The organism is Agromyces sp. Y575, assembly GCF_059445445.1.
The window spans coordinates 256,202-312,473 of sequence record NZ_JCAIUI010000004.1; the positions used below are offsets into that span (position 1 = coordinate 256,202).

The 56,272-nt window shown below is 67.8% G+C and carries 56 protein-coding genes (2 of these 56 cut by a window edge); 12 read left to right on the forward strand and 44 right to left on the reverse strand.

Annotated elements, in window-relative coordinates:
- From rpsE to rpsJ, 18 genes are all read right to left on the reverse strand, one after another.
- A protein-coding gene (rpsE, locus tag AC1C2U_RS17170; RefSeq protein WP_495362981.1) for a 30S ribosomal protein S5 crosses the window boundary here: on the reverse strand, nt 1-83 show its beginning. It extends 610 nt beyond the left edge of the window; only the first 83 of its 693 coding nucleotides appear in the window; it begins with the start codon at nt 81-83; the stop codon falls past the left edge of the window.
- Between the two features lie 41 nt (nt 84-124).
- Nucleotides 125-484, reverse strand: coding sequence for a 50S ribosomal protein L18 (rplR, locus tag AC1C2U_RS17175; protein WP_495362982.1), 360 nt, complete (start codon nt 482-484; stop codon nt 125-127).
- A gap of 2 nt (nt 485-486) precedes the next feature.
- Entirely contained in the window at nt 487-1,023 is a 537-nt protein-coding gene (rplF, locus tag AC1C2U_RS17180; RefSeq protein ID WP_495362983.1) for a 50S ribosomal protein L6, read from the reverse strand.
- A gap of 4 nt (nt 1,024-1,027) precedes the next feature.
- Entirely contained in the window at nt 1,028-1,426 is a 399-nt protein-coding gene (gene rpsH, locus AC1C2U_RS17185; protein WP_495362984.1) for a 30S ribosomal protein S8, read from the reverse strand.
- 147 nt (nt 1,427-1,573) lie between these two features.
- The gene (gene rplE, locus AC1C2U_RS17190) at nt 1,574-2,161 is read right to left on the reverse strand and encodes a 50S ribosomal protein L5 (protein ID WP_495362985.1); all 588 of its coding nucleotides are present in this window, start codon (nt 2,159-2,161) and stop codon (nt 1,574-1,576) included.
- Nucleotides 2,161-2,520 carry a 50S ribosomal protein L24 gene (gene rplX, locus AC1C2U_RS17195; protein WP_495362986.1) on the reverse strand — a complete coding sequence of 120 codons (360 nt, stop codon included), beginning with the start codon at nt 2,518-2,520 and terminating at the stop codon, nt 2,161-2,163. The genes rplE and rplX overlap by 1 nt, the downstream gene beginning before the upstream one ends.
- Before the next feature lie 2 nt (nt 2,521-2,522).
- Nucleotides 2,523-2,891, reverse strand: a complete 369-nt coding sequence (rplN, locus tag AC1C2U_RS17200) for a 50S ribosomal protein L14 (protein WP_495362987.1) — start codon at nt 2,889-2,891, stop codon at nt 2,523-2,525.
- Between the two features lie 32 nt (nt 2,892-2,923).
- Nucleotides 2,924-3,244: a 30S ribosomal protein S17 gene (rpsQ, locus tag AC1C2U_RS17205; protein WP_495362988.1), complete on the reverse strand. Its 321-nt coding sequence runs from the start codon at nt 3,242-3,244 to the stop codon at nt 2,924-2,926.
- Between the two features lie 2 nt (nt 3,245-3,246).
- Nucleotides 3,247-3,588: a 50S ribosomal protein L29 gene (rpmC, locus tag AC1C2U_RS17210; protein ID WP_495362989.1), complete on the reverse strand. Its 342-nt coding sequence runs from the start codon at nt 3,586-3,588 to the stop codon at nt 3,247-3,249.
- A complete protein-coding gene (rplP, locus tag AC1C2U_RS17215; RefSeq protein ID WP_495362990.1) occupies nt 3,588-4,007 on the reverse strand; it encodes a 50S ribosomal protein L16 in 420 nt (139 codons plus the stop codon). The genes rpmC and rplP overlap by 1 nt, the downstream gene beginning before the upstream one ends.
- Before the next feature lie 2 nt (nt 4,008-4,009).
- The gene (rpsC, locus tag AC1C2U_RS17220) at nt 4,010-4,762 is read right to left on the reverse strand and encodes a 30S ribosomal protein S3 (protein ID WP_495352930.1); all 753 of its coding nucleotides are present in this window, start codon (nt 4,760-4,762) and stop codon (nt 4,010-4,012) included.
- Nucleotides 4,762-5,127 (reverse strand): 50S ribosomal protein L22, encoded by a 366-nt coding sequence (rplV, locus tag AC1C2U_RS17225; RefSeq protein ID WP_495362991.1) that lies wholly within the window; start codon nt 5,125-5,127, stop codon nt 4,762-4,764. Before rplV ends, rpsC begins: the two co-directional genes overlap by 1 nt.
- A 25-nt stretch (nt 5,128-5,152) precedes the next feature.
- A complete protein-coding gene (rpsS, locus tag AC1C2U_RS17230) occupies nt 5,153-5,434 on the reverse strand; it encodes a 30S ribosomal protein S19 (RefSeq protein WP_495352928.1) in 282 nt (93 codons plus the stop codon).
- 12 nt (nt 5,435-5,446) lie between these two features.
- Nucleotides 5,447-6,286, reverse strand: coding sequence for a 50S ribosomal protein L2 (gene rplB, locus AC1C2U_RS17235; protein WP_495362992.1), 840 nt, complete (start codon nt 6,284-6,286; stop codon nt 5,447-5,449).
- Nucleotides 6,287-6,303: 17 nt separating this feature from the next.
- A complete protein-coding gene (rplW, locus tag AC1C2U_RS17240; protein ID WP_495362993.1) occupies nt 6,304-6,609 on the reverse strand; it encodes a 50S ribosomal protein L23 in 306 nt (101 codons plus the stop codon).
- Nucleotides 6,606-7,280, reverse strand: a complete 675-nt coding sequence (gene rplD, locus AC1C2U_RS17245) for a 50S ribosomal protein L4 (protein ID WP_495362994.1) — start codon at nt 7,278-7,280, stop codon at nt 6,606-6,608. Before rplD ends, rplW begins: the two co-directional genes overlap by 4 nt.
- Nucleotides 7,281-7,283: 3 nt before the next feature.
- Entirely contained in the window at nt 7,284-7,940 is a 657-nt protein-coding gene (gene rplC, locus AC1C2U_RS17250) for a 50S ribosomal protein L3 (protein WP_495362995.1), read from the reverse strand.
- A gap of 8 nt (nt 7,941-7,948) precedes the next feature.
- Nucleotides 7,949-8,257: a 30S ribosomal protein S10 gene (gene rpsJ, locus AC1C2U_RS17255; RefSeq protein ID WP_495362996.1), complete on the reverse strand. Its 309-nt coding sequence runs from the start codon at nt 8,255-8,257 to the stop codon at nt 7,949-7,951.
- 499 nt (nt 8,258-8,756) lie between these two features.
- On the opposite strand from rpsJ, the gene AC1C2U_RS17260 reads away from it, so the two are divergent.
- Nucleotides 8,757-9,206 carry an OsmC family protein gene (locus tag AC1C2U_RS17260; protein WP_495362997.1) on the forward strand — a complete coding sequence of 150 codons (450 nt, stop codon included), beginning with the start codon at nt 8,757-8,759 and terminating at the stop codon, nt 9,204-9,206.
- Between the two features lie 6 nt (nt 9,207-9,212).
- Here AC1C2U_RS17260 and AC1C2U_RS17265 read toward each other — a convergent pair whose 3' ends face one another.
- The 15 genes from AC1C2U_RS17265 to AC1C2U_RS17335 form a co-directional block, all read right to left on the reverse strand.
- On the reverse strand, nt 9,213-10,427 hold the full coding sequence (locus tag AC1C2U_RS17265; protein WP_495362998.1) for an acyltransferase family protein: 1,215 nt from the start codon (nt 10,425-10,427) through the stop codon (nt 9,213-9,215).
- 105 nt (nt 10,428-10,532) lie between these two features.
- Nucleotides 10,533-11,726 carry an elongation factor Tu gene (gene tuf / locus AC1C2U_RS17270; RefSeq protein ID WP_495362999.1) on the reverse strand — a complete coding sequence of 398 codons (1,194 nt, stop codon included), beginning with the start codon at nt 11,724-11,726 and terminating at the stop codon, nt 10,533-10,535.
- Nucleotides 11,727-11,839: 113 nt separating this feature from the next.
- On the reverse strand, nt 11,840-13,954 hold the full coding sequence (gene fusA, locus AC1C2U_RS17275; RefSeq protein ID WP_495363000.1) for an elongation factor G: 2,115 nt from the start codon (nt 13,952-13,954) through the stop codon (nt 11,840-11,842).
- 231 nt (nt 13,955-14,185) lie between these two features.
- The gene (rpsG, locus tag AC1C2U_RS17280) at nt 14,186-14,656 is read right to left on the reverse strand and encodes a 30S ribosomal protein S7 (protein WP_495363001.1); all 471 of its coding nucleotides are present in this window, start codon (nt 14,654-14,656) and stop codon (nt 14,186-14,188) included.
- The gene (rpsL, locus tag AC1C2U_RS17285) at nt 14,656-15,030 is read right to left on the reverse strand and encodes a 30S ribosomal protein S12 (RefSeq protein WP_108596013.1); all 375 of its coding nucleotides are present in this window, start codon (nt 15,028-15,030) and stop codon (nt 14,656-14,658) included. The genes rpsG and rpsL overlap by 1 nt, the downstream gene beginning before the upstream one ends.
- A 298-nt stretch (nt 15,031-15,328) precedes the next feature.
- Nucleotides 15,329-15,976 carry a spermidine/putrescine ABC transporter substrate-binding protein gene (locus AC1C2U_RS17290; RefSeq protein ID WP_495363002.1) on the reverse strand — a complete coding sequence of 216 codons (648 nt, stop codon included), beginning with the start codon at nt 15,974-15,976 and terminating at the stop codon, nt 15,329-15,331.
- 91 nt (nt 15,977-16,067) lie between these two features.
- A complete protein-coding gene (locus AC1C2U_RS17295; protein ID WP_495363003.1) occupies nt 16,068-16,550 on the reverse strand; it encodes a DUF6121 family protein in 483 nt (160 codons plus the stop codon).
- Between the two features lie 30 nt (nt 16,551-16,580).
- Nucleotides 16,581-16,937, reverse strand: coding sequence for a hypothetical protein (locus AC1C2U_RS17300; protein WP_495363004.1), 357 nt, complete (start codon nt 16,935-16,937; stop codon nt 16,581-16,583).
- A complete protein-coding gene (locus tag AC1C2U_RS17305; RefSeq protein ID WP_495363005.1) occupies nt 16,937-17,812 on the reverse strand; it encodes a T6SS immunity protein Tdi1 domain-containing protein in 876 nt (291 codons plus the stop codon). Before AC1C2U_RS17305 ends, AC1C2U_RS17300 begins: the two co-directional genes overlap by 1 nt.
- A 144-nt stretch (nt 17,813-17,956) precedes the next feature.
- The gene (locus tag AC1C2U_RS17310) at nt 17,957-18,319 is read right to left on the reverse strand and encodes a hypothetical protein (RefSeq protein WP_495363006.1); all 363 of its coding nucleotides are present in this window, start codon (nt 18,317-18,319) and stop codon (nt 17,957-17,959) included.
- A gap of 72 nt (nt 18,320-18,391) precedes the next feature.
- Entirely contained in the window at nt 18,392-18,676 is a 285-nt protein-coding gene (locus AC1C2U_RS17315; protein WP_495363007.1) for a hypothetical protein, read from the reverse strand.
- Nucleotides 18,677-18,680: 4 nt separating this feature from the next.
- The gene (locus tag AC1C2U_RS17320) at nt 18,681-24,662 is read right to left on the reverse strand and encodes a toxin glutamine deamidase domain-containing protein (protein ID WP_495363008.1); all 5,982 of its coding nucleotides are present in this window, start codon (nt 24,660-24,662) and stop codon (nt 18,681-18,683) included.
- A gap of 64 nt (nt 24,663-24,726) precedes the next feature.
- On the reverse strand, nt 24,727-25,038 hold the full coding sequence (locus AC1C2U_RS17325) for a hypothetical protein (protein ID WP_495363009.1): 312 nt from the start codon (nt 25,036-25,038) through the stop codon (nt 24,727-24,729).
- Nucleotides 25,031-25,690, reverse strand: a complete 660-nt coding sequence (locus AC1C2U_RS17330; protein ID WP_495363010.1) for a WXG100 family type VII secretion target — start codon at nt 25,688-25,690, stop codon at nt 25,031-25,033. Before AC1C2U_RS17330 ends, AC1C2U_RS17325 begins: the two co-directional genes overlap by 8 nt.
- 67 nt (nt 25,691-25,757) lie before the next feature.
- Complete coding sequence (locus AC1C2U_RS17335) at nt 25,758-26,051, reverse strand: WXG100 family type VII secretion target (RefSeq protein ID WP_168197117.1); 294 nt, start codon at nt 26,049-26,051, stop codon at nt 25,758-25,760.
- 238 nt (nt 26,052-26,289) lie between these two features.
- Here AC1C2U_RS17335 and AC1C2U_RS17340 point away from each other — a divergent pair, with 238 nt between their 5' ends.
- Together AC1C2U_RS17340 and AC1C2U_RS17345 are read left to right on the forward strand one after the other, a co-directional pair.
- Nucleotides 26,290-27,015: a hypothetical protein gene (locus tag AC1C2U_RS17340; RefSeq protein ID WP_495363011.1), complete on the forward strand. Its 726-nt coding sequence runs from the start codon at nt 26,290-26,292 to the stop codon at nt 27,013-27,015.
- Complete coding sequence (locus tag AC1C2U_RS17345) at nt 27,012-27,650, forward strand: hypothetical protein (protein WP_495363012.1); 639 nt, start codon at nt 27,012-27,014, stop codon at nt 27,648-27,650. Before AC1C2U_RS17340 ends, AC1C2U_RS17345 begins: the two co-directional genes overlap by 4 nt.
- Nucleotides 27,651-27,683: 33 nt before the next feature.
- Here AC1C2U_RS17345 and AC1C2U_RS17350 read toward each other — a convergent pair whose 3' ends face one another.
- The 3 genes from AC1C2U_RS17350 to AC1C2U_RS17360 form a co-directional block, all read right to left on the reverse strand.
- On the reverse strand, nt 27,684-28,253 hold the full coding sequence (locus AC1C2U_RS17350; RefSeq protein WP_495363013.1) for an FHA domain-containing protein: 570 nt from the start codon (nt 28,251-28,253) through the stop codon (nt 27,684-27,686).
- 117 nt (nt 28,254-28,370) lie between these two features.
- A complete protein-coding gene (locus tag AC1C2U_RS17355) occupies nt 28,371-32,702 on the reverse strand; it encodes a type VII secretion EssC family protein (protein ID WP_495363014.1) in 4,332 nt (1,443 codons plus the stop codon).
- A 47-nt stretch (nt 32,703-32,749) separates the two neighbouring features.
- Nucleotides 32,750-33,835, reverse strand: coding sequence for a hypothetical protein (locus tag AC1C2U_RS17360; protein ID WP_495363015.1), 1,086 nt, complete (start codon nt 33,833-33,835; stop codon nt 32,750-32,752).
- A gap of 169 nt (nt 33,836-34,004) precedes the next feature.
- On the opposite strand from AC1C2U_RS17360, the gene AC1C2U_RS17365 reads away from it, so the two are divergent.
- A complete protein-coding gene (locus AC1C2U_RS17365) occupies nt 34,005-34,565 on the forward strand; it encodes a hypothetical protein (RefSeq protein WP_495363016.1) in 561 nt (186 codons plus the stop codon).
- Complete coding sequence (locus tag AC1C2U_RS17370) at nt 34,562-35,362, forward strand: hypothetical protein (protein WP_495363017.1); 801 nt, start codon at nt 34,562-34,564, stop codon at nt 35,360-35,362. The genes AC1C2U_RS17365 and AC1C2U_RS17370 overlap by 4 nt, the downstream gene beginning before the upstream one ends.
- Nucleotides 35,363-35,369: 7 nt before the next feature.
- Here AC1C2U_RS17370 and AC1C2U_RS17375 read toward each other — a convergent pair whose 3' ends face one another.
- Both AC1C2U_RS17375 and AC1C2U_RS17380 read right to left on the reverse strand, forming a co-directional pair.
- Nucleotides 35,370-36,500, reverse strand: a complete 1,131-nt coding sequence (locus AC1C2U_RS17375) for a hypothetical protein (RefSeq protein WP_495363018.1) — start codon at nt 36,498-36,500, stop codon at nt 35,370-35,372.
- 93 nt (nt 36,501-36,593) lie between these two features.
- Nucleotides 36,594-36,803 carry a hypothetical protein gene (locus AC1C2U_RS17380; RefSeq protein WP_495363019.1) on the reverse strand — a complete coding sequence of 70 codons (210 nt, stop codon included), beginning with the start codon at nt 36,801-36,803 and terminating at the stop codon, nt 36,594-36,596.
- 51 nt (nt 36,804-36,854) lie between these two features.
- On the opposite strand from AC1C2U_RS17380, the gene AC1C2U_RS17385 reads away from it, so the two are divergent.
- Nucleotides 36,855-37,823 (forward strand): acetylxylan esterase, encoded by a 969-nt coding sequence (locus AC1C2U_RS17385; protein ID WP_495363020.1) that lies wholly within the window; start codon nt 36,855-36,857, stop codon nt 37,821-37,823.
- A 131-nt stretch (nt 37,824-37,954) separates the two neighbouring features.
- Here AC1C2U_RS17385 and rpoC read toward each other — a convergent pair whose 3' ends face one another.
- Together rpoC and rpoB are read right to left on the reverse strand one after the other, a co-directional pair.
- Complete coding sequence (gene rpoC / locus AC1C2U_RS17390; RefSeq protein WP_495363021.1) at nt 37,955-41,851, reverse strand: DNA-directed RNA polymerase subunit beta'; 3,897 nt, start codon at nt 41,849-41,851, stop codon at nt 37,955-37,957.
- A gap of 43 nt (nt 41,852-41,894) precedes the next feature.
- On the reverse strand, nt 41,895-45,386 hold the full coding sequence (gene rpoB / locus AC1C2U_RS17395; RefSeq protein ID WP_495363022.1) for a DNA-directed RNA polymerase subunit beta: 3,492 nt from the start codon (nt 45,384-45,386) through the stop codon (nt 41,895-41,897).
- A gap of 325 nt (nt 45,387-45,711) precedes the next feature.
- Between rpoB and AC1C2U_RS17400 the strand changes: the two genes are divergently transcribed.
- Both AC1C2U_RS17400 and AC1C2U_RS17405 read left to right on the forward strand, forming a co-directional pair.
- Entirely contained in the window at nt 45,712-46,464 is a 753-nt protein-coding gene (locus tag AC1C2U_RS17400; protein WP_495363023.1) for a spermidine synthase, read from the forward strand.
- A gap of 127 nt (nt 46,465-46,591) precedes the next feature.
- A complete protein-coding gene (locus tag AC1C2U_RS17405; RefSeq protein ID WP_495363024.1) occupies nt 46,592-47,452 on the forward strand; it encodes a spermidine synthase in 861 nt (286 codons plus the stop codon).
- An 18-nt stretch (nt 47,453-47,470) separates the two neighbouring features.
- Here the strand turns inward: AC1C2U_RS17405 and AC1C2U_RS17410 are convergent, their stop codons facing one another.
- Nucleotides 47,471-49,141, reverse strand: coding sequence for a glycoside hydrolase family 10-like protein (locus AC1C2U_RS17410; protein WP_495363025.1), 1,671 nt, complete (start codon nt 49,139-49,141; stop codon nt 47,471-47,473).
- 77 nt (nt 49,142-49,218) lie between these two features.
- Nucleotides 49,219-50,385, reverse strand: coding sequence for a 5-oxoprolinase subunit PxpA (gene pxpA / locus AC1C2U_RS17415; protein WP_495363026.1), 1,167 nt, complete (start codon nt 50,383-50,385; stop codon nt 49,219-49,221).
- A 47-nt stretch (nt 50,386-50,432) separates the two neighbouring features.
- Between pxpA and AC1C2U_RS17420 the strand changes: the two genes are divergently transcribed.
- The 4 genes from AC1C2U_RS17420 to AC1C2U_RS17435 all read left to right on the forward strand — a co-directional run bounded on the left by AC1C2U_RS17420 (nt 50,433) and on the right by AC1C2U_RS17435 (nt 54,588).
- Complete coding sequence (locus tag AC1C2U_RS17420; protein ID WP_495363027.1) at nt 50,433-51,626, forward strand: PQQ-dependent sugar dehydrogenase; 1,194 nt, start codon at nt 50,433-50,435, stop codon at nt 51,624-51,626.
- A gap of 85 nt (nt 51,627-51,711) precedes the next feature.
- On the forward strand, nt 51,712-52,209 hold the full coding sequence (locus AC1C2U_RS17425) for a SprT-like domain-containing protein (protein WP_495363028.1): 498 nt from the start codon (nt 51,712-51,714) through the stop codon (nt 52,207-52,209).
- A gap of 252 nt (nt 52,210-52,461) precedes the next feature.
- A complete protein-coding gene (locus tag AC1C2U_RS17430; RefSeq protein WP_495363029.1) occupies nt 52,462-53,865 on the forward strand; it encodes an HNH endonuclease signature motif containing protein in 1,404 nt (467 codons plus the stop codon).
- A gap of 111 nt (nt 53,866-53,976) precedes the next feature.
- Nucleotides 53,977-54,588: a CGNR zinc finger domain-containing protein gene (locus AC1C2U_RS17435; protein ID WP_495363030.1), complete on the forward strand. Its 612-nt coding sequence runs from the start codon at nt 53,977-53,979 to the stop codon at nt 54,586-54,588.
- Nucleotides 54,589-54,767: 179 nt separating this feature from the next.
- On the opposite strand, the gene AC1C2U_RS17440 is transcribed toward AC1C2U_RS17435, so the two are convergent.
- Both AC1C2U_RS17440 and AC1C2U_RS17445 read right to left on the reverse strand, forming a co-directional pair.
- Nucleotides 54,768-55,415 carry a 2-phosphosulfolactate phosphatase gene (locus AC1C2U_RS17440; protein ID WP_495363031.1) on the reverse strand — a complete coding sequence of 216 codons (648 nt, stop codon included), beginning with the start codon at nt 55,413-55,415 and terminating at the stop codon, nt 54,768-54,770.
- Between the two features lie 50 nt (nt 55,416-55,465).
- A protein-coding gene (locus AC1C2U_RS17445) for a carbohydrate ABC transporter permease (RefSeq protein WP_495363032.1) crosses the window boundary here: on the reverse strand, nt 55,466-56,272 show its 3' portion. The gene runs 102 nt beyond the window's last position; 807 of the gene's 909 nt are visible here — the last part of the coding sequence; its start codon lies off the right edge, out of view; the stop codon is at nt 55,466-55,468.

Consider the following 56,272-nt stretch of genomic DNA (forward strand, 5'->3'; position numbering starts at 1 on the left):
CCACCGCCACCACGACGAGCATCGCGCTCGTTGCGGGCCGGCTCTGAAGCGGCTGCCGTCTCGACGGGTGCCTCTACGGTCACCTCGGGCTCCTTCGTAGTGCCATTTTCAATAGGTACGGTGCTCACAGGTTGAGCCCTGCCTCTCGCGCTCCATCGGCGATCGCTGCAACGCGACCGGCGTACTTGTTGCCGCCGCGATCGAAGACGACCGACTCGATGCCGGCCTGCTTCGCGCGCTCCGCGACGAGCTCGCCGACCTTCTTGGCCTTGGCGGTCTTGTCACCGTCGAACGCACGGAGGTCGACCTCCATCGTCGACGCGGATGCCAGCGTGCGGCCGGCGGCGTCATCGACGACCTGCACGAAAACGTGCCGTGCCGAACGGGTGACAACGAGGCGCGGACGCATCTCGGTGCCGACGACCTTCTTGCGAAGGCGGGTGTGGCGGCGCGAACGCGCAGCCGTCTTGGTCTTCACGGCCATGATTACTTACCAGCCTTTCCGGCCTTGCGACGCACGACCTCGCCGGCGTAGCGGATGCCCTTGCCCTTGTAGGGCTCCGGCTTCTTGATCTTGCGGATGTTCGCGGCGGTCTCGCCGACGGCCTGCTTGTCGATGCCGGCAACGGTGATCTTGTTGTTGCCCTCGACGGTCAGCGTGATGCCAGCCGGCGCTTCGACGACGACGGGGTGCGAGAAACCGAGCGCGAGCTCGAGGGAGCCGCCCTTCTGGGCCACGCGGTAGCCGGTGCCGACGATTTCGAGTGCCTTCGAGTAGCCCTGAGTCACACCGATGATCTGGTTGGCGATGAGGGTACGCGTGAGGCCGTGCAGCGAACGTGAGGTGCGCTCGTCGTCGGGTCGGGTGACGAGAACCTGGTTCTCCTCGAGCTTGACCTCGATGGGGGCGGCGACGGTGAGCGAAAGCTCGCCCTTCGGGCCCTTCACGGCGACGGCCTGGCCGTCGATCTTGACGTCGACGCCCGCGGGGATGTCGATGGGAAGTCGTCCGATTCGTGACATGGAACTACCACACGTAGGCGAGGACTTCTCCGCCTACGCCCTTCTTCTCGGCCTGGCGGTCGGTGAGCAGACCGCTGGAGGTGGACAGGATGGCAACGCCGAGACCGCCGAGCACCTTGGGGAGCTCCGTCGACTTCGCGTACACGCGGAGGCCGGGCTTGGAGACGCGCTTGATGCCCGCGATCGAACGCTCGCGGTTTGGGCCGAACTTGAGCTCCAGCGTGAGGGTCTTGCCCACTCGCGCGTCAGTCAGCTCGAAGTCGGCGATGTAGCCCTCCTTCTTCAAGATCTCGGCGATGTGCGCCTTGAGCTTGGAGTTGGGCATCGACACGGAATCGTGGTGCGCGGAGTTCGCGTTCCGCAGACGGGTCAGCATGTCAGCGACCGGGTCGGTCATCGTCATGGCAAGTGTTTCCTTACGTTCACCAGGTTTCAACGCCCGTTACACGAGCGGTGACCTGTGGTGTCGGCCCCCACGGATGTGGGGAACCGGTTCGGATGCCGCGGGCGCCCTTCGACGAGCTCAGGGACCGGACGCGGCATCCGTGGTTCAGTTGGCGGACTCGGCCGCCTTGAAGGGGAAGCCGAGCTGCTTGAGCAGCGCGCGACCCTCTTCATCGGTCTTGGCGGTGGTCACCACGGTGATGTCCATGCCACGAACGCGGTCGATCTTGTCCTGGTCGATCTCGTGGAACACGGACTGCTCCGTGAGACCGAAGGTGTAGTTGCCGGTGCCGTCGAACTGCTTCTCGGACAGGCCCCGGAAGTCCCGGATGCGCGGCAGAGCGAGCGAGAGCAGGCGGTCGAGGAACTCCCACATGCGGTCGCCGCGAAGCGTCACGTGTGCACCGATCGGCTGGCCCTCGCGCAGCTTGAACTGCGCGATGGACTTGCGAGCCTTGGTGACCTGCGGCTTCTGGCCGGTGATCTTGGTGAGGTCGGCGATAGCACCGTCGATGACCTTGCCATCGCGCGCGGCCTCGCCGACGCCCATGTTCACGACGATCTTCACGAGACCGGGCACCTGGTTCACGTTGGTGTAGCCGTGCTCCTCGATGAGGGTCTTCGAGATCTCGTCCCGGTACTTGGTCTTCAGTCGCGGCTGGATTTTGCCAGCCTGCGTAGCCGTATCGGTCATTACAGGTCCTTACCTGATTTCTTGGCGTAGCGGACGCGGACCGTCTTCTCGACGCCGTCCTTCGTCACGGTCTCGTTGCGGAAGCCGACACGGGTCGGCTTCTTCGACTCGGGGTCGACGAGCGCGACGTTCGACACGTGGATCGACGCCTCTTGGGTCTCGATGCCACCCGTCTTCGAGCCGCGCTGCGTCTGGCCGACGCGAACGTGCTTCGTCACGAAGTTGATGCCCTCGACGACGACGCGGTTCTTGGCGACGAGCACCTCGAGCACCTTGCCCTGCTTGCCGCGGTCTCCGCCGCGCGCCTGGCTGCGGCCCGAGAGGACCTGCACGAGGTCGCCCTTCTTGATGTTGGCCATGTTCAGATAACCTCCGGTGCCAGCGAGATGATCTTCATGAACTTCTTGTCGCGAAGCTCGCGACCGACGGGTCCGAAGATTCGGGTGCCGCGAGGGTCGCCGTCGTTCTTGAGGATCACCGCTGCGTTCTCGTCGAACTTGATGTAGGAGCCGTCGGAGCGACGGGTCTCCTTGACGGTGCGGACGATGACGGCCTTGACCACATCGCCCTTCTTGACGTTGCCGCCGGGGATCGCGTCTTTGACGGTGGCGACGATCGTGTCACCGAGGCCGGCGTAGCGACGCTTCGAGCCGCCGAGAACGCGGATCGTGAGCAGCATCTTCGCGCCGGTGTTGTCGGCGACCTTGACTCGTGATTCCTGCTGAAGCACTGTGAACTCCTTCTTTCAAGTAAGCCCGAGGCTTACTTGGCCTTCTCGACGATCTCGACCAGACGCCAGCGCTTGGTGGCGCTGAGCGGGCGGGTCTCGCTGATCACGACGAGGTCGCCGATGCCTGCGGTGTTCGCCTCGTCATGCGCCTTGACCTTGGAGGTGCGGCGGATGACCTTCCCGTAGAGAGGGTGCTTCACGCGGTCCTCGACCTCGACGACGATGGTCTTGTCCATCTTGTCGCTGGTCACGTAGCCGCGACGGACCTTGCGGTAGCCGCGGACGAGTTCGGCCGCGGAGTCGACCTCGGCCGCGGTGCCGACTCCGGCAGCTGGCTTCTTGGTCTCAGCCATGATCAGGCCTCCTTCGTCTCTGCTTCGGCAGCGTCATCAGCGACCGGTGCGGTCTCGGATGCCTCGGCCTTGGCCTTCTTGGTCTTCTTCTCGGCCTTGACCGGAGCTTCGACCGGCGCGGGCGTGGCCCGGATGCCGAGCTCGCGCTCGCGGATGACCGTGTAGATGCGCGCGATATCGCGCTTGACCGCGCGGAGGCGGCCATGGCTTTCGAGCTGACCCGTGGCCGACTGGAAGCGCAGGTTGAACAGCTCCTCCTTGGCCTTCTTCAGCTCATCGACGAGTCGCTCGTCTTCAAAAGTGTCGAGCTCGACGGGGCTGAGCTCTTTGGTGCCGACGGCCATTATGCGTCGCCCTCCTCGCGCTTGATGATGCGTGCCTTGAGGGGCAGCTTGTGGATGGCACGGGTCAGAGCCTCACGAGCGAGTTCCTCGGAGACACCGGAGACCTCGAAGAGGACTCGACCCGGCTTGACGTTCGCGACCCACCACTCAGGCGAACCCTTACCGGAACCCATGCGGGTTTCGGCCGGCTTCTTCGTGAGCGGACGGTCGGGGTAGATGTTGATCCACACCTTTCCACCGCGCTTGATGTGACGGGTCATCGCGATACGAGCGGACTCGATCTGACGGTTCGTCACATACGCGGGGGTCAACGCCTGGATACCGTACTCACCGAAGGTGACCGTGGTGCCGCCGGTGGCGTGGCCCGAACGGCCGGGGTGGTGCTGCTTGCGGAACTTGACTCGACGGGGAATCAACATGGTTATGCCTCAACTCCTGCTGCCGCCGGCTCCTGCGCCTTGGGCGCACGACGGGGACGGTCGCTGCGCTCTGGGCGCGACGACTTCTGGTTGGCCTGCTCGCGGGCGAGCTCCTTGTTGGTGATGTCGCCCTTGTAGATCCAGACCTTCACACCGATGCGGCCGAACGTGGTCTTCGCCTCGTAGAAGCCGTAGTCGATGTTCGCGCGAAGCGTGTGCAGTGGCACACGGCCTTCGCGGTAGAACTCCGAACGGCTCATTTCGGCGCCGCCGAGGCGGCCGGAGACCTGAATTCGAACGCCCTTGGCGCCGGCGCGCTGGGCACCCTGCAGACCCTTGCGCATCGCGCGGCGGAATGCCACACGAGCGGAGAGCTGCTCGGCGATGCCCTGAGCGACGAGCTGTGCGTCGGCCTCGGGGTTCTTCACCTCGAGGATGTTCAGCTGGATCTGCTTGCCGCTGAGCTTCTCGAGGTCGGAGCGGATGCGCTCCGCTTCGGCTCCGCGGCGACCGATCACGATGCCGGGACGCGCCGTGTGGATGTCCACGCGGACACGGTCACGGGTGCGCTCGATCTCGATGCGCGAGACACCGGCACGGTCGAGCGACGTCTGGAGCAGTCGACGGATCTTGATGTCTTCTGCAAGATAGTCGGCATAGCGCTGACCGGGCTTCGTCGAGTCTGAGAACCACCGCGACACATGGTCGGTGGTGATGCCGAGACGGAAGCCGTACGGGTTGACCTTCTGACCCATTACTTCGTACCCTCCTCGGGCGTGGCGAGCACGACGGTGATGTGGCTCGTTCGCTTGTTGATGCGGAAGGCACGACCCTGGGCACGCGGCTGGAATCGCTTGAGGGTAGTGCCCTCATCGACGAATGCGCTGCTGATGTAGAGGTCCTGCTCGTCCAGATGGGTGTTCGAGGCATCGGCCTTGACGCGAGCGTTCGCGATGGCCGAGGCGACGAGCTTGTACACCGGCTCGCTCGCACCCTGGGGTGCGAACTTCAGGATGGCGAGTGCCTCCTGTGCCTGCTTACCGCGGATCAAGTTGACGACGCGACGGGCCTTCATGGGGGTCACGCGGATGTGTCGCACGCGTGCGATCGACTCCACCATTTCTTCTCCTCCTTCACGTCACCGCTTAGCGGCGACGGCCCTTCTTGTCGTCCTTCACGTGTCCACGGAAGGTGCGGGTGGGGGCGAACTCGCCGAGCTTGTGACCCACCATGGTCTCGGTGACGAACACCGGGATGTGCTTGCGACCGTCGTGCACCGCGATGGTGTGACCCAGCATGGCCGGGATGATCATCGAACGGCGTGACCAGGTCTTGATCACGTTCTTGCTGCTGGCCTCGTTGGCCGTGATCACCTTGCGAAGCAGGTGGTCATCGACGAAGGGGCCCTTCTTCAGACTGCGTGGCATCTTCTACAACTCCTACTTGCGCTTCTTGCCGACATTGCGACGGCGAACGATGAGCTTGTCGCTGGGAAGATCGCGCTTGCGCGTACGGCCTTCCTTCTGGCCCCACGGGCTGACGGGGTGACGTCCACCGGACGTCTTGCCCTCACCACCACCGTGCGGGTGATCGACCGGGTTCATGGCCACACCGCGCACGGTCGGGCGGACGCCCTTCCAACGCATGCGGCCGGCCTTGCCCCAGTTGATGTTCGACTGCTCGGCGTTGCCGACCTCGCCGACGGTCGCGCGGCAGCGCGCGTCGACGTTGCGGATCTCGCCCGAGGGCAGACGCAGCTGGGCGTAGGGGCCGTCTTTCGCAACGAGGCGAACGGAGGCACCGGCCGAACGGGCCATCTTCGCGCCGCCACCGGGGCGGAGCTCGATCGCGTGGATCACGGTACCGGTGGGGATGTTCTTCAGCGGCAGGTTGTTGCCGGGCTTGATGTCGGCCGCGGCGCCAGACTCGACGATGTCGCCCTGAGCGAGCTTGTTCGGAGCGAGGATGTACCGCTTGGTGCCGTCGACGAAGTGCAGCAGCGCGATGCGCGCGGTGCGGTTGGGGTCGTACTCGATGTGAGCGACCTTGGCGTTGATGCCGTCTTTGTCGTTGCGACGGAAGTCGATCACGCGGTACTGGCGCTTGTGGCCACCACCGATGTGACGCGTCGTGATGCGACCCTGGTTGTTGCGACCACCAGTCTTGGACAGCGGGCGGAGCAGCGACTTCTCGGGCGTCGACCGCGTGATCTCCGCGAAGTCGGCGACCGACGAACCGCGACGACCAGGGGTCGTGGGCTTGTACTTACGAATAGCCATTCTTTTTCCTCTGCTCCCTAGCCGACAGCCGTGAAGATGTCGATCGAGCCGGACTTGAGCGTGACGATCGCGCGCTTGGTGTCCTTGCGCTTGCCAAGGCCGAACCGGGTACGGCGCGTCTTGCCCTGACGGTTCAGGGTGTTGATCGACGCCACCTGGACGTTGAAGATCTTCTCGATCGCGAGCTTGATCTCGGTCTTGTTCGAGCGAGGGTCCACGATGAACGTGTACTTGCCCTCGTCGATCAGGCCGTAGCTCTTCTCCGAGACGACGGGCGCGATGATGATTTCGCGCGGGTCCTTGTTGTTCGCGGCGGCGGTCATGCCGAGACCTCTTCCTTCACTGCGCTGTCAGCCTTGGGCGCCTTGGAGGCCACGAAGGCCTCGAGCGCAGCGGTGCTGAAGACGATGTCGTCTGAGACGAGCACGTCGTAGGCGTTCAGCTGGTCGACGCGCAGCACGTGCACGGTCGGGATGTTGCGCACGGCGCGCTGCGCGAGCTCTTCATCCTGCGTGAGCACGATGAGGAAGCGCTTGGCCGGAGCGATCGCACCGAGGAGAGCGACGGCGTCCTTCGTCCTCGGCGTCTCGCCGGCGACGAAACCGGAGACCGCGTGGATGCGGCCGCCGCGTGCGCGGTCGGAGAGCGAGCCGAGGAGGGCTGCGGCGATCATCTTCTTGGGGGTGCGCTGCGAGTAGTCACGCGGCTGCGGGCCGTGGACGATGCCACCGCCGGTCATCTGAGGAGCGCGGATCGAACCCTGACGGGCGCGGCCGGTGCCCTTCTGCTTGAACGGCTTGCGACCGGCGCCGGAAACCTCGCCGCGGGTCTTGGTCTTGTGCGTGCCCTGGCGCGCTGCTGCGAGCTGGGCGACGACGACCTGGTGGATGAGCGGGACGTTGGTCTGCACGTCGAAGAGTTCGGCGGGCAGCTCGACCGAGCCGGACTTCTTGCCGGTCGCGTCGAGCACGTCAATGGTGTTGGCGGTAGCCATGGACTACGCCCCCTTCACTGCGTTGCGGACGAAAACGAGGCGGCCGCGAGCACCGGGAACTGCGCCCTTGACGAGCAGCAGGCCCTTCTCGGCGTCGACGGCGTGCACGCGGAGGTTGAGCACGGTCACGCGCTCGCCACCCATGCGACCGGCCATGCGCATGCCCTTGAAGACACGGCTGGGGGTCGAGGAGGCACCGATCGAGCCGGGCTTGCGGTGGTTGCGGTGCGAACCGTGCGAAGCGGAGACACCCTTGAAGTTGTGGCGCTTCATGACACCGGCGAAGCCCTTGCCCTTGCTCGTGCCGACGACGTCGACGAGCTGGCCGGCTTCGAAGGTGGCCTCGACGGTGAGCTCCTGGCCGCGCTCGTACGAGGCGGCGTCAGCGGTGCGCACCTCGGTGAGGTGGCGACGCGGAGTCACGCCCGCCTCACGGAAGTGACCGGCTGCGGGCAGGTTCACCTTGCGCGGGTCGATGGCGCCTGCCGCGATCTGAACGGCCTGGTAGCCGTCTTTCTCGGGAGTGCGAACCTGGGTGACCACGTTCGGGGCGATCTCGATGACAGTGACCGGAACGAGCTTGTTGTTCTCGTCCCACACCTGGGTCATGCCGAGCTTCGTGCCCAGCAGTCCCTTCACGTTCTTGGTAGCGGAAGACATCTGTTACCTCAGAGCTTGATCTCGATGTTGACGTCGGCCGGCAGGTCGAGTCGCATGAGCGAGTCGACGGCCTTGGGCGTCGGGTCCACGATGTCGATGAGACGCTTGTGGGTGCGCATCTCGAAGTGCTCGCGGCTGTCCTTGTACTTGTGCGGCGAACGGATGACGCACACCACGTTCTTCTCCGTCGGAAGCGGCACGGGGCCGACGACCGTGGCGCCCGCGCGGGTCACCGTGTCGACGATCTTGCGCGCCGAGATGTCGATGACCTCGTGGTCATACGACTTCAGTCGAATGCGGATCTTCTGTCCCGCCATTACTGACTCTCTCTCTGTCAAGGCGTCTTACCCTTCCGAGGGCATCGGACGCCGCGTAGCTACTCCGTGTGAAGCACCACTGTTCTTCTGTCAAAGGCCGGTGATCGAGCCTGTCGAAACCACCCGGGCGGATATTCTCCGCCGCGGTGCCCTCGACACGCCCGACCTCTTGCCCGCCGACGCGCACGCAGACACACCTGTGTCTTTGCAGGCACAGGCCCTTTGCGTTGTGGTTGTCGGTTTGTCTGTTCTCCTGCCTGCGGCCTAGCCTGACCCCCGTATGAACCGGGTGGCTATGCACTGCCTGACAGTGATCCGATCGGCGCGCACGCATGCACGCGTTCGAAATGTTGAACTCATCGAGTTTGCCACAGTCCGGGCCTCCATGCAACCCGGGCGTGTCGCGTCCGCTCGGTTCACAGCCTGGTTGCAGGTTTGGATGCCTCGAGCCCAACGCATCCGTGATGGAATCGAGCTGACGACCATGACTGGAGGCCTCATGACCGAGCACGCGCACCGAGTGAGTGAGCGGATCGGACCGGGCAGCGTCTCGGTCACGCGCACCGGCTCACGCACCTATGAGGGCATGAACGAGCGCGGCTCGACAGTGCTGATCGGGCCGGAAGAGGCGGAAGGCCACTTCACCCCCGGTGAATTGCTGAAGCTCGCCCTCGCCGGGTGCGCAGGCATGAGCGCCGACCGGGTCGCGGCGCGCCGTCTCGGCGACGACTTCGCAATGACCGTGTGGGCGCACGGCACCGCCGACGCCGACAACCGCTACTCGCGCGTCGACGAAGAACTGCTCGTCGACCTCTCCGTGCTCGAACCGGCCGAACGCACGAAGCTCATCGAGATCATGGTGAAGGCGATCGATCGCGGCTGCACCGTCGCTCGCAGCGTGCACGGGAGCATCGAACTCGAGACGACGATCGACGGAACCACGGTCTGACCGACGTCACTCGCGGTCGCTGCGATCGCACGCGAGCGCATGCTCCGCGGCCATGCCCGGCGCGACGACGCCGGCAGCGACGACGATCGCGACCACAGCAGCGATGCCGCCGATGACGACCGACGGGCGACCGCCGACTCCCTTCGCAGGAGTGCGGAACGGGTCCTCGATGAATCGCTTCGAGAGGCCCGCGACGAGGAACGCGAGCGCGACGAGCAGCACCATGAGCCACGGCGGGCTCGGCATACCGGTGAAGTAGGGCACGAACATGAAGATCGGCCAGTGCCAGAGATAGAGCGAGTACGACACATCCCCCGTCCACTGCACGGGGGTCGCTCCGGCGAGACGGGCCGGTGACCACGCGACATCCGGCATGCCCGCCCAGATCACCGCGATGGTTCCCGCGACCGGCAGGAGCACGACGACTCCGGGGAACAGTTCGTGCGAACGGAAGGCGACGATCGGCACGACGATCAGCGCGAGCCCCACCCATGACGCCGCGCTGCGCCAACGCGCATGAACTGGACTCGGCGTGCCGGCGACGACGGCGAGGATCCCCCCGCCGCCGAATTCCCACGTGCGGGTGAGTGTCGAGAAGTAGGCGAGATCCGCGTTCTGAGTGGTGAGCACGACGGAATACGTGAGGGATGCCGCGGTGACCGTGCCCAGCACGGCCAGCACGAAGCGCCGGGAGGCCACTCCCCTGCGCGCAGCGATCCAGAGCCCGAGGATGATGAGGAGCGGCCAGAACAGGTAGAACTGCTCCTCGACCGACAGCGACCAGAAGTGCTGCACCGGCGTCGATTCCAGATCAGCCCGGCGCGGGATCTGCGAATCGATGGCCAACTGCCAGTTCTCGTAGTAGAGCGCGCTCGCCACGATCTCGCGGAACCACGAACGCCACTCGCGCTGCGGAACGACGAGGAGCGTGAGCACGGACACTGCCAGCAGCACCACGACCGCAGCGGGGAGGATACGCCGAGCACGGCGGAGGTAGAAGGTGCTCAGCGAGATTCTTCCGCGCGTCTCGGCCTCTCGGAGGAGCAGTCCGGTGATGAGGAATCCCGAGACGACGAAGAAGACATCGACGCCCATGTACCCGGCCGGCGCGACGGCCGGCCAACCGTGATGGAGCACGACCGCTCCGACGGCGAGCGCTCGGAGAGCCTGGATCTCGGGGCGGACCGTCGATCGAACGAGTGGCTGAGTGGGAACTGCCATCCGTTCCAGCGTAGAACCCTCGCCCGGTTCGCGCGAGAGCGAACAGGAAAAGGGGCCGGCCCAGAAGGACCGACCCCTTTTCCGGATCGCGAAATGCGAAAGGTGTTACTTGAGCACCTTCGTGACCGTGCCGGCGCCGACGGTGCGACCACCCTCACGGATGGCGAAGCCGAGGCCCTCCTCCATGGCGATCGGCTGGATGAGCTCGACCGTCATGTCGGTGGTGTCGCCGGGCATGACCATCTCGGTGCCCTCGGGCAGCGTGATGACGCCGGTGACGTCGGTGGTGCGGAAGTAGAACTGCGGGCGGTAGTTCGCGTAGAACGGGTTGTGACGCCCGCCCTCCTCCTTGGAGAGGATGTACGCGGTGCCCTCGAAGTTCGTGTGCGGCGTGACCGAACCGGGAGCGACGACGACCTGGCCGCGCTCCACGTCTTCGCGCTTGGTGCCGCGAAGGAGCAGACCGCAGTTCTCGCCGGCCCATGCCTCGTCGAGCTGCTTGTGGAACATCTCGATGCCGGTGACCGTGGTCTTCTGCGTCGGGCGGATGCCGACGATCTCGACCTCGGAGTTGATCTTCAGCGTGCCACGCTCGGCGCGGCCCGTGACGACGGTTCCACGACCGGTGATCGTGAAGACGTCCTCGATCGGCATGAGGAAGGGCTTGTCCTTGTCGCGCACCGGGTCGGGGATCGACTCGTCGACGGCGTCCATGAGGTCGAGAACCGACTTGACCCACTTCTCGTCGCCCTCGAGAGCCTTCAGACCGGAGACCTGCACGACGGGAGCGTTGTCACCGTCGAAGCCCTGGCTGGAAAGCAGCTCGCGAACCTCGAGCTCGACGAGCTCGAGGATCTCTTCGTCGTCGACCATGTCGGACTTGTTGAGCGCGACGAGCAGGTAGGGCACGCCGACCTGCTTGGCGAGCAGCACGTGCTCACGCGTCTGAGCCATCGGGCCGTCGGTCGCCGCGACCACGAGGATCGCGCCGTCCATCTGCGCAGCACCGGTGATCATGTTCTTGATGTAGTCGGCGTGACCCGGGGCGTCGACGTGCGCGTAGTGGCGCTTCGGCGTCTCGTACTCGACGTGCGAGATGTTGATCGTGATGCCACGCTGGCGCTCTTCAGGAGCGGAGTCGATCGACGCGAAGTCGCGCTTCACGTTGGTGGCCGACGGGTACTTGTCGGCGAGCACCTTCGAGATCGCGGCGGTGAGCGTGGTCTTACCGTGGTCGACGTGACCGATCGTTCCGATGTTGACGTGCGGCTTGGTCCGCTCGAACTTGGCCTTAGCCACTGTGGGTCCTCCTCAGGACTCGTGTAGAGCCCCCGGGCGCTGGATTGCGACCGGTGGTCTACGGGGGTTTGTGTTGATATGTTACGCGAACCGGCAGGTTCGTGCGTCTCGGACTATTCGCCCTTGTTCTTCTGGACGATCTCGTCGGCCACAGCCTTCGGGACCTCCGCGTAGCTCTGGAACTCCATCGAGTACACCGCGCGACCAGAGGTCTTCGACCGAAGGTCGCCGATGTATCCGAACATCTCCGAGAGCGGGACGTGCGCACGCACGACCTTCACGCCTGCGGCATCCTCCATCGACTGGATCTGACCGCGACGCGAGTTCAGGTCGCCGATGACGTCGCCCATGTACTCCTCAGGAGTACGGACCTCGACGGACATCAGCGGTTCGAGCAGCACGGGGTTCGCCTTGCGAGCGGCTTCCTTGAAGCCCATCGATCCGGCGATCTTGAACGCCATCTCCGAGGAGTCGACGTCGTGGGCCGCACCGTCGAGCAGGCTCGCCTTCACGCCGACCATCGGGTAGCCCGCGAGAATGCCGTACTGCATGGCATCGCGGAAGCCGGCGTCGACCGAGGGGATGTACTCGCGGGGGATGCGACCACCGCTGACCTTGTTCTCGAACTCGTAGGTCTTGTCGCCTTCGATCTCGAGCGGCTCGATCGCGAACTGGATCTTCGCGAACTGGCCGGAACCACCGGTCTGCTTCTTGTGGGTGAAGTCGTGCTTCTCGACCGCGCGCTTGATCGTCTCGCGGTACGCGACCTGGGGCTTGCCCACGTTGGCCTCGACGTTGAATTCGCGCTTCATGCGGTCGACCAGGATGTCGAGGTGAAGCTCGCCCATGCCCTTGATGACCGTCTGGCCCGTCTCGGAGTTCTGCTCGGTGCGGAACGTCGGGTCTTCTTCGGCGAGCTTCTGGATCGCAGTGCCGAGCTTCTCCTGGTCGGCCTTGGTCTTCGGCTCGATCGCGACCTCGATCACAGGGTCGGGGAAGGTCATCGACTCGAGCACGACCTGGTTGTTCGGGTCGCACAACGTGTCACCGGTCGTGGTGTCTTTCAGACCGATGACGGCGTAGATGTTGCCGGCGGTCACCGAGTCGACGGGGATCTCCTTGTTGGCGTGCATCTGGAAGATCTTGCCGATGCGCTCCTTCTTGCCCTTGGTCGAGTTGACGACCTGGGCACCCGAGTCGAGACGACCCGAGTAGACGCGCACATAGGTGAGGCGACCGAAGAACGGGTGCACGGCGACCTTGAACGCGAGGGCCGTGAACGGCTCGGAGGCATCCGCGTGACGCATGACGACCTTCTCCTCGTCGCGAGCGTCGTGCGCCTCGATGGCGGGTACGTCGAGCGGCGACGGGAGGTAGTCGATGACGGCGTCGAGCATCGGCTGCACACCGCGGTTCTTGAAGGCCGAACCGCAGAGCACCGGGTAGATCTCGCTCTTGACCGTGAGGCCGCGGATGGCCGTTTTGATCTCGGCGACGGTCAGCTCTTCGCCACCGAAGTAGCGCTCCATCAGGGCGTCGTCGGTCTCGGCGACAGCCTCGAGCAGCAGCGTGCGGTACTCGGCAGCCTTCTCGACGAGGTCGGCGGGGATCTCCTCGATGGCGTACTTGGCGCCCATCTCGACGTCACCCTTCGCGTCGCCGCGCCAGGTGAGCGCACGCATCTCGACGAGGTCGACGACGCCCTCGAAGGAGGACTCCGCACCGATCGGCAGCTGCAGCACGAGAGGCTTGGCGCCGAGGCGGTTGATGATGGTGTCGACCGTGAAGTAGAAGTCGGCGCCGAGCTTGTCCATCTTGTTGACGAAGCAGATGCGCGGCACGTTGTACTTGTCGGCCTGGCGCCAGACCGTCTCGGACTGGGGCTCGACGCCCTCCTTGCCATCGAAGACGGCAACGGCGCCATCGAGCACGCGAAGCGAGCGCTCGACCTCGACCGTGAAGTCGACGTGACCGGGGGTGTCGATGATGTTGATCTGGTTGTTGTTCCAGAAGCAGGTCACGGCGGCAGACGTGATCGTGATGCCGCGTTCCTTCTCCTGCTCCATCCAGTCGGTCGTCGAGGCGCCGTCGTGGGTCTCGCCGATCTTGTGGTTGACGCCCGTGTAGAACAGGATGCGCTCGGTCGTGGTGGTCTTACCGGCATCGATGTGCGCCATGATGCCGATGTTGCGGACCTTGTTCAGGTCGGTGAGCACGTCTTGTGCCACGGGTGTTCCTCCGGAGATTCAGGAAGGGGAAAGGGAGTGGGAGCGGATGCCGCGAGCGGCCCTCCGACGAGCGCAGGGCCCGCCACGCGGCATCCGCTCGCCTACAACCAGCGGGAGTGGGCCCGATCGGATGCCGGTCGCGGTACGCGATGGCATCCGACTGGCCTGCTACCAGCGGCAGTGGGCCGATCGGATGCCGGTCGCGGTACGCGATGACATCCGACTGGCCTGCTACCAGCGGTAGTGGGCGAAGGCGCGGTTCGACTCGGCCATCTTGTGGGTGTCTTCACGGCGCTTGACCGCGGCACCCAGGCCGTTCGAGGCGTCGAGGATCTCGTTGGTGAGACGCTCGGTCATGGTCTTCTCGCGACGAGCCTTGGCGTAGCTGGTGAGCCAGCGGAGAGCCAGGGTGTTGGCGCGGTGAGGCTTGACCTCGACGGGGACCTGGTAGGTCGAGCCGCCGACGCGGCGCGAACGCACCTCGAGGGTCGGGCGCACGTTGTCGAGCGCCTTCTTGAGGGTGGCGACGGCATCTTGGCCGTTCTTCTCGGCAACGGTCTCGAGGGCGTCGTAGACGATGCGCTGGGCGAGGTCTTTCTTGCCGTCGATGAGGATCTTGTTGACGAGCTGGCTGACGACGGGCGAGCCGTAGACCGGATCGGCGACGACGGGGCGCTTCGGAGCTGGTCCTTTGCGAGGCATTACTTCTTCTCCATCTTCGCGCCGTACTTGCTGCGACCCTGCTTGCGGTTCTTCACGGCCTGCGTGTCGAGCGCGCCGCGGACGATCTTGTAGCGCACACCCGGAAGGTCTTTCACACGACCGCCGCGGATGAGCACCATCGAGTGCTCCTGAAGGTTGTGGCCCTCGCCGGGGATGTAGGCGGTGACCTCACTGCCGTTGGAGAGCTTCACACGAGCGACCTTGCGGAGCGCGGAGTTCGGCTTCTTCGGGGTGGTGGTGTACACACGCGTGCATACGCCGCGCTGCTGGGGGTTGGCCTTCAGGGCGGGAGCCTTGGTCTTGGTGACCTTCGGCGAGCGACCCTTGCGGACCAACTGCTGAATGGTTGGCACTGCTTCTCCTTGTTGGTGCTGCACGGTGACAGCGTTTGATGGAATTCACATCAGACCCACCGGCACTGCAGAGCGCAGCGCCGTTTCAGTGGTGGGTATGCCGTGGGGGCGACCCGTGAGGGTGCCCATGACGTGGTCGACCTGCCGCTGCCTGCCTCGAGCGCCTTGTTCTTCGCAGAATGTCGGGGCACGATTCAAGCGCGCGTCAAAGCGCACACTCGATCTATGGTAATGCCACGTAACCTTGCGGTCAAATGGGGACGGATGCCGCAGGCCCGCGTTCGCTGTCGGCAAACCGTCAGCTCGGCCACCCGGGCGAATCGAGCTCCCGTTCGAGGTCGGCGAGGAGGTCTTCGACCTGCGGCTCGACGAACTCGATCACGGCGTCGCCGATGCGCCCGCGGTGCTGGGCGAGTTCGACGCAGATGCGCCGACCGAGCTGCTTGGCGAAGTCATCGGCGAGACGCACCTCTTCGCGGAGCGCCTCCTTCTCCTCCATCGTGAACGGGCGCGGCGCCGGCTCGAGCGCGTCAGCCGCAGCGTCGGCCTCGAGTCCGCTGAGCGTGAAGAGGAACGGCTGGTCGGGCACCGGCTCGGGGTCGAGGTCGAGACCGAGGAATTCCGGCTCGAGGCCCTCGCCCGCACGATACGGGCGCCGCGCCTTGCGCTCTTCGGCGAGCCGGATCTCACGGTGCAGCATCGGCAGGTTGCGCGCCGTGTAGTCGTCGACCGCAAGGTCGATGATGCCCTTCATGCGCATCGAGAAGGAATGCTGCACGGGGTGCGGCACATCGACGTCGAGCCCTGCGGCGGTGAGGATCGGCGACCCGAAGCACCGAGTGCAGAGCCGCACGCGGGCGCGGTGGGTGCCAGGTCGCCACCGGGGCAGCCACGCCAGCCACCGGTCGACCTCGTGGCTCACCCGCGCCTCGATCGAACCCTGCATCAGCTTCACGATAGCGCCGAGCCCCTGCCGCAAACCGATACGGCCGCCGAGTGGCGCGCCGCGGCCCCTTCGACGGGCTCGGGGAACGCCGTCACTCGTTGTCTTCGTCGCGCTCCCACGGCCACCGTGGCCGCTCCATGCCGGCGCCGCGCCCGCGCGCGACGAGCACGGCGAGTGATGCCGTCAGTACGGCCAGCGCCGGGATGAGCAACCCGAACCACCCGATGCCGAAGCCGAGGCCGAACAGGAGCGCCGCCAGCATCGTGTTCGACGTGCTCGCGAGCGCATAGCCGATGACTGCGACCACGACCGCGGCGAGCCAGCTCCACACCGCCGAGAACGCGAGGCTCGGCAGCATCCGGTCAGGCCGACGAAGGGTCAGGGCGAGGGTGAGCAGCACGGCGACGACGGATGCCCCGACCGCCGCCGGGGCGACGAAGCGACCGGCCTCGGGGTCGGTGATCACCTCGATGCCGCCGAGGAGACTCACGAACCCGTAGGCGCATACGATGAACGCGAGATCGAGTGCCGCGGCGAACGCGGCGACGATCCAGGCGGTGCGGCGCGGGTCCATGACTTCGAGACTACGCCGCGTGCTCGCCGATCAATCCGCAGCGGAGGTTCCGGCCGGATCCCAACCGGGGTAGCCGGCGCAGCCGACCGTGAGACGGATGAACCCGTCGGTCTTGTCGGTGAGGATCGCGTAGGACTTCGCCGCGTCGCCCGCGTCGACGGCCTCTTTCATGCTGTCGAGATTGCGCAGCGCCGTCGGCAGCCAGGCGAGGAACGGCCCGTCGGGCAGACCCGACGGGTCTTCGGCGAGGATGCCTCGCACGCTCGCGATCGCCTTCAGCAGCTCCGGGAGGTCTTGAGTGCGATACGCCGCCGACATGCTGGTCGCGACGAGTTCGGTGACGGGCTGACGCAGCCGATCGCACCGCTGCTCGAGGGTGTCGGCCATCAGGCGCCGCGCCCGTTCTTGTCGAGCTCGAACTTCTCGAGCGGGGTCCGCACCCCTTCGCGGAACGTCTGGAGGCCGGCGTCGAAGTCGACCGCCGAGCTGACGAACAGCACCGTCTCATCGGGCGCGACGAAGATCGTGCCGCCGCCGCGAACCGCGTGCACGACGCAGACACCGAGCCCGTCGGGCAGATCGATGATGTTCAGTTTCGGGCTGTCGGTGAGCTTGTCGAACAGCGCTCGCGCGACCGCGACGAGCCGGTCCTCGTCTGAGGCATCCATGGTCGCCTCTGCTGCGCTGTGCTCGGCCGCTGCCGTCTGCAGGTGCTGACGCACCGACGGTTGGCCGACGAGCTGCGCGATCGTCGCCAAGTGCTCGTAGAGGCCGACGAGCTGAAGGTTGCCCGGGTCGGGCGAACCGCCGAGGCCGAGCAGCGGTACGTAGCCGTAGCACTGCTCGAAACCGGGCACGCCGTCGCGATCGCGTGCCTCAGGATAGGGCTGCCATTCCCAGGCGACGTCGCGCTCTGCCGTGTCTTCGATCAACGCGACGAGCTGGTCGACGTCGACGCCCTCGATGAGGTCGATCACGCCCCAGCGCGCCTTGTAGACGAGGTAGAGCCCATTGACGTGCACGACGAGGTCGCCGAGAGCCGTGGCGAACAGCACCGTCGAGCCCTCGGGTAGTTCGAACACGTCGGCGAGCATCTGCGCGGCACGCGACGGGTCGAGGAACCGGAAGTACCCGTCACCGACCAGACCCGCGCCGTATGTACGCCAGAGATCGGCGACCTCGGTCGGGACCGCGCCGGCGAATGCGGCGATCGTGTCGTCGGAGATGGGGGCGACCGGATCAAAGCTCCGGAACCTCGTCATGCGTGACCCTTCGTCTGGCGGGAGCCGTTCGGCCCACTGTTGAAACGGATCGGCGCGATGCGGCAGGCGACGCCGAGCCGCCTCGGAGAGTCTACCGAGGCGTGAGGCGAACGACATGGGGAGGAGTCCCCATGTGCGTGATGGTCAGCCTTCGTGAGCAGGAATGTCGAGGCCGAGTTCGACAAACGGTGTGACGAGTACCGTGAACTGCTCGGGGGTGAGCCGCCGGCGCGTCTGGATCGCGCGCGCCGCCGTGGAGATCACCGTCCGGGCATCCGAGTGGAGCCCGAGGAGATGGTCGTCGAGTTCGTCGGCACGGGGAAGCAGCGCTGCTCGAATCCGATGATCGAGCTCGGCATTCGCGCTCGCGGACGGACCCGCGGCATCGCTCGCTTCCTGACCGCCTTCACCCCAGAAATCGAGCTGGCGTTCGAACGCCGCTTCGAGGGTCGCCGCGGGCAGGGCCGTCGCTGCGTCGACGAACCGTGTCGTCTCCGGATCCAGCATCAGTTCGTCGTCCCCGGAGTCATGCCTGTGATCTTATCGAGGTCAGGGCGGATGCCTCGAGCACGATCTTCCTCACTCCGTCGCTGCAACGGGCGTCATGCTGCTGATCTTCGCGAAATTCGGGGTGTGGAACTCCTGACGAACCGCGCCCGTGCGCTTGTCGATGAAGATCGCGAGATTGTCCCAGCGTGCGTACGCCTCGACACCGTCGACGTAGAACTGCCGTGAGCCCCAGACCGGCAGATAGTCCTGCTCGTCCTCGAACCACTCATCTGCGATGTAGAGGTCGCCCGAGATCGCGGGCGGGTGCTCGACGAAGTACTGTTCGAGCGCCCGGCGTGCTTCCTGGATCGTCATGGTCTTAGTCTCGCTCCTTCGACGGGAACGCGCCGACCCGCTTCGCATCGCCCTGCTCTTCTTCGTAGTCGTCGCCCGGACCGTTCGTCACGATATTCGACCTGGCATACGTTCCGTCCGATCCGCTGGTCGCCGCCCCCGATGGAGTGGCCGGCACAGCAGGAGCACTGCTCGGCGGAGTGACCAGCTCGAGCTTGAACTGCACCGCTCCGGCCTCCAGCCTCAGGTTCTGGTCGTGGAGCACCTGGATCTCGCCGTGCAGCCGCATCGCCTCGGCCGGGCTCGTCGCCGGGTCGTGCAAGATCGCGATCCGCTCGGCCATGAGCTCGTTGTTCCGGTCGCGCCATCGTTCGTTCGCCGCGAACTCGCGGTCGATCATCTGCTGAGGCAGCGCCGAAGGATCCGCGGCGTCGCGCCAGTCGAGCAGCAACTGGTACTCCGGCTGAGTCCACGGCTTCGAGGTCTTCAGCACCTCGCTCGTGGGCACGAGATCATCGACCCGAATGACCGAGATGTCCTTCCACGGTGCGGAGGCCGTCTCGTTGAAGTGCATCGCATCGAGATAGCCGGAGACGTCGGACTGATTCACCTGGCCGTCGTACAGCTTCACGCCATCGGCTTCCTTCACCACGGTGAAGATGTGTCCACCGCCCGTCTTCCAGTACCCCGCGATGAACCCGCGGCCGCCTTCGGGCCACGATGCGGTGAGCGCGTCGAGCGCGTCCCGCGCCGTCTGGCCCTGGTAGTCGCCCAACTGCTCGAAGTCCCGGCGACTGCCATCCGACTGCACCCAATCGGCCGCAATGCTGTGCGGGAAACGGCCCTCGAAGATCGGGTTGATCGCGCCCGTCGAACCGTCGACGACCGCACCCTGCACGGTGGGGCTGGCGACGACGTCGTAGCCACGGAAGCGGAGCTCGAGGGCGTTGACGACGTAGTGACAGTTGTTCAGGAAGCGCCCTTGGTCGACCGTGACGCCCAGCCCATTGACGATGTGGATCGCCTGGACTCGCGACTCAGGCGTCGCGATGTGCGGGAACGCGTCGTCGAGGACCTGGTGGTGGATCGTCTCGGGCACCTGCGGCTCGGCGGACTCGGGGGCAGCGCCATCCGTCTGCGACGACTCGGCGGCGTTGTCAGGTGCCGAGTCGGCATCCGAACCGGAGTCGGTGTCGCTGGCGTTGTCGGAATCGCTCGCGTTGTCGGTGGACGTCTCGCCTTCGACTCCCGAATCGTTGGCGGACTCGGCAGGGTTCGTACCCGACTCGGCAGGGTTCGTACCCGACTCAGCAGGGTTCGTACCCGACTCAGCAGGGTTCGTACCGGACTCAGCAGGGTTCGTACCGGACTCAGCAGGGTTCGTACCCGACTCGGCAGGGTTCGTACCCGAACCGGCGTGCGGTCCCGACATCGAGGTCGGGTCTGCACCGGTGCGCGCGGGCGCCCCTTGTCCCGTTCCGCCCGTCGCACTCGGCGGGGTCGCCCCGGATGGGGTCGAACCAGACGAGGTCGAACCGGAGGTGGGTGTCGCACCGGCGGCGGATGCACCCGGTGTCGAGCCCGCGGGTGTTCCCGACAACGAGCCCGCGCCCGTTCCCGACGGCGAGGCGGAGCCCGTTCCCGACGGCGAGGCGGAGCCGGTCACCGGCTTCGCCGAGGTGAGCGTCGCCTGAGTGGCGTTCGGGTTAACACCGGTCGAGTCGGTGGCGCCGAGGTGTACGTTCAGCCTGATGTGCGCGAGAAGGTGCGGCGGCTTGATCGTCCGTGCTACGCCGGCGACACTCGAGCTCAGACCCTGGATGCGCTTGCCCACCCACCCCGGGCCGAGCGAGCTGTTGATCGGCGAGTGACCGACGCCGTCGAAGCGGTCCGCGCGCCCTCCCGCGCTCTGGTCGGGCCCGTGAAGCACGGCAGGCTTCGAGAAGATGCTCCTGACGCCCTTGGCCGTCATCGCGTCCAGCGCGGATTGCTGCAGGGTCTTCGCCACCCGATTCCACTTGTCGTAGAACCTGATGTTGTGCCGGAACTCGGCGATCGTCAGGTCGTTCAGACCTTGCTGCTGAAGGCCGACTTGGCGCTGGAACTCAGCCCAGTCGTGATCGGAGTTCGACCGGTTGAAGGCGGTGACCGTGATCGGAACGCGGAGCGAATAGGACTTCTTATCAGGGTTGAGCTGGATCGGCGAGTCCTTCTGCTTTGCGAGCGCGTCGAGCTCCTTCCGGATCTCAGGTGTCAGCTCGGGGATGTCGTAAGCGTTGTACGTCGTTCCGGCCCCGGCGGAGCCGTCGGAGGCGAATGAGGGGTCCTTACGGTGCGCGGGCGGAGTCCACTTCGGCCTCGAGGCGCCGCGGTCGCTGCCGTCGGAGGAGTCGTTGCCGTCACTCGAATCCGTGGTCGACGAACCGTCAGTGCCGTCGACCGTGGTGGACGAACCGTCAGTGCCGTCAACCGCCGGGCTCGACCCGTCGACCGTCGGGCTCGACCCGTCGACCGTCGGGCTCGACCCGTCGACCGTCGGGCTCGACCCGTCGACCGTCGGGCTCGACCCGTCGACCGTGGCCGGTGTCGAAGGCGTGCCTGGAGTGGAGGCCGTGCTCGGCGACGTCGGAGATGACGGGGTCGTGGCCGTTGACGGCGAGTTGGGCGCGCTGTGCGTCGGCGAGGTCGTCGTCGATGCAGGCGACGACGGGGTCGTCGGTGACGACGGGGAAGTCGGCGACGCAGGAGACGACGGAGTCGTCGTCGATACGGGCGACGACGGAGTCGTCGTCGTGGGCGACTGCCCGTCGGTGTTCGGCGCGTCGACGTTCGTCCCATCGGCCGCCGGCGTCTCGGGCTTCACGGCGTTCGGCTTCGTGCCGTCGGGGTTGGTGACGCGCTCGGGCTGGATGGAGGCGTCCCAGTTGGTCGCGCGCGGCTCGTGGGGCGGCCACGGCGAGCGAGTGCCGTTCTGCGCATCGAGCGACCACACGGTGTCGCCGTCGAAGAAGGCGTTGAACCAGTGACCTGCTACGAGACCCCGGTCGACACCGACCACGCAATGCGAGCCCGCACCCATGTCGCGCAGGGTCGCCTCGACCTGCTCTGGAGTCATCGGGGTCTGCGGGTTGCCGGTCCGCACCTCCATCTCGGGCATGTCGAGGGTTCCGATGGGTGCCTCGGAGTGGGGGTTGCCGTTCAGGAAGTCGTTGAGGTTGGCCGAAGTGTTGCCGCAGTTGTTCGAGTAGTCGCTGGCAGGGTCATTCGGGTCAAAGTTCGGATTGATCTCCGCGAGCGCCTTGTCGATCTCGTCGAGCGTGCGATCGCTGTCGTTCGATCCGCCCTCGTCGGCCTCTGGAGCCTCGGGCTGATCTTTGGCGTTGTTCTCGGGCGTTCCACCGTTCTCGGGATCCGATCCGGAGTCGGCCGTGTTCGCGTCGTTCGAATCGGCGTCGATGCCGGAGCCGTCGGCACCCGAACCATCGGCGCCGGTGTTCGGCGAACCTGCCGAGCCGTCTGCGTTCGGGCCGGCCGGCTTGGGCGCAGTCGGGGTCGAACCGCCGGGAGTGTGCGTCGGCAGGAAGCCGGGCTTGCCGATCATGACGGCCGCAGCACCGGCCGCAACCGCAGCGCCGGCCACGTCTTCCGGGGCCATCAGGCCATCGACATCGGATCCCTCGGGCGAAGTGCCCTCGCCGCCGTCACCGGACACGTCGGTCGAATCGGTCGAATCGGCGTCGCTCGAGTCGGTATCAGCGTCGTTCGAATCGGTCGAGCTGCTGTCAGCGTCGCCGTTCGAGCCATCGCCCTTCGAGCCAGTCGACGAAGCGCCACCCGCCGCACCCGCAGTCGGCGCCTCTGAGCCGTTCGAGCCGTCGCCGTCCACTGCCGGTGCCTCGATGTCAGGCGTCCCGCCATTGTCAGCAGGCGTCCCACCGTTGTCGGCAGGAGTCCCACCATTGTTAGCCGGAGTCCCACCATTGTCAGCAGGAGTCCCACCATTGTCAGCCGGAGTCCCACCGTTGTCGGCCGGCGTCCCACCATTGTCGGCCGGCGTCCCACCGTTGTCGGCCGGAGTCCCACCATTGTCGGCCGGAGTCCCACCGTTGCCGGCAGGCGTCCCACCATTGTCAGCCGGAGTCCCACCATTGTCAGCCGGCGTCCCACCATTGTCAGCCGGCGTCCCACCGTTGTCCGCAGGCGTCCCACCGTTATCCGCCGGCGCGCTGCCGTTGTCCGCAGGAGTCCCACCGTTATCCGCCGGCGTGCTGCCGTTGTCGGCAGGAGTCCCACCATTGTCAGCAGGAGTCCCGCTGCCGTCGCCGGCACCGGCGCCACTGCCGTCGCCACTACTCGGGATGTCGACCGATCCCCCGCCGTCGCCGGCACCGCCGTCACCGCCACCGCCCATCGGGGCATCCGTCGGAATATCGACCGATCCCCCGCCGTCGCCGTCGCCGGCACCGCCGTCACCGCCGCCGCCCGTCGGGGCATCCGTCGGAATATCGACCGAACCGCCACCGTCTCCGACGCTGGTGCCCGCATCCCCCGCGCCCGGCTGCGGCGCGTCGTTCGAGATGTCGACCGAGCCGCCACCGCCCTGGTTCGACGAACCATCGCCGGAGCCTCCGGGCGTCGGAATGCCGTCTGGAGTGGTCACACCCGAGCCCGCACCTGCGTTCGACCCCGGCTTGAGTGCGCTGAGGCCACGGCCGCCGGCTGTCATGCCGCCACCGAGCAGGGCGCCCAGCACCATGCCCGAGATCGGATTGAACGCGGTGTCGTTCATGCCTGCTTCGACCCCGGAGCTCACGAGACCGTCGGCCGCGCCGCCGACCGATTCTGCGCCGACCTCACGCATAGCGGCCTTGAAGCCGGGCCCACCTGAACCGCCGAGACTTCGCGAAACAGGTGAGGCGATCGCACCACCCGCGAACGCGGACACGAACGCCGTGCCGACGTTCTGCTGCTGGTAGCCCTCTTCGTCGGCTCGAGCGGAGTTGACGTAGGTGACCGAGATGGTCGAGGCGAGACCCGCCTGCAGGCCCTCCTTCGCGGCGCGCAGGCCACCGCGCACCAGAATGCCCTTGACACCGCGGATACCCCTGAGAAACGTCTTCAGCCTCTGGATGAGCTGGGCGATCTTGATGCACCAGCGGACGACGGTGTGGCCGACCTTCGCGGCCGTCGCGAGCGCACCGATACCCACGGTGACGATGCTGAGCAGGCCGCCGATGGCGAGCTCCGCGGCAATCTCGATCGCCATCTGCTTCAGGAACCAGCCGAGCTCTTCGCGCATCTGACCCAGCTGGGTGCGGAAGTTTCGAATCCACTGCTCCATCGCGTCGGCGCTCTGTCGGAGCTCACCGAGGCCGGTCGACATGCTCGTGCGGCAGGCTAGCATCGAGGCCTTCTGCGGGCCGGGCAGCGTCACCGAACCGGCGTTCGTGAAGCTCGAGGCGACACTGGTGCGGGCCGAGGTGATGCTGGTGGAGAAGTCGCCCCAGGCGTCGGCCGCGGTCTGCAGCTTGTCTTCGTCGCCGGTGGGGATGACGACGCCGACCTGGGCGAGACCCCACTCGAGGAGCTCCTGGAACTCTCCGAGCGGACCGGGCCACCCCGGACCGAGTGCGTCTGCCGGGTTCGCCTTCTTCTTGTTGTCGATGCGTGCGGTCGCCTCTGCCGGCCGCGCTGTGTCGGGGTCGAGCCCGGCACCCGGCTTCTGCGCCGCGTCGTAAGCGCGTGCCGTGTTCGAGAGCGCAGCGTCGAGGATGCGCAAGGCCTTGCCCTGCGAGGTGACCGCGTCGATCGTCGGACCGGCGAGCTGGTCGTATCCATCAGAACCCTCGCAGAATTCCTCTGCGGCGTTGTCGTCGCCCGCCATGCCGCCGCAACCACTGAGCTGCGAGAGCAGTGTGTCCACCGCGCTGTCGAGCGTCGCGGCGATGCTGTAGAGGTCATCACCATCTTGCACGAGACGTGCAGGATCCAGCTTCACCTGGGTCATCAGGAGTCCTATCCGAGTGTCGGTTCTGATACGAGAAGGCGCGAGCAGGCGGTTGGCCTCGGCGCTACGCCTCGAAGTTCGATTGGATCGACGCCCACGAGGAGTCGAGTTTCTCAATGGTGGAGGAGTACGCCTTGGACGAGGCCTCCGCCTGGTTCTTGAGCGCCAGGGCGTTCGCCTCGATGGCTGAAGCGCCGACCGTCCAAGCGCTGAACGAGCCGAGGAACGCCTGCATCGCGGGGCCTTGCCACTCGGTGGGCAGCATGTAGGCGAACCCGCTCGCTCCCTGCTTGAGTGCCGAGGCATAGCCGATGAGTTCGTTCATCGTCTGCACGAGCTCGCTGAGCTCAGTGGTGTCGGCCTGCTGCTCAGCCATTCGCGCCGCCTCCCTGGAACTGTTCGAACGCCTCGACCACGGGGCCGAAGTCGGGCAGGTCGATGTCGACCTCGACGTACCCGTTCACATCAGGCTCGCCGTCGGCACTGAGGCGGAAGACGCCTTTGCCGATCGAATCGTCATCGCCGTCGCCGTCGGTGTCTCCTGAACCACCGCCTGTAGCCTGGCCGCTCGTCTTGCGCGAGCCGAGCGCGCCACCGCCGAACTGCTCGACCTCGTCGTCGCCTGCGTAGTCGCGACCGAAGAACTCGGCCATGTCCTCCGCTTTGTCCTCGCCCTTCGCCACGCGCGTGCTGAGGTTGCCCGAGGCACTGCGCACGCTGACGAGGCCCTGCTGGCGCTGGCGGAAGCCGGTGCCGATGCCCGTCTCGGTACGGGTGTAGCTGCCGTCGGCGGCGATCAGGCCCTGCTGCAAGCCCGTGAGGGCGAGCCGGACCTGCGAGGCCAAGGTCATGAATGCGCCCCAGTTCTCACTGAACTTCTCGGCGTCATCACCGACCCACGTCGTACCTGCCATGCGGCTGACGACGCTGTCGGCTGACGCGAGGTTCGCGTCGAACGTCACGATGACGTTGCCGATGAGCGCCGCGACCTCGCTCAGCGAATCGGCGCGTACTTTGAAGAAGACCATCCATGACCCCTAGCCGTGAACCGATGCCGGCGTGCGTCGCCGCACGCCGGCATCTGTTGTCCTTACGTCAGCCGTTGAACGTGCCGGCGATCGCGTTCTCGCTGTCTTCGTACGACAGCGCAGCCTGGTTGAGCAGGTCGCTGATGCCCTGAAGAGACTCCTTCAGTTGGAGACCGGCCTGGTCCCACTGCGAGTACAGCTCGTTGAAGCTCTGCGACGCGGTGCCGCCCCAGTCGCCCGAGATGAGTCCCTCGACCAGCGACTTCAGGTTCGACAGCTGCGACTCGATCGACTGCGAGCCGCTCGAGAGCTGGCCGGCGACACCGGCGAGAGAGTCGGATGTGACGCGGATCTCCGCCATGATTTCCTCCGTTGAATTGGATGCCTCGGTAGGCACCGCGCAGGAGCTTTCGCTCCGAATTGTCTGTGCTTCGAATACGCTACCTGCAAGCACCGGAAATGCCGATGGGGAGGACTCCCCTACTGGTCCCCGTCGGCTCCACGCGGCCGCCCGCCCCCGAATGCGCGACACGCTGGAGGCCGGGTAGGCTGACGGCGCGCGCGATACACCTCGTCCGCGGCAAGACATTGAGGATGCTGTGCAGGCGGACTACCGGGCCCACGTCGACCGGGCGAAGGTTGACACGACCGAGCGTCTGAATCGTCGCCTCCTCGTGGCCGGCCTCGTCACTGCGGCCGTCTTCGCCGCCCTTGTCGTCGTCGCGATCATGAAGGGCTTCGGCTGGTTCACGGTGGTCATCGCCGCAATCGCGATGCTCGCCGGCCTCGCGTCCGCGATGCTCGCACATCGACGCCGACGCGCCCTCGGGCTGCTCATCTCCGACGACGACATCGCGATCGCCGTCGGATCCACCGGTGTGCAACTCGCGTCGGCCCCGCTCATCCCATGGTCCGAGATCGTCTTCGTCGGGGTGCTCGACGACCGGCAGCGCACCGGCAGGCTGCAACGCCTGCCGGTCATCGGCTTCTTCGCGAACACCGCGGTGCGTGCCGGCAGCGGCACCCTGCTGTGCGAGCTCGGGGTGCGCGACGCGGCGGCGCTGCGCGACGCGTTCGCGGGCGCACCCGGCGGTGAACGCGTCACCGTGTTCGATGAATTCGACGGTCGGCGTCGCGGCCTCGTGCCACTCCTGCTCGATGCGGTGCTCGACGACGCCAGCGCGCACCAGGCGGCACAGCTCGTCATCCGCGAGGCCGAGCGCCGAGGCATCCCGGCCCGAGCCTTCGACCGCATCTTCGACTACTTCGAATGGAAGGGGCCGATGATCGATCACAAGTGGCCCGTTCAGAAGGGAACCCAGTGACCACCGAACCTCAGGAGCAGCCGCTGCACGCGAGCCCGACCGAGGTGCGCCGCGTGCGCTCGCACGGGCAGATGATCGCCGCGGTCGTCATGCTCGTGCTCGGGCTGACCCTCTTGGTGCTCAGCATCGTCATGTACGACTCCCTCGTCGAACTGTCGAGCACATACCGCGGCCGTCGAGGCGGCCTGCGCGACGCGGTCGCCCCCGGCGCGGTGCTGCTCAGCGCCGGAGCCGCGCTGGGGGGACTCGTCTGGCTGCTCGCCTGGTCGTACCGCTGGGAGCGCGTCGCCACCGGAACGGTGCTGAAGCAGCAAGCGAGCTCGTATCTGGCGCTGCCCTCGCACGAAGCCTCCGCCGTGCTCGGCCGACTGGCCGGCGGCGACCCGCGGGTCTACCTGCCGCTGCCCCTCACGAACAAGGGAGACGTCGTCTTCAGCATCTGGCTCGCCAGGGCCGACCGCGTCGCCTACGCCGGCGTCGCCGGCCGCGACGGGCGTGACTGGCAGGCCCTGCCGCTCGTGCGACTCGAGGGGCCCTCGTACGAGGCGATCAGCCGCCTCACGGTCGACCACTACGGCGCCCGCGCCAGCCAGACGATCGTGAACGGCTTCGTCTCGGGTCTCTTCAGCGACTGACGACCGAGCGAGTGCACGCGACCCGCTGCCGCGTCAGGCAGCGTGCAGCACGAAGCTCAGATCGCCGAGCCAGATCGTATCGGCGATCTCGACCGCGACACGGGTGCCCGCGCTCTCGAGCGGCACCACCTGACCGGCGCGCTCGATCCGCGAGCCGTTCGCCGATCCGGCGTCACCCACGGTGATCTGACCGCCCTGCACCTCGAAGAAGAGGTGTACCCGTGAGACCGAGCGCGTGTCGTCGACGACTTCGACGGCCCGGGCGCCCATGGCGAGCGCGGTGTCGGCGGGCTTGCGACCGATGACCGCGGACCCCTCGACGACGATTCGCTGACCGGTCGAGAACAGCAGCTCGACCCGCTCGATCGGCGCGACGGCGGCGGGCTCTGGCGCCGGCGCCTCGATGCGTGCGCCCGGCTGCTGCCAGGGCAGCGAGCGCGGCAGCGGAACGGGCTCGAGCGGGGCGGCCGCGGCCGGAGCCGGGGTGTCGTTGCGCGGCGCCGGCTTCGGCTTCGCGACCTGGAACTGAGCGGGCACGGGCGGCGTGCTCGACTGCGGGATCAGCTGACCGCACGAGATGCAGTACATGCTGTTCGGCTGCAACGTGGCGTCACAATACACGCAACGGGCAGAAGCCACTCGGATCATCCCTTCTCGACGGGCGCGCCAACCGGTCACTCCCGGTGTCGCCCGGCTCAGTCTACGTGCGCGAGGCATCCTTCATTGTCGGATATCGGGGACCCGCACCGGCAGCCAGCCGCTCGGCGTCGTGAGTACAGCAGAACCGGGCGTGGCGCGACCGAGCATGAACTTCGGAATCGGTGAGCCGACCGCCTGAGTGCCCATGATCGTCGACTCCGGGCGCAGGACGAGGGCACGCCTGGCGCGCTTCGCCTCGACGACCGGACCACCGAACAGCGTCGACAGCGACTCGGAATCGGCGGCCACGATGAAGACCGCACGATGCTTCGCCCCCGCGAGCGCGTGCTCGATGGGCGCGTTCTTGAGCTGCTCGGCGTCGTCGACGACGACGGTGACGAACTCACCGGCGGCGTCGAGGATCGGGTCGAGCTCTGCCGGACCGATGTCGCCACCCCTGAGGACGTGGATTCCGTGAGCGGCCGCCACTTCGGTCAGGATCGACTCGCGACCCGCGACCACGACGACCGGGGCCTTGCGCCAGGCGAGCTGGTGCACGATCGCCGCGAGCGCCGAGGAGCGACCCGACTTGCGGGGGCCGGTGACGACGAACCCGCCGTCGGCCGGCCAATCGAGCGTGAACCGCGACAGCAGGTCACCGCCGACCGCGACGACCGGGCCGTCGTCTGGTCCGGACTCGCCGAGCGGGAGGTCGTAGGAGGCCGTCAGCGCGAAGTGACCGGGCAGCGGATCGACGCGGAACGGCGAGGGCAGCGCTGCGAGCTGCGGGAACTGGTCGAAGTGGTCGCGCACCTGCTCGACGATGCGGCGCAGCGCAGTCGTCTGCGCCTCGCCGCTGGTGTCGTGCACGAGCACCGCGAGCTGCGCCTCGGCGGCGTTCGCACCGAAGAGCACTCGACCCGGCCCGAGGTTCAGCGGGACCTCACGGGCGAGGATGCCGGCCGTGCGGTAGTCGGCGATGTCACGCAGCGGCAGCACGTACTGCTCGTCGATGAACGAGATGATCTTGTCGCCCGTGATGCCACGGTCGCCGGTGATGATCACGCGCACACCCACAGCGGGTCCCTCGCGCAGGATCCGCATGAACTGGTCGCGGAAGGTGACGAGCTGGTCGGGGTTCATCGTCGAGAGCATGCGCTCCCAGCCGTCGACCGCGACGATCGCGAACGGCAGCCGCGTCTCGGGGGTCGACTGGGCCCGCTGCTCGGAGATGTGCCCGACACCGGCGCCCGAGAGCACCGACTGGCGGCGGCCGAGCTCTTCGAGTAGGCGCTGCACGAGGCGCGGCAGCCGATCGGAGTCGAGCTGGGTGACGACCGCACCGGTGTGCGGGGCGTCGACGAGCGGCAGCAGCGCACCGTTGCCGAAGTCGATGATGTACATGTGCAGGTCGGCCGGGGAGAACTCCTGCACGAGCTGCGCCAGCATCGTGCGCAGCGCCGTCGTGCGGCCCGAGAGGGCACCGCCGAGGAAGAGCACGTGCGAACCCTCTGCGACGCCCCAGGTGAGGGTGCGCTGCGATTGTTCCCCGGGCACGTCTTCGAGGCCCAGCGCGATGTGGTGCTCGGGCACCCGCTGGTCCTGGAACTTCTCGAGCGGCAGCACGTTCGGCAGCGGCATGAGCCACGGCGAGGGGTTCTTCGGCACGCCGAGCTGCTGGGTGGCGGCCGTCACGAGGTTCACGAGCGCCCGCAGGTCGGTGTCGTCGTGGTCGGCGTTCTGCTGCTGGGTCGACACCGCCTTCGGATAGCGCACCGGGTAGCCGAGGTCCGCCCACTCGAGCGGCGCCTTGCGCGGCAGCACTTTCACCTGGCGCTGCGCTCCGGGACGGATGCCCGCAACTCGAGCGGTCTGGAAGGGTGCGGGCGCCGAAGCCGGCCCCGTGCGCACGAAGCCGCGGCCCGGAGTCGAAGGACTGATCATCGCCGCCTCGCCCGAGCCGAGGATGTCGGAGGAGTCGGTGCGGTCGGTGACACGCAGAGCGACGCGCAGGTTGATGTTCGACTGCATCTCGGGAGTGACGACACCAGCGGGCCGCTGGGTGGCGAGCACGAGGTTCACGCCGAGCGATCGACCGACGCGGGCGATGCGCACGAGTCCGTCGATGAACTCGGGCAGCTCGGTCTTGAGCTCGGCGAACTCGTCGATGACGATCATCAGGCGCGCGAGTCCGCGACGGGCGGCCGTGTCGGCGTCTTTCGCCCACGCGGAGTCGACGTCCTTCGCATTCATGTCGCGCAGCACCTTCTCGCGGCGCTTCAGTTCGGCGTCGAGGGAGGCGAGGGCGCGCTCGGTCTCGCGGGCGTCGAGGTTCGTCACCATGCCGACCGTGTGCGGCAGCCGCTCGCAGTCGGCGAATGCGGAGCCGCCCTTGTAGTCGACGAGCACGAAGTTCAGCGCGTCGGGCCGGTTGGCCATCGCGAGGCTGACGACGAGCGCCTGGAGGAACTCGGACTTGCCCGAACCGGTGGTGCCGGCCACGAGGGCGTGCGGGCCGTCGCGCGAGATGTCGATCGCGAACTCGCCTTCACCGGTCGCGCCGACCACGACGAAGGTGTTGCGCGGGTGGGTGGACCAGCGGCGCACGATCGGCTCGGGGTCGTCGAGGTCGATCTTCAGCAGCTCGGCGTAGCGCACGCTCATCGGCAGCATGGCGTCGTCGCCGACGCCGCTGACGTGCCGCAGCGAGCAGAGGCTGCGCGCGATCTGTTCGCAGCGCGTCACCGAGATGCCGTCGAGCAGCACGATCGGGTAGTACTCCGAGCCGGTCTCGACGCGTGCCATGGCAGGGTCGTGGTCGTCGACGACGACGACGCTCTTGGCCTCTTCCGGCAGTCGCGCACGCTCGCTGTCGAGGGCGATGACGTGGATGCCGTGAGCCGCGCCATGCTCGAGCAACGGCACCATGCCCGGCAGCATGCGGTACTCCCGCGCACCGTCGACGACGACGAGGATGTCGTTCGACGGTGGGGCGCCGCGCTGGCCCGAGGCGCGTACGCGCTGCTCGAGCACGACGCCGAGCTCGCGCACGCGCTCGCGTCGGCTGTCGCCGGTGTTGCCGATGGCGGCCGCGGCCGAGCCGCTCTCGGTGTGGGGCAGCCATTGGGTCCACGCCCAGGCCCCGGCCGCGTCGTCGGGGCAGACGATGACGATCTCGGAGTCCCGGGGCGAGCGCAGCGTCGCGAAGCTCGCGACGATCGAGCGCGAGACGCTGCGGACGGCTTCAGCTGGCCCGGCGATGCCGAGAGGCCCGCTGCGCAGCTCGGCCGCGATCGGCGCCGGCGCCACTCCGACGCGACGCGACTCACCGCGATCGCGGCCGCCACCCTCGAAGCGCACGTCGAGGGCGACCTCGGCCACGCCGACGCGCATCGACAGGGCGTCGACATCGGTACGACGCCGCTCCCAGAGGCGCGACAACGGCTTGGTCGCGATGTCGCCGATGACGACCGGGTCGGGCAGTCGATACCAGTTCTCGAGCCGCTGCACCTTGGCGAGGTCCTCGATGCGCCGCTCGGCGATGCGCACCTCCTCGATCCACTGCTGTTCGGTCTTCACGCCCTTCTTCTTCGCCAGCTTGCGGTTGGTGAGGAAGGAGCCGATGACCATGATGGGGCTCGCCGCCGCCATCAGCAGCATGATCGCGCGGCCGAACACCATCGCCATGGTCACCCCGAGCACGACCGGGATGATCGCCGAGAGCCACGGCAACGGCGACTGGTCGGGGTCGTCGGGGCGGTCACCGGGCAGCGGGATGGCCGGCTGCTCGGTCGCGGGGCGGATACGCGACGGGCGGTTGAAGCCGCGATCGCCGAGGGCGTCACGGGTGAGGTCGGCGTCGGCGGCCGGCGCGACACCGAGTCGCAGCACGCTGCTGCCCAGCTGCAACAGGTCGGCCGGCACTATCTCGCGCGCCTCTTCGAGGCGCTCGCCGTTGACCCAGACCTCCGCGTCCGGTGCCGGGGTGAGGGTCGCAACGAGGCGTGCCGGGCGACCGTCAGCGGTGGCGGCCTCGCTCAGCGCGAGGGTCGCGTGCATCGGCAGCAGCGCACCATCGGCGACGACGATCGAGGCGCCCGATTCGCTGCCGACGGTCACGGTGGCGCCACGGGCGAGGGCGACCGCGTCGCCCGCGAATGGGCCGCCGACGAACTCGAGTCGCAGGGTGCCCGGCGGCAGCGACTGTTCGCCTCGGGTGGGCACGGATGCCCCGGACAGCAGCGTGCTCTCGGAGAGCGCGGCGGCGTCGCCGGCGAGCGGGTCGAGTACACCGCTGGGCAGGCCGAGCGTCTCGGCGACCTCGCCGACCGTCGTCGCCTCATCGACATCGAGCGCCCACGAGCCCGCGGCATCCCCACCGGTCGCCGGATCGATCGTCAGTCTCAAGCTCATCGGTCGGGCCCTCCGCCTTGGGTCATTCGTTCATCACTCATCGTTCGTCACGCGCCCACCCGATCGAACACGGACAGGAGCGGCCCGAGCAGTCCGCCGCCGGTCGTCCCGTCGTCTTCGACCGGCACCGCAGGCGGCACGAGCACGGGCACGCCCGTCTTCGGCTGCTTCGGCGGCGCGATGGGTGCCATGCCCGGTGCAGGCTCGGTCGTGCCGGCCGGCACGACCGTGACCGAACCGAAGCCGCGGCCGCCCTCGGCAGTGGCTACCTGGAACGAGAACTGATCGATGCCGCCGTCGCCGCGGTACTCGGCCGTGCCGTCGGCCGCGCAGCGCACCTGCCCGCGAATCGGATCGCCGCAGCCGACCACGATCAGCTCTCCCCCGCCGAGCGGAAAGGCGAGCGCGTTCAGATCGACGCTCGCCGCGCCCTCGGCCAGCTCGACGACGATGTCGGCGGTGGCCAGTGGTCGGACGGCCGGGTCGAGGATCGAGACGGCGAGTTTCGCATCGCCCGACCATGATCCGTAGTCGTCCGCGAAGCGGAAGACGAGTTCGACGGGGCCCCGCGCATCGGCGGCGGCCCGGAACACGAGGTGCGTGGGGGTCGCCCAGAGCGAGCCCGCGCTCTCGGGCTGCACGGCGACGGCGCGCAGGCTGCCGCCGGTGGTGCTGCACACCTGGCACTCGAGCCCGAGCTCGGAGATCGGGATCCGCAGCAGCGATCCGGCCGGCACGGGGCGCAGCTCGGTGCTCGGCATCGCCGTGGGCAGCGCCGGCGGCTCGAGCGCCACCCGGTACACCGTCGTCGTGCTGATGCGCCCGTCGCTGAGCGACAGTCGCAGGGCCACGGCCCCGGCATCGGGGTCGTACTCGGGTGCGGCGAGCGAGATCGTGTTCGCTTCGCACGCGATGACCAACGGGGTCGCGGCGAGCGGCGCCGCGCAATCGGTGATGAACCAAGGAGCCGGGATGTCGATGGACGCGGTGCCGAGGTACGGGATCTCCACGCGAGCGGGGTCGGCGTCGGGCGGTGCCTCTGCGGCATCGGCGGCGAACGGAGAGGACGCCAGGAACAGCGTCGCCAAGAGCATGGCGAAGAGCATGGCGAGGGCCGGGAGTCGTCGTCGCACGATGCCCACTCTCACCTCTCTTGCGCTCTGCCGTGGGCGCCGGGCCGAGCAGGCGCACCGATATAGCATGGTACGCGGTCGTGCGACCAGCTCTGCGCGACCGACCGAACACCGCACGTACCGAACCGCGCACCGAACACCGCGTGCACCGAAGGCAGGGAGCCGAGCGATGACCGACCGCCTGACCGGGATGCCGTCGACGGCGACGAGGACGGCGACGGTCGGTGGGGCCGCGGGCCAGCCGCAGCTCGGGGGCCGTGGCGGGGCCCGCGCACTCGGAAGCGGCGGTTCGGTGCTGCCCGAGCTCTCCGAGGCGCCCCCGCATGTGCGCCGCTGGTGGCTGCACCCCGCTTTCATCGTCTCGGTCAGCCTCACCTTCCTCGCGCTCGCCGGACTCGTCGTCTGGCTCATCGTCTCGGCCCTCACCGACTCGAGCGTGAAGGTCACCGCCCTCTCGGTGAGTACCGAGTCCGGCAACCTGCGCCTGGACTGGTCGGGTCCCGACGCCGACTACGCGCTCTTCGCCGTTTCCGGCGACGGCACCGCGAGCGACCTCACCGGCTTCGTGACCGGCACCGAAGCGTGGCTGCCCGCCGCAGCGGGGCTCTATGACGACCGCACCTGCTTCGTGGTGCGCCCCGCGGGCGATCAGGGCGAAGTCTCGCTCGAGGCCGCCACCGTCGCCGATCAGAAGGGCGCGAGCATCTGCGCGGCGGACGCCGCCTCGTGACCGCGCCCCGCAGCGCCGCAGGCCGCTCGGCGGGTGCAAGCGCGGCGAGCCGCCGAGGCATCCGGATCGCCGCCTTCGCCCTGGCCGCTCTCGCCGCTCCCGCCCTGCTCACCGCCTGCAGCGCGGCGGCCGAGCTCCCGGCCGCGCCGATCGGCATCGACGCCGAGTCCTTCGACGGCGCATCCGGCAACGGGCTCTGGCTGGCCCCCTCGAGCGAGATCGCCTCGATCATCGTCCAGTCTGTGCACGCCGCCGGACCGGTGTCGATGCAAGGCACGGTGAACGAGTTCATCTTCACCGAAGAGGGCGAGACGCTGCCCGCCCGCATGCTGACGATCGACTATGCGGGCCGGCCGTCCGGCTATCGCGCGCACTTCCTCGCGGGCGGCCTCGAAGCGCAACTGCTCGTTGACGGTGGGAGTACCCGGGTGCGAGGCAACGACGCCTACGCCGCCTCGAGCGGCCGCCCCGAACTGACGTCCGCGCAGTGCACCGTCGGCACCGATCCGGCCGCCGCCCAATGGGCGCCGTTCACCGAGCCGGCCGCCGTGCTCGACGCGGTGCTGTCCGGCGCTCAGCTGTCGGTGGCCGCTCCCGACGTCGACGACGACACCCTCGCCGTGCAGATCGGCTCGTCAGAGGCGATGGTTGGCGTGCTCACCGTCGAGCGATACGGTTCGCCGCTGCCGCGCTCGCTCAGCGTCGCCGAACTCGAGGGCGATACCGAACTCGCCTTCACGGCGTGGGGCGATGCCATCGACCTCGACGCGGCCGCCACCGAGCTGCCCTGCGGCTGAGCCGGGCTCAGCGCGCCTGCGGCCCTGCCGCGACCTCACGGTCGTAGGCCTCGAGGGCCAGGCGGTTGCGCTCGGTGACGGCGCGGCCACGCGCCGCGATCCAGCCGCCGAGCCAGATCGGGATCTCCCGGGCGATGACGGCTGCGACGATCGCGAACGGGTCGAGCCAGCGTTCGGCGATGAACTCGGAAGCCTGGTCGAGCGTGAGCGTCCACGCTTCGACGGCCAGCAGTGCACCGCCGATGTACGAGAAGTACACGAGCACCCCGACGAGGAGGCCGAACACTGCGTAGGTCCACCACGGCCCGCGATTGACGATCGCCGCGAGCAGCGCGAAGGCCAGGAAGAAGACGACTACCGGCACCCAGAAGGTCGGCTGGGCGAGGAAGTCGGCGATGCCGATGGCTTCGCCGGCCGGCGCTCCGTAGTTCAGGTAGAGCACGTATGCAATGACGGCGTAGAGCACCCCGAACAGCACTGTGCCAATGAGCGCGACGAGCACCCCGAAGCCGCGGTTGCCCCTCGCCTTCGGCGGGTTCGGAGCCTGCACGTAGATCGTCTGCGGCCCGGCCTGCGGAGCGACGTAGAGAGGTTCGGGCGTCTCGTCAGCGAGCGTCGCAGCGCCGGCGGCCGTGCCCGTCGCCACGGTCGCAGCGGGCACGTAGGTCTCGCGCCGCACGGTGCCGGCGGGAACGGGCGCGGGTACGGCCGCGACATCCGTGTCGTCGATGCCGCTGGTCTCGGATGCCGCTGCGTCGGCGTTCGCGCGCTCGACGGCCTCGTCGAGACGCGAGGTCACCGCGAGATCGTCGCTGCCGGCATCGGGCTCGATCACGGGCGCGGGTTCGGCATCGGTTCCGAAGGCCGGTTGGGCCGGGGTCGGCCCTTCACTCGCGCCGGTGGTGGCGACATCGTCCGCGTCAGTCGCATCGACCCGGGGCGCGACATCGTCCACGCCGGTCGCATCGACCGGGGGCGCGACATCGTCCGCGTCGGTCGCATCGACCGGGGGCGCGACATCGTCCGCGTCGGTCGCATCGACCACGGGCTCGACGTCGTCGACGCCGGTGCGGTCGTCGACCGGACCGGGGTGCTCGTCGTGTCGCCCAGGTTCGCTTCCGGGAGTCGTGCTGCTCATGATCGTGCTCCTTCCGGGCAACCCTCGTACCCGCGGTTGGACAACTGTAGCAACGCGCGGCCCCCGAGACCGGGAGCGCGCACGGCGCTTCGCTCAGTCGAAGATCGTGGCGACGATGTCATGCGTGTATCCGTCTGCGGCGACGTTCGACCAACGCGTGTCCGACCAGATGCCCTCCCGAAGGAAGTGCGACTCCCCCGACTCGCCCGCGACGGATGACCGCTCGACGACGCATCGGGTGCCTGAGAGCTCTGCGTAGCACGCGAAGCCACTCGCGTCACTGGCGCGTACTGCGTCGGCCACCGGCGCGCGTTACGCTGACCACCGATTCCACCACAGACCCGGAAGGACACCGTGCCCCGCTTCGACCGCCCCTTCGACGAACTCCGCGACTATCGACCGGAGGTGGCTGAGCCCGCGGACTTCGATGAGTTCTGGGCGACGACCATCGGCGAATCCCGCTCCGTCGCCCAGCCGCCGCGTCTCACCCGGCTCGCTTCACCGCTCAGCTCGTTCGAGATCTTCGACGTGACCTTCAGCGGCTTCGCGGGAGACCCGGTGCTGGGCTGGTTCGTCGTGCCCGCCGGCACGGAGGGCCCACTCCCGACCGTGGTGGAGTACAACGGCTACGGCGGCGGCCGAGGCCTGCCGCACGAGCGGCTCGCCTGGGCGGGCGCAGGCTACGCGCACTTCATCATGGACACTCGCGGACAGGGCAGCGCTTGGGGCACGGGCGGCGGCACGCCCGACCCGCACGGCACCGGACCCTCGTTCCCCGGCTTCATGACCCGAGGCATCGACGACCCCACGGGGTACTACTACCGCCGGGTGTTCACCGATGCGGTGCTCGCCATCGATGCGATCCGCTCCCTCGACCGAGTCGACGAGACTCGCGTCGCCGTCTGCGGCGGCAGCCAGGGCGGCGGCATCGCGATCGCGGCGGCTGGCCTCACTGACGGTCTCGTCGCAGCGATGCCCGACGTGCCCTTCCTCTGCCATTTCGAACACGCCGTCGGCATGACCGATCGCGACCCGTACAAAGAAATCGTGCGCTACCTCTCGGTGCAGCGCGGCGCGGCCGAACGCACCTTCCGCACCCTGTCGTACTTCGACGGAGTGAACTTCGCCAAGCGCGCAACGGCGCCGGCGCTGTTCTCCGTCGCCGGAATGGACCCGGTCTGCCCGCCGTCGACCGTCTATGCCGCGCGCAACCACTACGCGGCCGACGCCGACATCGTCGAGTACGACTTCAACGAGCACGAAGGCGGGCAGGGCGTGCAGTGGCAGCGTCAGGCCGAGTGGCTCGCGACCCGCTTGGGCTGAGCGGATGCCGCGGCATCCGTCGCTTCACCGGGTGACCGGATGCCGCGACCGTCGTGACACGAAACAGGGCCCCGGATTTCTCCGGGGCCCTGTTCGGTGCTCACTTCGACAGGCTCAGTGAGCGGTCACGTTCAGCTGTACGTGCCGGGGGTGAAGTCGTCGCTCGAGAACGCGTCGAAGTCGACGAAGCTCAGGTCGCCCTCGGTGAAGGCCGCGTCGTCGGTGAAGATACGGTTCGGGTACCGCTCCGCCTTCGCCTCCTCAGTGGCCTCGACCGCGACGTTCCGGTACCTCTGCAGACCGGTGCCGGCGGGGATGAGCTTGCCGATGATGACGTTCTCCTTGAGCCCGACGAGCGGGTCGGACTTGCCCTCCATGGCGGCCTGCGTGAGCACGCGGGTCGTCTCCTGGAAGGACGCGGCCGACAGCCACGACTCGGTCGCAAGCGACGCCTTGGTGATGCCCATGACCTCCTGGCGGGCCGAGGCGGTCTTCTTGCCCTCGGTCAGCGCGGCACGGTTGATGCCGTTGTACTTCAGGCGGTCGACGAGCTCACCGGGCAACAGGTCGGTGTCGCCGTGGTCGACGACGGTGACCTTGCGCAGCATCTGGCGCACGATGACCTCGATGTGCTTGTCGTGGATCGGCACGCCCTGCGAGCGGTACACGTCTTGCACACCGTTGACGAGGTGCTTCTGCACGTCGCGCACACCCTTGACCCTGAGGACTTCCTTCGGGTCGACGGTGCCGACGATGATCTGCTGACCGAGCTCGACGTGCTGTCCGTCTTCGACCAGGAGAGTCGAACGCTTGAGCACGTTGTACGCGATCGGCTCGTCGCCGTTGTCGGGCGTGAGGATGACCTTGCGCTGCCGATCGGTCTCATCGATCGTGATGCGACCAGGGGCCTCGACGATAGGTGAAGCACCCTTCGGGGTACGAGCCTCGAAGAGCTCCTGCACGCGGGGAAGACCCTGCGTGATGTCGTCGGCCGAAGCCGAACCACCGGTGTGGAAGGTACGCATCGTCAGCTGCGTGCCGGGCTCACCGATCGACTGGGCAGCGATGATGCCGACGGCCTCGCCGATGTCGACGAGCTTGCCCGTCGCGAGCGAACGGCCGTAGCACCTCGCGCAGACGCCGACCGCCGACTCGCACGTGAGCACGGAGCGCACCTTGATCGTCTCGACCGCCGCGGCGATGAGCTTTTCGATGAGCACGTCACCGACGTCTTCACCGGCCTCGGCGACGACCTCGCCCTTCGCGTCCACCGCGTCGGCGGCGAGGCTGCGGGCGTAGACCGCGTTCTCGACGTTCGGGTCGCGCACGAGCGCCCCCGAAGCATCCGTCGTCGCGATCGGCAGTTCGAGACCCTTGGTCGTGCCGCAGTCGTCTTCGCGGATGATCACATCTTGCGAGACGTCGACGAGACGACGCGTGAGGTAACCCGAGTCGGCCGTACGGAGGGCCGTGTCGGCCAGACCCTTTCGGGCACCGTGCGTCGCGATGAAGTACTCGGCGACCGAGAGGCCCTCACGGTAGCTCGAGATGATCGGGCGAGGGATGATCTCACCCTTCGGGTTGTTCACGAGGCCTCGCATGCCGGCGATGTTGCGCACCTGCAGCCAGTTACCACGAGCGCCCGACGTCACCATGCGGTTGATGGTGTTGTCGGTCGGGAAGTTCTCCTGCATGGCCTTGGCGACCTCGTCGGTCGCCTTGGTCCAGATCTGGATGAGCTCCTGGCGACGCTCGAGGTCGGTCGTGAGACCCTTCTCGAACTGGCCCTGGACCTTGGCAGCCTGCTTCTCGTACTTCGAGACGATCTCGCCCTTGTTGGGCGGCGTCAGGATGTCGGAGAGTGCGACGGTCACGCCCGAACGGGTCGCCCACTTGAAGCCGGCGTCCTTGATTCGGTCGAGGGTCGCTGCGACCTCGGTCTTCGGGTAGCGCTCGGCGAGGTCGTTGACGATCTCCGAGATCTGGGTCTTGCCCGCCTGCGCGTTCACGTAGGGGTAGTCGACCGGCAGCGCCTCGTTGAAGAGCGCACGTCCGAGGGTCGTCTCGAGCAGGTACGGCTTGCTCGGCACGAAGTTCTCGGGGGTCTCGCCCTCGGCGAAGTGCAGCCCCTCGAGACGGATCCTCACCGTGGCACCGAGGTCGAGCGCGATCTCACCCGGACGGTTCTGGTCGAACGCGAGGATGGCCTCGGAGATCGACGAGAACGCGCGACCCTCACCGGCTGCGCCGGGCTTGCCCGTCGTCAGGTGGTGCAGGCCGATGATCATGTCCTGCGTGGGCAGGGTCACCGGACGGCCGTCGGACGGCTTCAGGATGTTGTTCGAGGCGAGCATCAGGATGCGGGCCTCGGCCTGCGCCTCCACCGAGAGGGGAAGGTGCACGGCCATCTGGTCGCCGTCGAAGTCCGCGTTGAACGCAGCACACACGAGCGGGTGGAGCTGAATCGCCTTGCCCTCGACGAGCTGCGGCTCGAAGGCCTGGATGCCGAGGCGGTGCAGCGTGGGTGCACGGTTCAGCAGAACCGGGCGCTCACGGATGATCTCCTCGAGCACGTCCCAGACCTGCGGGCGGGCGCGCTCGACCATGCGCTTGGCGGCCTTGATGTTCTGAGCGTGGCTCAGGTCGATCAGGCGCTTGATCACGAACGGCTTGAAGAGCTCGAGTGCCATCTGCTTGGGCAGACCGCACTGGTGCAGCTTCAGCTGCGGGCCGACGACGATGACCGAACGGCCCGAGTAGTCCACGCGCTTGCCGAGCAGGTTCTGGCGGAAGCGACCCTGCTTGCCCTTGAGCATGTCGCTCAGGGACTTGAGGGCGCGGTTGCCGGTACCGGTGACGGGGCGACCACGACGACCGTTGTCGAACAGTGCGTCGACCGCCTCTTGCAGCATGCGCTTCTCGTTGTTCACGATGATCTCGGGAGCACCGAGGTCGAGCAGACGACGCAGGCGGTTGTTGCGGTTGATCACACGACGGTAGAGGTCGTTGAGGTCGGAGGTCGCGAAGCGGCCACCGTCGAGCTGCACCATCGGGCGCAGCTCGGGCGGGATGACCGGCACGACGTCGAGCACCATCGCGGCCGGCGAGTTGCCGGTCTGCAGGAAGGAGCTGACGACGCGCAGGCGCTTGATCGCGCGGATCTTCTTCTGGCCCTTGCCCTCGGCGATCTGCAGGCGCAGGTCGTCGGCCTCGGCGGCCAGGTCGAACGCCAGGAGGCGCTTCTTGATGGCCTCGGCGCCCATGTAGGCGTCGAAGTACATGCCGAAGCGGTCCTGAAGCTCGTGGAACACCGAGTCCTCGGGCTTGAGGTCGCCGACCTTGAGGGTGCGGAAGTCCTCCCACACACGCTCGAGGTGCGCGATCTGCTCGTCTCCCGACTTGCGGACCTGTGTCATCTCCTTGTCGGCGGCGGCCTCTGCGCGCTTCTTCTGGTCGCTCTTGGCGCCTTCGGCCTCGAGGGAGGCGAGTTCCTCCTCCTTGCGGACCATGAGCGTCGCGATGCGTGCGTCGCGCTGGTCGCCGATGGTCTTGATCTCGAGCCGGAGCTCGTTCTCGAGGCCGGGCATGTCGGCGTGACGACCTTCGTCGTCGACGTCGATGACCATGTAGGCGGCGAAGTAGATGACCTTCTCGAGGTCTTTCGGCGCCATGTCGAGCAGGTAGCCGAGACGGCTGGGCACACCCTTGAAGTACCAGATGTGCGTGACCGGAGCGGCGAGCTCGATGTGGCCCATGCGCTCACGACGCACGGAGGACTTGGTGACCTCCACGCCGCAGCGCTCGCACACGATGCCCTTGAAGCGCACCCGCTTGTACTTGCCGCAGGCGCACTCCCAGTCGCGGCTCGGGCCGAAGATCTGTTCACCGAACAGACCGTCCTTCTCGGGCTTCAGGGTGCGGTAGTTGATTGTTTCTGGCTTCTTGACCTCACCGTAGGACCACTTGCGGATGTCCTCTGCGGTGGCCAGGCCGATGCGAAGCTCGTCAAAAGTCGTTGCGTCGAGCAATTTCTCTCCTTGGAAAGTCTCTGGAATCGTCTACTGGCCTGGCTTAGATCTCGTCGATGTTCGACGACTCGAAGCGCGCGGAGATGTTGATGCCGAGCTCTTCCGCAGCGCGGAAGGCCTCGTCGTCGGTGTCTCGGAGAGAGACCGCTGTGCCATCGGCCGAGAGCACCTCGACGTTCAGGCAGAGCGACTGCATCTCTTTCATGAGCACCTTGAACGACTCGGGGATGCCTGGCTCCTGGATGTTCTCGCCCTTGACGATCGCCTCGTACACCTTGACGCGGCCGAGGATGTCGTCGGACTTGATCGTGAGGAGCTCCTGCAGTGCGTACGCGGCACCGTAGGCCTGGAGCGCCCAGACCTCCATCTCACCGAATCGCTGACCACCGAACTGCGCCTTACCACCGAGCGGCTGCTGGGTGATCATCGAGTACGGACCCGTCGAACGCGCGTGGATCTTGTCGTCGACGAGGTGGTGCAGCTTCAGGATGTACATGTAGCCGACCGAGACCGGGTACGGGAAGGGCTCGCCGGAGCGGCCGTCGTAGAGCTGCGTCTTGCCGCTCGAGTCGATCAGCCTCTCACCGTCGCGGTTGGGGAGCGTCGAGTCGAGCAGACCCGCGATCTCCTCCTCGAGCGCACCGTCGAACACCGGGGTCGCGACCTTGGTGCCGGGCGCGGCGTCGTGGGCGTCCTTCGGGAGCTTCTTGGCCCACGACGGGTTGCCCTCGACCTTCCAGCCCTGCTTGGCGACCCAACCGAGGTGGGTCTCCAGCACCTGGCCGAAGTTCATGCGACCGGGGATGCCGAGCGGGTTCAGGATGACGTCGACGGGAGTTCCATCGGCGAGGAACGGCATGTCTTCGACGGGCAGGATCTTCGAGATGACGCCCTTGTTGCCGTGACGGCCTGCAAGCTTGTCGCCTTCGGTGATCTTGCGCTTCTGGGCGATGTAGACGACCACGCGCTGGTTGACGCCCGAGCCGAGCTCGTCGTCACCGTCTTGCGAGTCGAACACCTTGACGGCGATGATCGTGCCCTGCTCACCGTGGGGAACCTTCAGCGAGGTGTCGCGAACCTCACGGCTCTTCTCGTTGAAGATCGCACGGAGCAGTCGCTCTTCGGCCGACAGCTCGGTCTCGCCCTTCGGCGTGACCTTGCCGACCAGGATGTCGCCGGGACGAACCTCTGCGCCGATGCGGATGATGCCGCGCTCGTCGAGGTCGGCGAGCAGGTCGGGGCTGACGTTCGGGAGATCACGGGTGATCTCCTCTTTGCCGAGCTTCGTGTCGCGCGCGTCGACGTCGTACTCCTCGATGTGGATCGAGGAGAGCACGTCGTCTTTCACCAGGTTCTGGCTGAGGATGATCGCGTCTTCGAAGTTGTGACCCTCCCACGGCATGAACGCGACGAGCAGGTTCTTGCCGAGCGCGAGCTCGCCGTTGTCGGTCGCAGGACCGTCGGCGACGACCTCGCCGGCCTCGATGCGGTCGCCCGTGTTCACGAGAACGCGGTTGTTGTACGAGGTGCCCTGGTTGGAGCGGTCGAACTTGCGCAGGAAGTAGGTCTGCGTGCCGCCCTCGTCGAGCTGCACGGTGACCGAGTCGGCCGAGACCTCGGTGACCACGCCCGACTTGTCGGCGGTGACCACGTCACCCGCGTCGATCGCGGCGTAGCCCTCCATGCCGGTGCCGACGAACGGCGAGTCGCTGCGCAGCAGCGGCACAGCCTGACGCTGCATGTTGGCACCCATGAGGGCGCGGTTCGCGTCGTCGTGCTCGAGGAACGGGATGAGCGAGGTCGCCACCGACACCATCTGGCGCGGCGAGACGTCCATGTAGCCGATCTCGTCGGCTGGGAAGAGGTCGACCTCGCCACCCTTCTTGCGGGCGAGCACGCGCTCTTCGGCGAAGTGGGCGTCTTTCGTCAGCGGGGCGTTGGCCTGCGCGACGATGTGGTCCTCTTCCTCCATCGCGGTGAGGTAGTCGATCTGCTCGGTGACCTTGCCCTTGACGACCTTGCGGTACGGGGTCTCGATGAAACCGAAGGAGTTGATGCGCGCGAACGATGCGAGCGAACCGATGAGGCCGATGTTCGGGCCTTCCGGGGTCTCGATCGGGCACATGCGGCCGTAGTGCGAGGGGTGCACGTCTCGCACCTCGACACCGGCGCGGTCACGTGAGAGACCGCCGGGGCCGAGCGCCGAGAGACGACGCTTGTGGGTCAGACCCGCGAGCGGGTTGTTCTGGTCCATGAACTGCGAGAGCTGCGAGGTGCCGAAGAACTCCTTGATCGCAGCGACGACGGGTCGCACGTTGATCAGGGTCTGCGGGGTGATCGCCTCGATGTCTTGAGTCGTCATGCGCTCACGCACGACGCGCTCCATGCGGCTGAGGCCGGTGCGCACCTGGTTCTGGATGAGCTCGCCCACGGCGCGGATGCGACGGTTGCCGAAGTTGTCGATGTCGTCGACGTCGAGGCGCAGGTCGATCGCCTTGCCGGCGCGGCGTCCGGGCAGGGTGGTGCGCTCATCGTGCAGGGCGACGAGGTACTTGATCGTTGCGACGATGTCTTGCACTGTCAGCACCGAGTCGGTGAGGGGAGCCTCGAGGCCGAGCTTGTTGTTGATCTTGTACCGGCCGACCTTGGCGAGGTCGTAGCGCTTCGGGTTGAAGTAGAAGTTGTCGAGGAGCGCACGCGCGGCCTCGGCAGCGACCTGCTCGCCCGGACGGAGCTTGCGGTAGATGTCCTTGAGCGCCTCTTCCTTCGTGAGGATGTTGTCCTTCTCGAGGGTGAGGGCAATGGACTCGTAGCCGGCGAACTCTTCGAGGATCTCCTCGGAGGTCAGGCCGAGGGCCTTGAGGAACACCGTGACCGACTGCTTGCGCTTGCGGTCGATGCGAACGCCGACCTGGTCGCGCTTGTCGATCTCGAACTCGAGCCATGCGCCACGGCTCGGGATGACGCGAGCCGAGTAGATGTCTTTGTCAGAGGTCTTCTCGGCGGTGCGGTCGAAGTAGACACCCGGCGAACGCACGAGCTGCGAGACGACGACACGCTCGGTGCCGTTGATCACGAACGTGCCCTTGGGGGTCATCAGCGGGAAGTCGCCCATGAAGACGGTCTGCGTCTTGATCTCACCCGTGAGGTGGTTCATGAACTCCGCGTTCACGTACAACGGTGCTGAGAAGGTCTTCGACTTCTCTTTGCACTCGTCGATCGTGTACTTCGGAGGCTCGAGCTCAGGGTTGGTGAACGAGAGCTGCATGGTCTCACCGAGGTCTTCGATCGGGGAGATCTCTTCGAAGATCTCCTCGAGACCGGTGGTCTCAGGCAGGTCTTCACGACCGGCTGCCTTGCCATCAGAGAGGCGTGTCTTCCACGCTTCGTTGCCGACGAGCCAATCGAAGCTCTCGGTCTGAAGGGCGAGCAGGTCGGGTACCGTGAGGGTATCGGTGACCTTGGCGAACGAGAGACGGCTTGCACCGCGTCCGTTCTTGGGGGTGGGCGTGGTTGCGTTGCGCGCAGCGGCCAAGTGAAAAACCTCCATGGCCCCGTCGGGCCGGTTCACTGTCGGTAGCGGAGAGTGGAACCCCTCAGACGAATGCGGCCGAATATCCCAGCGGTGAACCGCACAGAATCTCGACACGTACACGAAGCCGACCGCAATATGAAGGCATGGTGGGTCTGGGAGCGCAAAGGTTAACTATATGCCGCCAGGCGCGCCGTGTCCAGTCGATTCTTGATTTGTCTGCGATTCTCCGGTATAACCCGATTTCGCGTCCACTCAACACCGGGTTTCCGACCGGGCGAGGCCCTCTGCCAGGCGGCGTGCGAGGCATCCGTGACACCATGCGTGGATGGAGCCGCGCATCGAATTCGAGGCCGACGTGTTCTCGTCGAACGGCTTGACCCTGCTCGTCGACGGCACGGCCCAGTCGCACGTCGACGCGGTCGATCCGACCCGATTGTTCTTCGAGTACACGCGTCGCATCGGTCACATCGTCGACGCCCTCGCCGCGCCTGGTACCCCGCTTCGCGTACTGCACCTCGGCGGTGGCGCCCTCACGCTCGCCCGCTACGTGGCGGCGACCCGGCCCGATTCCGAGCAGCTCGTCGTCGAGCTCGACCGCGAAGTGCTGGACACCGTGCTCGCGCGCCTCCCGCTGCCGGCCGACGCGCGCGTCAAGTTCGTGATCGGCGACGCGGCATCCGTCATCGACACCCTGCCCGGTCCGTTCGACCTCGTCATCGTCGATCTCTACAGCCGGCTGGAAGCACCCGCATTCGTCGACACCCGGGCATTCATGAGCGGATGCCTCGGACTCACCTCGCCCAGCGGCGTGCTCGCCGTGAACGTGGCCGACGCGGCCGGACTCGTCCGCCTGCGGAGCCAGACGAGTGCGGTGAGCCGCGCCGATCCTTCGGCTGCGCTCCTCGTGGCGGGCGACCCTGGTGTGCTCTCGGGCGCGGAGGAGGGCAACGCCGTGCTCGTCGCCGCTCCCAGCGCGCTGCCGGATGGGCTCCGCGAGCGGCTGCTCGCGCTCGGCCCGCATCCCGCCGCGGTGCTCGACGGCGCGCGGCTCGACTTCGTACTCTGGGGCGCCTGCTGAGCGGGATGCCTGCTGACCGGCGCCTGGCGAACCGGCGGCGGCGCGCAAAAGCGTGGCATCCGCGCTCTGGGGCGCCTGCTGAGCGGACCGAGACGAACCGGCAGCGGCGGGCGGTAGCGTGGCATCCGTGTCAGAGCTCGAACGCCGCCTCGCCGTCAGCGGCCACCTCGCCCGACTCGAGGAGTCGCGCCAAGCGCCGGGCTCGTGGACCCTCTACGTCGATGGCACGCCGCAATCGCACGTCGAGCTGGAGCGGCCCGACTGGCTCGGCTTCGAGTACGTGCGGCGAATCGGCCACGCAATCGACCTCGTACGCCCCGACCGGCAACCGATCACCGCGGTGCACCTCGGCGGCGGCGCACTCACCCTGCCGCGGTACGTCGCGGAGACCAGGCCCGGCTCGCGCCAGCAGGTGATCGAACTCGAGTCCGAGCTCGTCGATCTCGTGCGCGAGCACCTGCCGCTCCCCCGCGGCGCACAGGTGAGGGTGCGTCACGGCGACGCCCGCGAGGTGCTCGCGAAGCTGCCTGCCGGACTTGACGGCGCCGTCGACATCGCGGTCGTCGACATCTTCTCGGGCGCGCGCACGCCCGCGCACGTCACGAGTGCGGAGTTCTATGCGCTCGTGTCACCGCGGCTCGCGCCCGGCGGCATCGTCGCCGTGAACGTAGCCGACGGCGCCGGCCTCGGGTTCGCCCGATCGCAGGCGGCTACCCTCGCCCACGTCTTCCCGCACCTCGCGATCGCGGCCGACACCTCGATGCTGAAGGGTCGCCGGTTCGGCAACATCGTGATGTACGCCTCGCACGACGAGCTGCCCTTCGACGGCCTGCCCCGGCGCCTCGCGAGCGACCCGGCCCCGGCGAAGCTCGTCGACGGCGACGAACTCCGGCGCTTCATCGCAGGCGCACCCGTCGTGACGGATGGCACTGCGGTGCCGTCGCCCCCGCCCGCCCGGTCGGTGTTCCTCTCGAAGCCCGGCGCCTGACGCGGCATCCCCTCACCGTCAGCGGGTGGTGCGCACCCGGCTCGGCGGCGTCTCGTTCCAGACCCGATCGAGCGCGGTCACCGCGTAGCTGTATCGGACGTCGGCGGCTGCCGTCGCGTCGATGAATCGCTGCGCCACGCCGTCGGCGGATCGAACCGTCGCGATGAGGTTGCCGGCGTCCTCGACGTCGATCTCGTCGACGCGACCGTCGACCCGGTAGATCGCGAACGAGGTGGCTCGGCGCCTGGGCGGCCCGGCGTCGAGCCAGTGCAGCGCGACCCCGCCCTCGGCCTGAAACGCTGTCGCGAGCACCGGAGTGCGCACCTCGGTCGCGGGCAGCCACGACATCGCCGGCACGATCGCGGGCCGCGAGTAGTGATCGGCCAGCACCCGCGACATCGAGCCCTGCGGGTCGGCCGGCACGTGCTTGGCCGAGAAGTACACGTTGCCGTGGACGGGCGCCTGGGTGGCGTCCACCTCGCGGTCGAACGTGAGGTGGTTCGACAATTCGGCGGGGTCGGTGAACACGCCGGACGTCACCTTGTAGAGCGCCTCGCCGATATAGAGGTGCGTTCCGGATGCCTCGGCGACATCGGCCCACCAGGGCACGAGCTTCGCGTAGTCGGCGACCGCGAGGCCGAACTGCCAGTAGATCTGCGGGTTGATGTAGTCGAGCCAGCCCTCGAGCACCCACTTGCGGGTGTCGGCGAACTGCAGGTCGTACGACTGCGAACCGCCGGTCTCCGAGCCGAGCGGGTCGGTCGCCATGTTGCGCCAGATTCCGAACGGGCTGATGCCGAACTTGACCCAGGGCTTCAGCGCCTTGATGCGCTCCGAGACGGAGCTCACGAAGGTGTCGACGTTGTGACGCCGCCAAGCGGCGATGTCGTCGAAGCCGGCGCCGTGAGCGGCGTAGGTCGCGGCATCCGGAATGGACTGCCCGGCCACCGGGTACGGGTAGAAGTAATCGTCGAAGTGCACGCCGTCGAGGTCGTAGTGCTCGACCGAATGCAGGATCGCCTGCTGGATGTGCTCCTGCACCTCGGGCAGTCCGGGATCGAAGTAGAGCTTGCCGCCGTACGCCCAGACCCATTCAGGATGCACCCGCGCGGGGTGCTCGGGCACGAGTGCGGCCGGATCGACCCCCATCGAGACGCGGTACGGGTTGTACCAGGCGTGCAGCTCGAGGTTGCGGCGGTGCGCCTCTTCGACGATGAAGGCGAGCGGGTCGTAGCCGGGGTCTTGTCCCTGCACGCCCGTGAGGTATTGCGACCACGGTTCGAGCGGGCTCGGCCAGAACGCGTCGGCGGTCGGCCGCACCTGCACGAAGACGGCGTTGAGGTTGAACTGCTCGGCGACATCGAGCCAGTGCAGGAACTCGGCGCGCTGCTCGTCGGCGGTGAGTCCGGTACGCGACGGCCAGTCGATGTTCACCACCGAGGAGATCCACATCGCGCGGAGCTCGCGCTTGCGGGATGCCGGCGCGGCGGCTTCGGCACCGGCGGCTGCGTCGCCGGTCACGGACGATGCGATCGCGGGAGGCGCAGCGAGCGTGCCGACGGTCACGGTGAACGCGGACGCCGCGGCTCCGGCGACCGCGAGAGTGAGGAACCCCCTGCGGTGGAGCGCGGGCGAGTTCTGGGCGCGGTTCGAAGTCTGGGCGGCGGGCGGTGTGCGGTCGAGGGGCATCGTTGATCCTCCGAGTCGGTCCGTTTTGGAAGATACTTCCATGCCTGACACCTGATGTGAAGAGTTGTATCCACATGTCAGGCGTGACGGAATCGCACCTCGTGCCCGGGCCGCAATTGCGCGACGGCATCGAGCGATGCGGGCGCGACGATCGCGATGACGGAATAGCCGCCGGTGACCGGGCGATCGGCCAGCAGGATGGTCGGCCGTCCGTCACCGGCGATCTGGATCGAGCCCGGCACCGTCGCCTCGCTCGCGAGCTCGCCGGGCCCACGCCGCTCGAGTGCGGGACCGACGAGGCGGGCGCCGACCCGGTCGGCTTGCTCCGATACGCGCCATGCGGTGTCGAAGAGCGTCGCGCGTGCACCGTGCGTGAACCAATCGGCGCGTGGCCCCTGCATGAGGGCGAGCGTCACAGCACCGGTCGGCGGCGGGGATGCCGCTTCGCGGTCGAGCAGGGGCACGGATGCCGCGGGCGCCGCGCCGATCGCGAGCACACGACCCGCGGCGACCGGGTCGGGACCGATCGCGGCGAGCGTGTCACGTGAGCGTGAGCCGAGCGACTCGGGTTCGTCGATGCCACCGCGCACCGCGAGGAGGTACCTGAGGCCCTGTGCGGCCGGTGCGATCTCGAGCGCCCGATCGGATGCCGCGGCGGGATCGTCGATCACCGCACCCGGCTCCCCTCGGGGCACGAGGGAGCCGTCGGCCACGTACCCCCGATCGACGAACGCCTCGCGGGCGTACCGGACGCCCGCGGCATCCGCTGCCCGTTCGATCGCGCTGCCCGGCGGACCGAGCACGGAGAGCGCTGCGTCGTAGGCGGCGACGGCCTCGACGAATGCATGGGCAGCCGACTCGTCGCTCGCGAGCCGGTGATAGAGGGCCCCGTGCGCCTTCACATAACGCACGCGGGTGCCGGCCGCACGGGCGAGTCCGTCGAGAGCGCCGAGCTGGGCGAGCAGTTCTGCGGCGATCTCGCCAGGGCTCGTGTCGAGCGCCCGCCGCCCGAAGCCCGCGAGATCGCGATAGCCGGGGTGCGCGCCGAGCGCGACACCGGTGCGGGCGGCGAGCCGAGCGCTCGCGAGCATCGTCATCGGATCACCCGCGTGGAAGCCGCACGCGATGTTCGCGCTCGAGACGAGGGCGAACATCGCCTCGTCGTCGCCCAAACGCCATGCCCCGAACGACTCGCCGAGGTCGCTGTTGAGGTCGATGCTGTTCCCATCGTTCGCGGCGGGCATGCTCCCATTCTGGCGCGGACTCGCGCAGACTGGGGTGGGGAGGTCGGATGCCACGCAGTCATGCTCGAGACGAGCGGCGTCTGCGCGCAGCATCCGTCGCCCTGATCGCGCTCGTCGTGCCGCTGGGCGGCCTCGTCGGCTGCACACCGGAACCACCCCTGCCGACCCCGACCCCGCTCGCATCGACGGATGCACCGCCGTCGGCGTCACCGCCCGCGACGCCTGTTCCCCCGCCTCCCGTGCTGCAGCCGGCCGGCACCCCGGAGGCGATCGCGTCGGGCCTCGACGCGCCGTGGTCGATCCTGCTGCTGCCGAGCGGCGGCGTGCTCGTCAGCGAACGCGACAGCGGCGACATCGTCGAGGTGCTGGCCGACGGTTCACTTCGGGTCGCTGCAACGGTGCCCGGCGTCGCGTCGGGCGGCGAGGGCGGGCTGCTCGGCCTCGCGTTCCTCGCTGGCGACGGGGAACGGCCCGATCGCGTCTACGCCGCCCACACCGCGGCATCCGACAACCGGGTCGTGCGGATGCCGCTGACCGGCGCACCCGGTGCGCTCGCCCTCGGCGCGCCGGAGCCCGTCGTCACCGGCATCCCGCGGGGCGGAGCCAACCACAACGGCGGCCGAATCGCGTTCGGGCCCGACGGGCTCCTCTACATCACGACCGGTGACGCCGGCAACCGCGATGCCGCGCAAGACCCGGCCTCGCTCTCGGGCAAGATCCTGCGGGTGACCCCCGACGGCGCGGCGGCACCCGGCAACCCCTTCGGGAACGCCGTCTGGACGCTGGGCCACCGCAACCCCCAGGGCATCGCGTGGGACGCGCGCGGTGACATGTGGGCCGCGGAGTTCGGGCAGAACACGTGGGACGAGCTGAACCGCATCTCGCGCGGCGGCAACTACGGCTGGCCGATCGTCGAGGGCCAGGCCGGCGACGCGCGATTCCTCGACCCCGTCGCGCAGTGGTCCACCTCCGAGTCGAGTCCGAGCGGGCTCGCGGTGATCGGCGACACGCTCTTCCTGGCGGCATTGCGCGGCGAACGCGTCTGGATCGTGGCCCCTGCGACGAGCGGCGGCGCACTCACCGCGACTCCCTGGTTCGCGGGCGAGCTCGGGCGCATCCGCGACGTCACCGCCGGCCCCGACGGCTCGCTCTGGCTGCTCTCGAACAACACCGACGGGCGTGGATCGCCGGGTGACGGTGACGACCGGTTGTATCGCGTGCCGCTCGCGCCGACGGGCTAGGTGGGCGCTGGCGCCCGGAATCTGCACCCGATCGGGGGTCGCCGCCTCCTCGCCGGCGTCGCCGGTCAGCGCTATTGTCTGTTCCATGGCGGATCTCGAGCGCGTGCGGCGGTGGGCCGAGGCCCTCATCGTGCTGCATCTCGACACTGCCACCTGGACGTTCGGGTTCGACAACGCGAAGAAGCGCGCCGGCCTCTGCAACTACACCGACAAACGCATCTCGGTCTCGCGCTACCTCGCCGCCCGCTACGACGACGACGAGGTCCACCAGATCCTGCTGCACGAGGTCGCGCACGCCCTCGCCGGGCCGCGCGCAGCACACGGGCCGAAATGGGCGTCGATCGCATCCAGCCTCGGGTACGTCGGCCGTCGCACCCATGACGGCGAAGTGGCCCACGAACTTGCGCCCTGGATCGGGCAGTGCCCGGCCGGCCACGAGCACTTCCGCTACCGCGAGCCTCAGCGCCAGTTGAGCTGCGGGCTGTGCCGGCGAGGCTTCGACCGCGCGAACCTCATCGTGTGGCACCGTCGCGAGATCACCGCCGCAGTGCGGCGCAAGGCGGCGAGCGCGGCCAGCGGCTGAGTGGGGTACGCGCACACGCCGCCTGCAGGTCGTCTCGAGACGTGCGAGTCGACCGCGCACCCGTGAGGTTCGAGAGAGCCGACGGATGCCTCCTGGCGCGCACCAGCTCGGCTGCCCGCTTCGTCGGCGTGAACCTCACTGACTCATCCTCCACAGGGTCGCATTCGCCAAGTTCTCCACAGGCAGTTTTCGCAGATCAGGTTTGTATTCCGACCCGCTCCGAATGTCGGTGGGTGGGTGCAGGATCGAAGCATGGAAGAACACCCGCGACCGCTGCAGGCGCTCGAGCGCGACCTCGATGCCTTGCGCGCGAGGTGGGCAGACGGCCTGCCGGCGTTCGGTGCGACCACGGGTTCGACGCAAGGCGAGCTCGAGCAAATGAGCGACGCGGCCTTGATGCGAGTGACCGAGACGCTCGCGCAGGTCCGCCGCGACGCCGACGCGTTGCTGACCCGGGTTGCCGCCGAAGTCGCCAAGCGCTCGGGCAGCACGTTCGGCAACGACGGTCTCGCGAAGGCGCAGGGCTTCCACAACCCGGTCAGGCTCATCGCGGCCTCCCTCGGCAGTTCGCGGGGCGATGCTGCGAAACTCATCGCGGTCGGCACCGCGACCGCCGAACGGCAGACCTTCGGCGGCCACCGGGCCCCGGCGCCCCACCCTCACGTCGCCGCCACCTTGGCGACGGCGTCGATCAGTGTCGAGGCGGCCTCGGCGATCACCTCGATGCTCGACCGCGTCGCGCTGCGCGCCGACGCGGCACTGGCCGACGTGGTCGAAGCCGCACTCGTCGAACTCGCCGGGCGGGTTTCCCTCGAGTTGCTCATGCGCGGAGTCCGTGAAGCAGAGGCGCGTCTCGACGAATCCGGGGTCGAGCCCCGCGAGGAGGCCCTCCGGCAGGAGCGGTCCTTGACGATGCGTGAAGACGGCGCCGGCATGCTGCACCTGCACGCCCGGCTCGACCCGGAGTCCGCCGCACCCGTCAAGGCAGCCATCGAGGCGCTCGTCAGCGACGTGTTGCGCCGACGTGAGCCCAAGCCCGACGAGACGGGTGCCGTGATCGAAGATGCACGGTCGATCCCGCAGATCCAAGCCGACGCACTCGCCGCTCTCGCCCGGCACACCCTCGGCTGCACGCAGACCCTCACCCCGCTTGCCAAGACGTCCGTCGTGATCCGCCTCGACCTGCGCACGCTCACCGACGGGCTCGGGCATGCCGACATCGATGGCATCGAGCAACCGATCTCCGCCGGCACCGCCAGGCGCATGGCCGCCGATGCCGAGCTCATTCCCGCCGTCCTCGGCGGCCAGTCCGTGCCACTCGACCTCGGTCGCACCGCTCGCCGCTTCACGAAGGCGCAGCGTCTCGCTCTCGCTGAGCGCGATGGTGGCTGCGCCTCGTGCGGGCAGAACATCGGCTACGTCGACGCCCACCACATCCGCTGGTGGAAGCGCGACGACGGGCCGACCGACCTCGCCAACGGCGTCATGCTGTGCAGCTTCTGCCACCACATGATCCACCGCGAGGCCTGGGAGATTCGCGCGACCGCGAGTCAGGTGTGGTTCATCCCCCCACCGCACGTCGATCCGCACAGAACACCCCGACTCGGCGGCAAGGCGCGCTTCGCTCTGCCCAGAGGTCAGCACGCTGCGGCCTGACTCGTCGTCAGCCGACATCGACCGGCCTCGGTCGACCATCATGCCGTTCGCCGCATACATCCCCGAGCCACGCCGTCGATGAGGGGTCTCGTAAGCCAGTACCTTGGTTGTATGCCCGTCTCCACCGTCTCGATCGCCGTCGGGCAATGGTTCACCGGCGGCGAAGGCACTCGCTGGTGGTTCGATTCGGGTTCGTTCGCGCTCGACTTCGCGTACACCGGTCAGATCGGCGGCCTGCAGTCGGGCGAGCGACTCCACGCACCCGACGACCTCACGCGGTGGCTGCACGAACGGTTCCCGGTGCCCGTGGGCGCAGCGCGCTCCCGCGATCTCTTCGACGCGATCGCCCTGCGCGACGCGATCAGCCGTATGGCAGTGGCGGCGAGCCGCGAAGAGCCGCTGCGCGCCGCCGACGTCGACCTCGTGAACCTCTATGCGGCCACTCCAGACATCCCGCCGACGCTCGCGGGCGGCTCCCGGCAAGCCGGCCGCTCGGTGCAGACCGTGCCGCAGTCGCTCTCCACCATCGCGCGCGACGCCGTCGACCTCTTCGCGCCGGCGAGCGTCGAGCGCATCCGCTGCTGCTCGGGCGCCGACTGCGAGATCGTGTACCTCGACACCTCGAGGGCGGCGAGTCGCCGATGGTGCTCCATGCAGCGCTGCGGAAATCGCGCCAAGGTTCGCGCACACCGGGCGCGGAAGGCCGTGCGCCCCGCCGCGTGAGTGGTCACCACGGCGACCGCGAGACGAGACGCAGGCGCTGAGTTCGGTCGACGGATGCCTCGTCGGATGCCCCGCTAGCGCCCACGACGGCCGCACTGCGCCGGGAGGAGTGCGCCGAGATCGGTCGACGGATGCGCCAGCGCCCACGACCGCGCAGCGACGAGACGCGGGCGCTGCGATCAATCGACGGATGCCTCGGCGACCGCCCCGCCCGAGCGCACGACTCGCACCGTCTGGATCGAGTCGAGTAGGGCGACCTCGTGCAGCTCGCCGGTGCTCATGCCTGCAGCTGCGGCTGCACGGCCCGAGACCGACGCCGAGGTGAGGTGGCGCACCGCTCGACGCAGACCCCCGAACGCCGCGGTCGCGACCGCTGCCTCTGGCGAGGTGTCGTCGATGCCGAGCGATGCCAGCGCATCGATGATGGCTCCGGCACCGAGCAGGTCTTCGGCGGTGAATCCCTCGTCTGCATCGCCCGCGGCGATGATCGCGATGAATGCGCGACGGCCCAGGCGCTCCTGTTCGGCGAGGATCCAACGCGCGGTCGCGGTCGCATCGACGAATCCCGCGGCGAGCACGGCGGCATCGACGGGCGCGAGTGAGACGACACCCTCGGGCAGGTCCGGCGCCGAAGCATCCGCCGACACCGCAGCATCCGACACCACAGCATCCGGCACAGAAGCATCCGCCACAGAGGCATCCGGCACCACATCGACCCAGACGAGCAGGTCGACCCCTTCGCCAATGCGCGCCGCACCGCGGCGGCCCCAGTCGAACCGCACCTGATACTTCGATTGGGCATCGGGGCTCGGGTTCTGCTCGTTCACCCCCACAGGCTATCCCGTGCGGCGGCGACCCCTTCGCCGGATGACGGTGATCACTTGCTCATGCCGGCGGTCAGCCCCGAGACGATCTGTTTCGTCGCGATGAGGAACAGCACCACGAGCGGAATCGTCGCGAGCGTCAGCCCCGCGAAGAGCGTCGCCCAGTCGGTCTGGTACTCGCCGAAGAACCGAGTGATGCCGACCGGAAGGGTGTATGCGTCCTGATCGCGGATGAGGATCAGCGGATAAAAGAAGTCGTTCCACACCGGCACGAAACGGAACACGATGACCGTGGCGATCGCCGGCTTGACGAGCGGCAGGTGCACTCGCCAGAAGGTCGCGAACGGGCCGGCGCCGTCGAGCCTGGCCGCCTCGTCGAGCTCGATCGGAAGCTGGCGGAAGAAGCTCGCCAGCACGAACGTGGAGAACGGGATGCCGAGGGCGCCGTAGACGAGGATCAGGCTCCACAGGTTGCTCACCATGCCGAGGCTGTCGAGCAAGAAGAAGAGAGGCAGGATCGCAAGGAACACGGGCAGCATGAGGCCCGAGAGGAACGTCGCCTCGAGCACGCCGAAGAGCTTCGAGCGGGTGCGCGCGAAGGCGTACGCCGCGAGCAGCGAGACCGCCGTCGAGAGCAGCACCGAGCTGACCGTCACGAAGATCGAGTTGAAGAAGTAGGTGTCGAACGACGCCGTGATCCACGCCTTCTGGTAGCTCGCGAAGTTCGGCGGCAACGGCAGGCCCAGCGGGTTCTGCGCCATGTCGGGCGTCGTGCGCAGCGAGTTCGACACCATCAGCAGGAGCGGCGCGATGGAGACGAGCGCGTAGATCCACAGGAAGGTCGACGCGGCGGCCCCGCC

What these genes read in the sequence shown, in the direction of transcription:
- rplR (WP_495362982.1), bottom strand. Translation starts at nt 484, where the DNA reads ATGGCCGTGAAGACCAAGACGGCTGCGCGTTCGCGCCGCCACACCCGC.
- rplF (WP_495362983.1), bottom strand. Translation starts at nt 1,023, where the DNA reads ATGTCACGAATCGGACGACTTCCCATCGACATCCCCGCGGGCGTCGAC.
- rpsH (WP_495362984.1), bottom strand. Translation starts at nt 1,426, where the DNA reads ATGACGATGACCGACCCGGTCGCTGACATGCTGACCCGTCTGCGGAAC.
- rplE (WP_495362985.1), bottom strand. Translation starts at nt 2,161, where the DNA reads ATGACCGATACGGCTACGCAGGCTGGCAAAATCCAGCCGCGACTGAAG.
- rplX (WP_495362986.1), bottom strand. Translation starts at nt 2,520, where the DNA reads ATGGCCAACATCAAGAAGGGCGACCTCGTGCAGGTCCTCTCGGGCCGC.
- rpsQ (WP_495362988.1), bottom strand. Translation starts at nt 3,244, where the DNA reads ATGGCTGAGACCAAGAAGCCAGCTGCCGGAGTCGGCACCGCGGCCGAG.
- rpmC (WP_495362989.1), bottom strand. Translation starts at nt 3,588, where the DNA reads ATGGCCGTCGGCACCAAAGAGCTCAGCCCCGTCGAGCTCGACACTTTT.
- rplP (WP_495362990.1), bottom strand. Translation starts at nt 4,007, where the DNA reads ATGTTGATTCCCCGTCGAGTCAAGTTCCGCAAGCAGCACCACCCCGGC.
- rpsC (WP_495352930.1), bottom strand. Translation starts at nt 4,762, where the DNA reads ATGGGTCAGAAGGTCAACCCGTACGGCTTCCGTCTCGGCATCACCACC.
- rplV (WP_495362991.1), bottom strand. Translation starts at nt 5,127, where the DNA reads ATGGTGGAGTCGATCGCACGCGTGCGACACATCCGCGTGACCCCCATG.
- rpsS (WP_495352928.1), bottom strand. Translation starts at nt 5,434, where the DNA reads ATGCCACGCAGTCTGAAGAAGGGCCCCTTCGTCGATGACCACCTGCTT.
- rplB (WP_495362992.1), bottom strand. Translation starts at nt 6,286, where the DNA reads ATGGCTATTCGTAAGTACAAGCCCACGACCCCTGGTCGTCGCGGTTCG.
- rplW (WP_495362993.1), bottom strand. Translation starts at nt 6,609, where the DNA reads ATGACCGCCGCCGCGAACAACAAGGACCCGCGCGAAATCATCATCGCG.
- rplD (WP_495362994.1), bottom strand. Translation starts at nt 7,280, where the DNA reads ATGGCTACCGCCAACACCATTGACGTGCTCGACGCGACCGGCAAGAAG.
- rplC (WP_495362995.1), bottom strand. Translation starts at nt 7,940, where the DNA reads ATGTCTTCCGCTACCAAGAACGTGAAGGGACTGCTGGGCACGAAGCTC.
- rpsJ (WP_495362996.1), bottom strand. Translation starts at nt 8,257, where the DNA reads ATGGCGGGACAGAAGATCCGCATTCGACTGAAGTCGTATGACCACGAG.
- AC1C2U_RS17260 (WP_495362997.1), top strand. Translation starts at nt 8,757, where the DNA reads ATGACCGAGCACGCGCACCGAGTGAGTGAGCGGATCGGACCGGGCAGC.
- AC1C2U_RS17265 (WP_495362998.1), bottom strand. Translation starts at nt 10,427, where the DNA reads ATGGCAGTTCCCACTCAGCCACTCGTTCGATCGACGGTCCGCCCCGAG.
- rpsG (WP_495363001.1), bottom strand. Translation starts at nt 14,656, where the DNA reads ATGCCTCGCAAAGGACCAGCTCCGAAGCGCCCCGTCGTCGCCGATCCG.
- AC1C2U_RS17290 (WP_495363002.1), bottom strand. Translation starts at nt 15,976, where the DNA reads ATGCAGGGTTCGATCGAGGCGCGGGTGAGCCACGAGGTCGACCGGTGG.
- AC1C2U_RS17295 (WP_495363003.1), bottom strand. Translation starts at nt 16,550, where the DNA reads ATGGACCCGCGCCGCACCGCCTGGATCGTCGCCGCGTTCGCCGCGGCA.
- AC1C2U_RS17300 (WP_495363004.1), bottom strand. Translation starts at nt 16,937, where the DNA reads ATGGCCGACACCCTCGAGCAGCGGTGCGATCGGCTGCGTCAGCCCGTC.
- AC1C2U_RS17305 (WP_495363005.1), bottom strand. Translation starts at nt 17,812, where the DNA reads ATGACGAGGTTCCGGAGCTTTGATCCGGTCGCCCCCATCTCCGACGAC.
- AC1C2U_RS17310 (WP_495363006.1), bottom strand. Translation starts at nt 18,319, where the DNA reads ATGCTGGATCCGGAGACGACACGGTTCGTCGACGCAGCGACGGCCCTG.
- AC1C2U_RS17315 (WP_495363007.1), bottom strand. Translation starts at nt 18,676, where the DNA reads ATGACGATCCAGGAAGCACGCCGGGCGCTCGAACAGTACTTCGTCGAG.
- AC1C2U_RS17320 (WP_495363008.1), bottom strand. Translation starts at nt 24,662, where the DNA reads ATGACCCAGGTGAAGCTGGATCCTGCACGTCTCGTGCAAGATGGTGAT.
- AC1C2U_RS17325 (WP_495363009.1), bottom strand. Translation starts at nt 25,038, where the DNA reads ATGGCTGAGCAGCAGGCCGACACCACTGAGCTCAGCGAGCTCGTGCAG.
- AC1C2U_RS17330 (WP_495363010.1), bottom strand. Translation starts at nt 25,690, where the DNA reads ATGGTCTTCTTCAAAGTACGCGCCGATTCGCTGAGCGAGGTCGCGGCG.
- AC1C2U_RS17335 (WP_168197117.1), bottom strand. Translation starts at nt 26,051, where the DNA reads ATGGCGGAGATCCGCGTCACATCCGACTCTCTCGCCGGTGTCGCCGGC.
- AC1C2U_RS17355 (WP_495363014.1), bottom strand. Translation starts at nt 32,702, where the DNA reads ATGAGCTTGAGACTGACGATCGATCCGGCGACCGGTGGGGATGCCGCG.
- AC1C2U_RS17365 (WP_495363016.1), top strand. Translation starts at nt 34,005, where the DNA reads ATGACCGACCGCCTGACCGGGATGCCGTCGACGGCGACGAGGACGGCG.
- AC1C2U_RS17375 (WP_495363018.1), bottom strand. Translation starts at nt 36,500, where the DNA reads ATGAGCAGCACGACTCCCGGAAGCGAACCTGGGCGACACGACGAGCAC.
- AC1C2U_RS17400 (WP_495363023.1), top strand. Translation starts at nt 45,712, where the DNA reads ATGGAGCCGCGCATCGAATTCGAGGCCGACGTGTTCTCGTCGAACGGC.
- AC1C2U_RS17410 (WP_495363025.1), bottom strand. Translation starts at nt 49,141, where the DNA reads ATGCCCCTCGACCGCACACCGCCCGCCGCCCAGACTTCGAACCGCGCC.
- pxpA (WP_495363026.1), bottom strand. Translation starts at nt 50,385, where the DNA reads ATGCCCGCCGCGAACGATGGGAACAGCATCGACCTCAACAGCGACCTC.
- AC1C2U_RS17420 (WP_495363027.1), top strand. Translation starts at nt 50,433, where the DNA reads ATGCCACGCAGTCATGCTCGAGACGAGCGGCGTCTGCGCGCAGCATCC.
- AC1C2U_RS17425 (WP_495363028.1), top strand. Translation starts at nt 51,712, where the DNA reads ATGGCGGATCTCGAGCGCGTGCGGCGGTGGGCCGAGGCCCTCATCGTG.
- AC1C2U_RS17430 (WP_495363029.1), top strand. Translation starts at nt 52,462, where the DNA reads ATGGAAGAACACCCGCGACCGCTGCAGGCGCTCGAGCGCGACCTCGAT.
- AC1C2U_RS17435 (WP_495363030.1), top strand. Translation starts at nt 53,977, where the DNA reads ATGCCCGTCTCCACCGTCTCGATCGCCGTCGGGCAATGGTTCACCGGC.